The sequence below is a fragment of the Bacillus sp. HMA207 genome (assembly GCF_003402455.1).
GTDB lineage: Bacteria > Bacillota > Bacilli > Bacillales > Bacillaceae_G > Bacillus_A > Bacillus_A cereus.
Map to the genome: position 1 here is coordinate 449,099 of NZ_BEZT01000001.1, position 57,671 is coordinate 506,769.

The following is a 57,671-nucleotide window of genomic DNA, read 5'->3' on the forward strand; positions in this document are numbered from 1 at the left end:
AAAGGAACAGATGAATTAAGTGAGCTATTTAAAGTAGGATTCCCAGCGCGAATTTATACGCTATTTTATCAAGAGAATAACCACTTATTTAGTACAGTTCCGACGAGAGAACACTTTAAATGGTACTATTCTTTCTTAAGCCAAAAAACACCATTTTCTTTAAGACAATATGGAGAACAACTATGTCGTCATAAAGGTTGGTCAAAAGATACAGTAAATTTCATGACACAGGTGTTTTTTGAGTTAGAATTTGTTACAATAAAAGATGGCGTCATTTTTATGGCAGACAAAAAACAAAAGCGTGATTTAATTGAATCGAACACATATCGTGAGAAAATGAACCACTTACAATTAGAAAAAGAATTGGTTTATAGCACATATCAGCAACTATATACATGGTTTGAAACGATTCGTAATCATAAAGAAGTAGAACAGTTAGGGTAAAGGATTTGTATTTACAAACCTTTTAGATCTGAGGAGGATTCAGAAATATGGATTTCAAGCAACATATCGCAATTGTACCGGATTATCCGAAAGAAGGTATTGTGTTTAAAGACATTACACCTTTAATGAATGACGGTAAAGCATACAAAGCAGCAACAGATGCAATCGTTGAATACGCAAAAGAAAGAGATATCGATGTTGTAGTAGGACCAGAAGCTCGTGGTTTCATTATCGGTTGCCCAGTTTCTTATGCGTTAGAAGTAGGATTTGCACCAGTTCGTAAATTAGGAAAATTACCACGTGAAGTAATTACTGTTGACTACGGTAAAGAATATGGTAAAGATGTTTTAACAATCCATAAAGATGCAATTAAGCCAGGTCAACGCGTATTAATTACAGATGATCTATTAGCTACAGGTGGAACAATCGAAGCGACAATTAAGTTAGTTGAAGAGCTAGGCGGAGTTGTAGCAGGGATTGCATTCTTAGTAGAGCTTACTTACTTAGATGGTCGTAAAATGTTAGATGGTTACGATGTATTAGTATTAGAAAAATACTAATCACTATATAGGTAAAACTACGGTGATAAAAAGTACCCGTGAATCTCTTGGAGAGGAGCGGGTACTTTTGTATAATTGAACAAAAAATCATGGTGAAATGTCAGTAAAATCTTTTCCTTTTCACAATTCACAATCATTGGGTTATAATGATAGAATATAATTTATTCTATTAAATAAAGATAAAGTCAATTTTCAATAAAAGGTGATTCGATGGCAAATGAGCAGGTACTAACAGCTGAACAGGTACTCGAGAAAGCAAGTCAATATTTAGCGGATGAAGATATTGAGCTAGTGGCACGTGCCTATGAATATGCACGTGATGCGCATAGCGAACAATATAGAAAATCGGGTGAACCGTATATTATTCATCCGATTCAAGTTGCAGGTATTTTAGTTGATTTACACATGGATCCAGCTACGGTATCAGCAGGTTTCTTACATGATGTAGTGGAAGATACAGAGATTACGTTAGAAGATATTGAACGGGAATTTAACAAAGAAATTGCTATGCTTGTTGATGGTGTTACAAAGCTTGGGAAGATTAAATATAAATCTCACGAACAACAACAAGCAGAAAACCATCGCAAAATGTTTATTGCAATGGCTCAAGACATTCGAGTTATTTTAATTAAACTAGCTGATCGTCTTCATAACATGCGTACATTGAAACATTTGCCTCAAGAGAAGCAGCGTCGCATAGCGAATGAAACGTTAGAAATCTTTGCACCTTTAGCACATAGACTCGGAATTAGTACTATTAAATGGGAGCTAGAGGATACGTCACTTCGCTATTTAAATCCCCAACAATATTATCGTATTGTAAATTTAATGAAGCGTAAACGTGCAGAACGTGAAGAATACTTAGACGAAGTAATGACTGGTATTCGTGAGAAATTAAAAGAAGTTGCAATTCAACCTGAGATTTCTGGAAGACCGAAACATATTTACAGTATTTATCGTAAAATGGCACTGCAAAATAAGCAGTTCAATGAAATTTACGATTTATTAGCTGTACGTGTCGTTGTAAATAGTATTAAAGATTGTTATGCGGTGCTTGGAATTATTCATACGTGCTGGAAGCCGATGCCAGGTCGTTTTAAAGATTATATTGCAATGCCAAAAGCAAATCTATATCAATCTCTTCATACGACTGTAATTGGACCGAAAGGTGATCCACTTGAAGTGCAAATTCGTACGAAAGAAATGCACGAAATTGCAGAATTCGGGATCGCGGCACACTGGGCGTACAAAGAAGGAAAAACAGCAGAAACAACAGGTACATTAGAGAAGAAACTCACATGGTTCCGTCAAATACTAGAATGGCAAAATGAAGCTTCTAATGCAGAAGAATTTATGGAGTCATTAAAAATTGATTTATTTTCTGACATGGTATTCGTCTTTACACCGAAAGGCGATGTAATGGAATTACCACTTGGATCGGTTCCGATTGATTTCGCGTATCGTGTCCATTCGGAAATTGGGAATAAAACAATTGGTGCAAAAGTAAACGGTAAAATGGTGACGTTGGATTATAAATTAAAAACAGGCGACATCATTGAAATTTTAACGTCGAAACATTCTTATGGCCCAAGTCAAGATTGGGTAAAACTTGCTCAAACATCTCATGCAAAAAATAAAATTCGTCAATTCTTTAAGAAACAACGTAGAGACGAAAATATTGAAAAAGGCCGTGAACTTGTTGAAAAGGAAGTACGTGGTCTAGAGTATGAGATGAAAGAAGTATTAGCGCCTGATAACTTAAAACGCGTCGCTGAGAAATTTAACTTTGCAAATGAAGAAGATATGTTTGCAGCAGTTGGATATAGCGGAATTACAGCTTCGCAAATTGTTACGCGACTAACGGACAAGTTCCGCAAACAACGCGAAGAAGAAGAAATTGTTGAAGTTAAAGAAGTTCGTAAACCGATGAAAATTCGAAAATGGGATTCTGGTGTAAAGGTAAGCGGTGCTGATAATTTATTAATCCGTTTATCGAAATGCTGTAACCCAGTTCCAGGCGACGATATCGTTGGATATATTACGAAAGGCCGAGGTGTATCGATTCACCGCCGTGATTGTGTAAACGTTCATACAGAAGAAGCTGTAGAACGTTTATTAGAAGTAGAGTGGGAAGGTAGCCCTGAAAAAGAAATTGAGTATAACGTTGATATTGAAATTTCGGGTTACGATCGCCGTGGTTTATTAAATGAAGTACTGCAAGCTGTTACAGAGACGAAAACGTACATTTCAGCTGTTTCTGGTAGAAGTGACCGTAATAAAATGGCAACAATTAATATGTCAATCTCGATTCGTAACTTACAACACTTGAAAAAAGTAGTAGAACGCATTAAACGCGTTCCAGAAATTTATGCAGTACGACGCATGATGCATTAATAGGGAGTGTAGAAAGATGAGAGTTGTTTTACAACGATCAAAGAAAGCGTCTGTCGCAGTAGACGGTGAGATCGTAGGACAAATTCCGTTCGGTTTAACATTACTAGTTGGCATTACGCACGAAGATACAGAAAAAGATGCAACTTACATTGCGGAAAAAATTGCAAACTTACGTATTTTTGAAGATGAGAGCGGAAAGATGAATCATTCTGTACTTGATGTAGAAGGACAAGTTCTATCTATTTCGCAATTCACATTATACGGAGATTGCCGCAAGGGCAGACGTCCAAACTTTATGGATGCTGCGAAACCTGACTATGCAGAGCGTTTATACGATTTCTTTAATGAAGAAGTTCGTAAACAAGGATTACATGTGGAAACAGGAAAGTTTGGAGCAATGATGGACGTTTCTTTGATCAATGATGGTCCGGTGACCTTAATTGTAGAAAGTAAATAGTGTTGATAAAAAAGAGAGGGTTATATAATCCTCTCTTTTTTATACATTGTTGTATGTTTTGTTCATTTATTTGGAATCAATAGCAGTTTCGGTTATGTATAACTCTCTCATCAATATGGAACAATAAAAAGTAAAACATCCATATTGAATGTGAGGGATATACGTATGCGTATGAATGAAAAAGGGCATTCTGTTACAAATGGTGCAAATCAACTGTTTAACGTGAATTTTCATGATTTTATTTCAAAAGAGCAAAACAATACTTCAATGGAGCTTGCTTCGGAGTTTGGGATTTCTCTTCAAGATGTAAAGCGTTTAAAGAAGCAGATTGAACGTTCTTAGAGCACTTGACAATCCTACTTAACAAACGTATAGTAATTTTATATTTACATATGAATATAACCGTTGATAGAGAAGAGTAAATGAGACACACATGGAAAGAGAAGGAATGTCTTAGGCTGAAAACATTTCTGCATGATGACTGATTGAATGACACTCTAGAGGTTTCAACTTGAACGGCATATATGCTTAGTAGGGATGAACGCATATTTAAGCGTTATTAAAAAAGTGGAAGCATACGTGCTTCAATTAGGGTGGCACCACGGGTATAATACTCTCGTCCCTACTGTTTAAACAGTAGAGGCGGGAGTTTTTTTATTTTTATTAAGATTAAAACAATTTGAGGAGGAACTGAATATGTCTATTCAAATCCCACGCGGAACGCAAGATATTCTTCCAGGCACTGTTGAGTTATGGCAGTATATCGAAGGGCAAGCACGCGAAATTTGCCGTCGTTACAATTATAAAGAAATTCGTACACCAATCTTTGAACACACTGAGCTATTTTTACGCGGTGTTGGTGATACGACAGATATCGTACAAAAAGAAATGTACTCATTCCAAGATCGTGGAGAGCGTAGCTTAACATTACGTCCAGAAGGTACTGCACCTGTTGTACGTTCTTACGTTGAAAATAAAATGTTTGGTGATGCGACACAACCAACGAAATTATACTATATCGGTCAAATGTTCCGTTATGAAAGACCACAAGCAGGTCGCTATCGTCAATTCGTACAATTCGGTATCGAAGCAATCGGCAGTAATGACCCTGCAATTGATGCAGAAGTAATTGCACTTGCTGTTGAATTTTACCGCGGCATGGGCTTAAAAAATATTAAAGTTGTATTAAACAGTTTAGGTGACGCAGCGAGCCGTCAAGCACACCGTGATGCATTAATCGCACACTTTGAGCCACGTATCGGCGAATTCTGTTCTGACTGTCAATCTCGCTTAGAAAAGAATCCACTTCGAATTTTAGACTGTAAGAAGGACCGTAACCATGAATTAATGGGAACAGCACCATCTATTACAGAATACTTAAACGAAGATTCAGCAATATACTACGACAAAGTTCAAGAACTATTAACGATGATGGATGTTCCGTTTGAAAAAGATCCGAACTTAGTGCGTGGTTTAGACTACTACCAACACACTGTTTTTGAAATTATGAGTGAGGCAGAAGGTTTCGGTGCGATCACTACATTAAGCGGTGGTGGCCGTTATAACGGACTTGTACAAGAAATCGGTGGACCAGAAATGCCAGGTATCGGTTTTGCAATGAGTATTGAACGTTTAATTATGGCGCTAAAAGCTGAAAACATTGAATTACCACTTGAACATAGCATTGATTGTTACGTTGTGGCGCTTGGCGAAAAAGCGAAAGACCATGCTGCAAAAGTTGCGTTCGATCTTCGTAAAGCTGGATTGTCAGTTGAAAAAGATTATTTAGATCGCAAAATGAAAGCACAATTTAAATCAGCAGATCGTCTAAAGGCGAAATTTGTAGCTGTATTAGGAGAAGATGAGCTAGATAAAGGCATCATTAACTTAAAAGATATGGCAACAGGTGAACAAGAAGAAGTAGCGTTAGATGTATTTGCTTCATACGTAGCAGAGAAATTAATATAGGGGGAACTTACAGTGGCTGAAAGAACACATGCATGTGGAAAAGTAACAGTAGAAGCTGTTGGACAAACAGTTCAATTAAAAGGTTGGGTACAAAAACGCCGTGACTTAGGTGGATTAATCTTTATCGACTTACGTGACCGTACAGGTATCGTGCAAGTTGTATTTAACCCAGAAACATCAAAAGAAGCGTTAGAAGTAGCAGAAACAATTCGTAGCGAATACGTATTACACGTAGAAGGTACAGTTGTTGAACGTGGTGAAGGCGCAATTAATGACAATATGGCAACTGGTCGTATTGAAGTACAAGCAACAAAAGTAAATGTACTAAATGCAGCGAAAACAACGCCAATCATCATTGCTGATGATACAGATGCATCAGAAGATGTGCGTTTAAAATATCGTTATTTAGACTTACGTCGTCCAGTAATGTTTAACACATTCAAAATGCGTCATGACGTAACGAAAACAATTCGTAACTTCTTAGACACAGAAGAGTTCTTAGAAGTAGAAACACCAATTTTAACGAAAAGCACGCCAGAAGGAGCTCGTGACTATTTAGTGCCAAGTCGTGTGCATGATGGTGAATTCTATGCACTACCGCAGTCACCACAGTTATTTAAACAGCTTCTTATGGTCGGCGGATTTGAGCGTTACTATCAAGTAGCACGTTGTTTCCGTGATGAAGATTTACGTGCGGATCGTCAACCGGAATTCACGCAAATCGATATCGAAGCTTCATTCTTAACACAAGATGAAATTTTAGATATGATGGAGCGTATGATGACGAAAGTTATGAAGGATGCAAAAGGTGTAGAAGTTAGTGCACCATTCCCTCGTATGAAATATGCTGATGCAATGGCTCGCTACGGTTCTGATAAGCCAGATACACGCTTTGAAATGGAACTAACAGACTTATCTGAGTTTGCAGCAGGTTGTGGCTTTAAAGTGTTTACAAGTGCTGTAGAAAGCGGCGGACAAGTAAAAGCAATTAATGCAAAAGGTGCTGCAAGTAAATATTCTCGTAAAGACATCGATGCATTAACTGAATTCGTGAAAGTATACGGTGCAAAAGGTCTAGCTTGGCTTAAAGTTGAAGAAGATGGCTTAAAAGGACCGATTGCGAAATTCTTCAGTGAAGAAGATGCAAATGTGTTAATGAGCACATTAGAGGCTACTGCTGGCGACTTATTACTATTCGTAGCAGATAAGAAGAGCGTTGTTGCAGATAGCTTAGGTGCACTTCGCTTACGTCTAGGTAAAGAGCTTGAGTTAATTGACGAAAGTAAATATAATTTCCTATGGGTAACGGATTGGCCACTTCTTGAGTACGATGAAGATGCAGATCGTTACTTCGCAGCTCACCACCCATTCACAATGCCATTCCGTGAAGACGTTGAGTTACTAGAAACAGCACCAGAAAAAGCACGTGCACAAGCATATGACCTTGTATTAAACGGTTATGAGCTTGGTGGTGGATCACTTCGTATTTACGAGCGTGACGTACAAGAAAAAATGTTCAAAGCACTTGGATTCTCACAAGAAGAAGCGCAAGAGCAATTCGGGTTCTTATTAGAAGCATTCGAATACGGTACACCACCACACGGCGGAATCGCATTAGGTTTAGATCGTCTTGTTATGTTACTTGCAGGCCGTACGAACCTTCGTGATACAATTGCATTCCCAAAAACAGCAAGCGCAAGCTGCTTATTAACAGAAGCTCCAAGCCCAGTTGCAGAAGCACAGCTTGAAGAGTTAAACTTAAAATTAAGCTTAAAAGAAGAGAAGTAAGAATAGGGTCTAGATGGTTATACTATAACCGTCTAGACTTTTTTTGAGAGGTTGTTTAAAAAGTCCGGTTTAGATAACTGTCGCATCTCATCGTTGCTTCGCCAGTCCGGTGCTCGAGTAGTATTTTTCTACACTGCGCTCCTCCTGGCTTCAGCGCCTCGATCTGCTCGGTTCTCTAAATCCTCCTTTTTAAACGTGTATTGAAAGGAAGTTTAAAAAGTCCGGTTTAGATAACTGTCGCATCCCATCGTTGCTTCGCCAGTCCGGTGCTCGAGTAGTATTTCTACACTGCGCTCCTCCTGGCTTCAGCGCCTCAATCTGCTCGGTTCTCTAAATCCTCCTTTTTAAACGTGTATTTAGGAAGAAATAAAATTCTGGTCTATGTTTTCATTTTCGAAATATGTATTTTTAGGAATTCTATAACTTTTTCTATACAAATAGTCGGAAAAACGCTAGAATACATGGTAGACCATTTTTGTAATAGGAGTGTAGAGCTGAATGTTACATCAATTTTCACGTAATGAATTAGCCTTCGGTAAAGAAGGACTTGAAATATTAAAAAATAGTACAGTCGGTATTTTAGGAATTGGCGGCGTAGGCTCTTTTGCAGCTGAAGCGTTAGCACGTTCTGGCGTTGGACGTCTTGTATTAGTTGATAAAGACGTTGTAGATATTACAAACGTAAACCGTCAAATTCACGCTTTAGTATCTACTGTAGGACGTTCAAAAGTAGAATTAATGAAAGAGCGTATCGCAGACATTAACCCAGAGTGTGAAGTAATTGGACTTGAAATGTTTTATACAGATGAAACATATGAAGAGTTCTTTAAGCACGGTTTGGATTTCGTAGTGGATGCATCTGATACGATTACGTTCAAAATTCATTTAATTAAACAATGTTTACGTCGTAAAATTAAAATTATCTCCAGTATGGGTGCAGCAAATAAAATGGACCCAACTCGTTTCCGTATTGCGGACATTTCTAAAACACACACAGATCCGATTGCGAAAGTAATTCGTACGAAGCTTCGTAAAGAGGGTATTAAAAAAGGTGTAAAAGTTGTCTTCTCTGACGAAAACCCAATCGTAATTCGTGAAGAAGTACGTAAAGAAATCGTACCAGACGAAAATGCAAAAATTCGTAAAGCGAAATTACCGCCTTCATCAAATGCATTCGTACCATCTGTGGCAGGCTTAATTATGGCAAGTCACGTTGTACGTGAACGTATTAAAAATGTAGAAGTGAAACGTGTAGGGCAAGAATAAAAGAAAAGCATATATCCATTTTGGATATATGCTTTTTTATATGTATTAAAGAAATATGGATATTTGCATTACTACTAGTTCAAATGTAAGTAACGCTAGTAAGTAATGATCATATTTATCTGATGTATAGGCGGACGTCTTTTTTAAACTGTTAATGGTGAAAAGAGCCAAAGTTAGGATGAGAACACCGAGTGTTATTTTGAAGACTATTAAAGAAATAGTAACCAGCTCCCTTTAAAATTATATGTTTATAATAACATTTTAGTAAAAAATATCTAATCCGTTTTAGGAGTTTCCTTGTATGAAAAGGAGGAATGTTATTGTCAATCTTTGTCGTTAAATCGATATCCTTTATTAAATCGTTGATATAATTTCATTTACCGACATGTATATATATGATTTACCGAAAACAAACAGGGATGTCACTCAGTCAAAAAAGTGACATCCCTGTTTTTAATTCTCAGCAGAATAAATAATATCTAAATTCCCGTTTTGATCGGTTTTGAAAATCGGGGCAATTTGCTCTTCTTGCTCTTCGACCGAAACAAGTTTTCGAGCACGATCCATAATTCGAACAAGCATCGCGTAATCTTCTTCGATTGCTTGTTGTTTTTTTGTGAGTACCGCTAATTTGGTTTCAAGTTCATGATTCGTTTTTTGCAGAGAAGTGAGCTGAGCTTGTAATACATCATTTTCAGTTTGCAACTTTGCGAGTGAAGGGTTATTATGCTCCAAGTTTTGCAAAAATGAGATGACATTTTGCATCGTAAGTTCTTGTTTACTTGGCGTAATATCTTCAGAAAACTCAGCATCGATTACGAGTTGTTTCGTTTTCGTGAACTGATTTTTTTCTATTTTAGCTTCAGAGCGCTTTAATTCTTTACGTTGTTTCTTCGCAAGCTGCACAGCATCTTCGTAATTCGGCCTTACTTCAGCATTCCATCTAAAGCCGCAAGCTGCTGAAGTCCGGTTCAACGTATCGCCGACTTCATCAAATGCTTTTATTTGTGTACTTCCGCTGCGAATATGTCGTAAAACAGTTTCTGCTAAAAGGAGATCATCTTCTTTTGTCCATGCATCTTGACGTGTTTTCATAAGCGAAGCCTCCATAATGGTGACGTTTTCGTTTATGTTACCCTTTATTTTTCGTTTTATTCGAAGTTTGTAATCTTTCATAAACAGTAGAAAGTGCTTGCTCAAATTTCCCTGTCGTTTTCGGTTTATAATATTGCTTGTTTTTTATTTTATCAGGTAAGTATTGTTGCCTTACCCAGCCGTTTGGATGGTCGTGTGGATATAAATATCCAATGCCTCTTCCAATTGATTCTGCGCCTTTGTAATGACTATCTTTTAAATGGCTTGGAATGTCACCTGTTTGACCGTTGCGTAAATCGTGTAATGCAGCATCAAGTGCTTTATAAGCTGAATTTGATTTTGGTGATAAGCATAGCTCGATAACGGCATTTGCAAGTGGGATGCGTGCTTCTGGGAATCCAACTCGTTCAGCTGATTCAATTGCAGCTAGTGTACGTGGTCCAGCTTGTGGGCTAGCAAGTCCAATATCTTCATAAGCCATAATAAGAAGGCGTCTGCCAATACTTTGTAAATCACCTGCTTCAATAAGGCGTGCTAAATAATGGAGCGCTGCATTTACATCACTTCCGCGCACTGATTTTTGAAATGCTGATAATACGTCATAATGAGCATCGCCGCCTTTGTCGTGAACGAAGCTCTTTTTTTGTAAGCATTCTTCTGCAATCTCGAGTGTGATTTCAGCCGCTTGATCGTCTGTAGTAAAGCTAGATAATACAGCAAGCTCAAGTGCGTTATAAGCAGAACGCATATCACCACCAGAGGCGTTTGCAAAGTGATGTAGTGCTTCATCTGTTACCGTTACAGCATATTCTCCAAGGCCTTTTTCTTTATCTTCTAAAGCTCTTTTTAACCCAATTAAAATATCATCTTCTGTTAGTGCGTGTAATTCGAAAATTTGACACCTGCTTCGAATAGCGGAGTTTATTGCATGGAATGGATTACTTGTCGTTGCGCCAATTAAAGTAAGAAGTCCGCTTTCTAAGTGAGGTAATAGAAAGTCTTGCTTTGCTTTATCTAGACGGTGAACTTCATCTAAAATTAAAACGAGGTGTCGATGCATCTTCGCTTCTTGTACGACAACTTCCATATCTTTTTTATTGTGAGTAACAGCATTCAATAGACGAAACGGGGTACCGGTACTTCCAGCAATTGCACTGGCAATGGATGTTTTTCCTGTACCTGGAGGACCGTATAAAATCATAGATTGAAAATGATTGGCTTGGACCATTCGCCATAAAATCTTTCCTTCACCAACTAAATGTTGTTGCCCAATAATTTCTTGAATATTTATAGGGCGCATTCGATGTGCGAGTGGTTGTTTCATTTGGACCGTCTCCCTTAATATATAATCTCGTTCTATCGTATCATTTTTTTCTACGAAATTTGAAATAGGATGCTGTTTTATGGGAAAAATAAAGGATAATATTTTCATTTTTCTTTCAATTGTAATAATTCCCGAGTTTTTCAATGTGATTTTATGTTATCATTTTGATACACAAGTTGAAATTTCTTATAATACTATATTATGCTATAATTTCATAGGATTTTAAATTGTGTTCTTTTTATAAATAAGATATAACCAATAGAAGTGAAAATTTGAAAAGAGGTGCAAAATAGATGAAAATTTCAACGAAAGGCCGCTATGGCTTAACAATTATGATTGATCTTGCAAAAAAGTTTGGTGAAGGTCCGATTTCATTAAAATCAATTGCGCAGGCGCATGACTTATCCGAGCATTACTTAGAGCAATTAATTTCACCACTTCGTAACGCTCGTCTTGTAAAGAGTACGCGCGGGGCATATGGCGGATATGTATTATCTGATCAACCGGCTAACATTACAGCTGGGGATGTAATCCGTGTATTAGAGGGACCGATTAGTGTTGTAGAAATGATAGAAGAAGAAGAGCCAGCGCAGCGCCAGTTATGGATGCGTGTTCGTGATGCGGTGCAAGAAGTGTTAGATAGTACAACGTTAGAAGATTTAGTACGTTATGAGGAAGAAAATCACGGGGGCTATATGTTTTACATTTAATTCCTTGTGAAACGATTTGGAAAGAAGGAGATTTAATGGAACGCATTTACTTAGATCATGCTGCGACATCTCCGACTCACCCAGAAGTGGTCGAAAAGATGATTCCATATATGACAGAAATATTCGGGAACCCGTCTAGTATTCACTTTTATGGACGTCAAACTCGTCACACAGTAGATGAGGCGAGAAGAGTGTGTGCACGCAGCATTCATGCGAATCCGAATGAAATTATATTTACGAGCGGTGGTACAGAAGCTGATAATTTAGCGCTTATCGGTGTAGCACGTGCGAACCGTCATAAAGGTAACCACATTATAACGACGCAAATTGAACATCATGCGATTTTGCATACGTGCGAATTGTTAGAGCGTGAAGGGTTTGAAGTGACATATTTACCTGTCGATGAAACAGGGCGCATTCAAGTTTCTGACATACAAAAGGCATTAACAGAAGAGACGATTCTTGTATCTGTTATGTTTGGGAATAATGAAGTAGGGACGATGCAACCGATTGTGGAAATAGGAAAGCTGTTAAAAGAGCATCAAGCGTATTTCCATACAGATGCGGTACAAGCTTACGGTTTAGTAGAAATTAATGTGAAAGAGTTTGGTATTGATTTATTATCAATTTCAGCTCATAAAATTAACGGGCCAAAAGGTGTAGGTTTCTTATACGCTGGTGCAAATGTGAAATTTGAACCGTTATTAATAGGCGGAGAGCAAGAAAGAAAACGCCGTGCTGGTACGGAAAATGTGCCTAGTATTGCTGGGCTTCAGTATGCAATTCTTATAGCTGAAAAAACTCGTGAGCAAAAAAATGCCCAATATGAAGAGTTTAAAGATATAATGGTATCTGTCTTCAAAAATGAAGGCATTACTTTCGAGGTAAACGGAAACTTAGAACATCGCTTACCGCATGTACTTAATGTAAGTTTTACAGGAATGAACATTGAACCTTTCCTTGTGAACTTAGACTTAGCTGGCATTGCAGTATCAAGTGGTTCTGCTTGTACAGCTGGTTCGATTGATCCATCACATGTATTAGTAGCGATGTTTGGAAAAGACTCCGATCAAATACGTTCATCCGTACGCTTTAGTTTTGGACTTGGAAATACGAAAGAGCAAATTGAAAAAGCGGCGTACGAAACAGTGAAAATCGTGAAGCGATTAACACAAAATTAGCATGGGAGGTGACATGATGAACAAACTACCTCACGAAACACGCGTTGTCATCGGAATGTCCGGTGGCGTCGATTCATCTGTAGCAGCACTTTTATTAAAAGAGCAAGGTTATGATGTAATCGGAATTTTTATGAAAAACTGGGATGATACAGATGAGAATGGTGTCTGCACAGCAACAGAAGATTACAATGATGTAATTGAAGTGTGTAACCAAATTGGTATTCCGTATTATGCAGTAAACTTTGAAAAACAATACTGGGATAAAGTATTTACGTACTTCTTAGATGAGTACCGAGCTGGTCGTACACCAAACCCAGATGTAATGTGTAATAAAGAAATTAAATTTAAAGCATTTTTAGAGCATGCAATTGCGCTTGGTGCGGATTATGTGGCAACAGGCCATTATGCACGCGTTGCTTATATGGACGGCGAATATAAAATGCTTCGCGGTGTTGATGACAATAAAGATCAAACATATTTCTTAAATCAATTAAGCCAAGAGCAATTATCAAAAACAATGTTCCCATTAGGTGAATTAAAGAAACCGCAAATTCGTGAAATGGCGAAAGAAGCTGGCTTAGCGACAGCGGCGAAAAAAGATAGTACAGGTATTTGCTTCATTGGTGAGCGTAACTTTAAAGATTTCTTAAGTAACTACTTACCGGCACAACCAGGTGTAATGCAAACATTATCTGGTGAAGTGAAAGGGAAGCATGACGGTTTAATGTATTATACAATTGGACAACGTCATGGCCTTGGAATTGGTGGTAATGGTGATCCATGGTTTGCTGTTGGGAAAAATCTAAAAGAAAACATTTTATATGTTGATCAAGGATTCCATAACGAACTTCTATATGGTGATGAAGTTATTGCTACGAATGTAGGATGGGTAAGTAACAAAGAAAAAGAAACAGAATTTAAGTGCACGGCGAAATTCCGTTATCGTCAAGAAGACAATAAAGTAACGGTTCAAATCGTTGATGAAAATACAGTTCGTATTCTTTGTGATGAGCCAATTCGTGCAATTACACCAGGACAAGCAGTCGTTTTCTATGATGGAGATGAGTGCTTAGGCGGTGCTACAATTGATGAAGTGTACCGTAGTGGTAAGAAATTGGATTATTTAGGATAAATGAGAAGCCTCTGCCGATTAGCGGTTAGAGGTTTCTTTTACATAAAGCGAATTTTCGTTCGCTTGGAAAATACATTCTTTGTTATAATTTGTTGTAGAGGTGAAGGACATGTCAAACAAACTTGAAACAGGTATTCAATATATGCAAGAAGGAAACTGGGAAGAAGCAGCTAAAAATTTTACAGAAGCAATCGAAGAAAATCCGAAAGATGCGCTTGGGTACATTAATTTTGCAAATTTATTAGACGTATTAGGTGATAGCGAGCGAGCGATTTTATTTTATAAACGTGCACTAGAGTTAGATGATAAATCTGCAGCAGCCTATTATGGTTTAGGAAATGTATATTATGGCCAAGAGCAATTTACTGAAGCGAAAGCTGTATTTGAACAAGCAATGCAAGCTGGATTACAATCAGCTGATGTAACATTTATGTTAGGTATCACACATGTACAGCTTGGAAATGATCGTCTTGCACTACCATTCTTACAAAGAGCAACAGAATTAGATGAAAACGATGTAGAAGCTGTATTCCAGTGCGGACTTTGCTTCGCGCGATTAGAACACGTTCAAGAGGCGAAACCTTATTTTGAAAAGGTATTAGAAATGGATGAGGAGCATGCAGATGCGTATTACAATTTAGGTGTTGCGTACGTATTTGAGGAAAATAATGAGAAGGCTCTCGCTTTATTTAAGAAAGCAATTGAAATTCAGCCAGATCACTTTTTAGCGGGTAATGGCGTTCGTTTATTAGAGCAAGAAGCTGAATAAGATAAAAATATAGTTTAATGGGTAGTTATCCCTCATCTAAAAAGGTGGGGGATGTACTGCTCATTAAAGTGAAAATACCGGAAAGGAGAGGAAAAATGGGAAATCAACATGCAATGGATTTGTTTGAGGAAGAGAAAAAGTTTATAAAAGCGCAAGTTCTTCATACCATTTTCCACAACGAAGAAAACCTCTATTCCGTTGTCAGTATGAAAGTCATTGAAACGAATGAAACGTATGACGAAAAGAAAGTAATGATAAACGGTCATTTTCCCCGCATGCATGAAGATGAAGTGTTTACATTGACAGGTCATTTTAAGGACCATCCAAAGTATGGAAAACAATATATGGTTGAAACATTTAAAAAAGAATTGCCGCAAACAAAAGCAGGTATGGTGCAATATTTAGCGAGTGATTTATTTAAAGGGATAGGAAAGCGTACAGCTGAAAAAATTGTGGACCATCTCGGAGAACATGCTATTTCTAAAATTATGGATGACCCTGAGGCATTAAATGGTGTTGTTAATAAACAAAAGGCTCAGGAAATATATGAGACAATTGTTGAACATCAAGGGCTAGAGAAAGTAATGAGCTTTTTAAATGGCTACGGTTTTGGAACGAAACTTTCTATTAAGATTTACCAGCAATATAAAGAGATGACATTAGAAGTGATTCGTAATAATCCGTATCAACTTATCGAAGAAGTGGACGGGATTGGTTTTGGAAGAGCGGATGATATAGGGCGTGCGTTAGGGATATCGGGTAATCATGACGACCGTGTACGCGCAGGATGTTTTTACACATTAGAGAATGTCTCATTACAACTTGGTCACGTTTATATGAGGAAAGATCAACTTGTAAGAGAAACGATGTCACTTTTAAACAATCAAGAAGGAAGAGTGACTGAGGAAGATATTATAGGTTGTATTGAAACGATGCAAAGTGAAGGGAAAGTCATCATAGAAGAAGAACGAGTGTATTTAGCAACGTTATTCTACTCTGAGAAAGGTGTTGTAAAGTCTATTCGCAGGCTTATGAATCAAGAAGAAACACCTTCATTTCCAGAAGCAGAAGTGTTAAAAACGTTAGGTGAAATTGAAGAACAACTGAACGTACAATATGCACCGTTTCAGCAAGAAGCAATTCAAACGGCACTTCATAAACCGATGATGTTATTGACAGGTGGACCAGGAACAGGGAAAACAACAGTTATTAAAGGGATTGTTGAAATGTATGCATCACTACACGGGTTATCGTTAAATCCGAATGAATACAGTGATGATAATCCATTTCCAATACTATTAACAGCTCCAACAGGAAGAGCAGCGAAGCGGATGAGTGAATCGACAGGACTTCCAGCTTGCACAATTCACCGTTTACTTGGTTGGACGCCAGAAGGATCTTTCCAGCGTAATGAAACGGATCCTGTCCAAGGTAAGCTCCTTATTATCGATGAATTTTCAATGGTTGATATTTGGCTTGCAAATCAGCTATTTAAGTCGTTGCCGACGAACATTCAAGTTATCGTTGTAGGTGATGAAGATCAGTTGCCATCTGTAGGACCTGGACAAGTATTAAAAGATTTATTAAATGCAGGCGCAGTTCCGACAGTGAAGCTTACTGAAATTTATCGTCAAGCGGAAGGCTCATCAGTGATTCAACTTGCCCATGCGATAAAAAATGGAACTCTACCACCAGATTTAGCACAAAATCAAAAAGATCGTTCATTTATCGGCTGTACAGGAGCTCAAATTGTTGAGGTTGTGAAAAAAGTTTGTGAAAATGCTAAAACAAAAGGCTTTAGCGCAAGAGATGTACAAGTATTAGCACCGATGTACCGCGGGCCTGCTGGTATTAATGTATTAAACGAAGCGCTGCAACAAGTATTTAATCCGAAGAGGGAAAAGAGTAAAGAAATTGCTTACGGTGATGTTGTGTACCGAAGAGGCGATAAAGTACTGCAACTCGTGAATCAGCCGGAGAGCCAAGTGTTTAATGGTGATATTGGGGAAATTGTTTCGGTGTTTTATGCGAAAGAAAACGTTGAGCAACAAGATATGATTATCGTTTCATTTGATGGAATTGAGGTAACGTATACGAAGCCCGATTTAAATCAAATTACGCATGCATATTGTTGTTCCATTCATAAATCACAAGGTAGTGAATTTCCGATTGTTATTATGCCAATCGTGAAAAGTTACAACCGTATGTTACGTCGTAATTTAATTTACACGGGCATTACAAGAAGTAAGAAGTTCCTTATTATTTGCGGAGAGGAAGCAGCTTTCCAATCTGGTGTAAATCGCCTTGATGATGCAATGCGTCAAACAACCTTAGCTAGTCGCTTGCAAGAATCACAAGGAGAAGTACAGATGGTCACAGTTAATGGCGAGGAAATGGACGTGGAAAACATTTCACCGTATGATTTCATGTAACAAGGTGAAATTATATAGTGAAACTTTCAAACGCATAGCGTTGAAAGGCTCCAGTAAAATGTATAAATGAATGCAGTTTGGACATAATGGCGAATAGAATCTGGGAGACTGTAAGGAGATGAAAGCCATATGTTTATTTGTCCAAATTGCAAAGGGAAAGACATTGGAAAAATAGGTGTCAACCAATTTTATTGCTGGAATTGTTATATCGAATTATCGGTTTCAAAGGGGAAAATCCATACGCATCAAGTTGAGGAAGATGGTTCACTAAGCTCTCTTGATGATTTATTTGATGAGAATGAAAGAACGATCGGATAACGAAAAGGGGGATTTACTTTGAATCTACGCAATTCATTAATCGCATTAGGTGTTGGAGCTGCAGCATATCAATATGCTCGTAAGCAAGATGTATTTTCAAAACGCAATATGAAAAAAGCACGTAAGATGATTAAGTCTTACTTATAATCATTTCGATAAAGTGAAAAACTCCCTTGTAGACAAGGGAGTTTTTTTATGCACCCATATGCAAATAAAAAAGTCCGATCTCTGAGAAAAGATAAGATAGACCGTAGCAGCCAACGCCAAGTATTCCATACTGCCATAATTGCTTCGCTTTTTCTTTACGTGAGGAATGAATAAAGAACCCCTTCCAAATACCGAACCCGATACAAATCCATTCAAGAATCATAAAAAGTGCTGATAATCCAAGCATAAACAAAACCATAATTAGCCCTCCTGATTATATTAATTCATGCTGTATTCTCAGGGGTGGTTGTCCTTGTTATGTTATTTATATGTACGTCTTTAAAAAACAGTATGGTCCGTATGAAAAGATTTTAAAAGTTTCGCACATAACCTACCCCATTTATTTTCAAAATAAAGGTGGAGGAGGTTTTTCATGTGAAGAATCTTAAAATCATTTGGATATATCGTTTAGGATTATTGTTACTTGTTTTTCTTTGTCTGCTCGTCTTTTTAAAAATTAAGCCGCTATGGGCACCGATTATTTTTGTATTTAAAGTAGCAATCACGCCGTTTCTTATCGCGTGTTTTATTGCGTATTTATTGCACCCTTTAATTGAAAAAATTCATAAGGAAGGGATGCCCCGTACACTTGCCATTTTGCTCATTTATATCCTTTTCTTTGGCGGAATTGGTTATGGGATTTATAAAGGAACACCAGTCGTTATTAAACAGTTACAAGAGATTAATGAACAATTTCCGCAGTTTACAAAAATGTACGATTCGTGGATGGATGGCGTTACAGAACAAACGGCGAATTTCCCTTCGTTCATTCATGAAAAGGTGAAACAACTTTTTGTGGGTGTGGAAACGAAGATTCAAGCGCTTTTAAATAAAGTGATGAGTACAGCTCGTGGTGTACTCGATTCATTGCTCATTATTTTCTTAATACCGTTCATTGTATTTTACATATTAAAAGATTATGGTGAGTTTTATCATATCTTTTGGAAACTAGTCCCAAGTAAATGGCGAGGTACGGGGCAAATGCTTGCGAAAGAAATTGATAAATCACTTGGAAGTTATATTCGAGGACAGTTATTTGTTTGTTTAGTATTAGGGGGAGTATCAGCTCTTTCCTTTTGGTTTATCGGTATGAAATATCCATTATTGCTTGGCATTATTATTGGGGTAACGGATATAATCCCGTACTTCGGTCCTATTTTAGGAGCAATCCCGACGTTAATGATTGCAGCAACAGTATCAACGAGTTTACTTATTAAGGCGGGGATTACAATTGCGATTTTGCAATTTGTGGAGAGTAACATTTTATCGCCTTACATCGTTGGTAAGTCACTTCGTATGCATCCCGTTATTATTATGCTTGCCTTACTAGTTGGGGGAGAGGTAGCTGGGATTGTAGGATTGCTAATATCGGTTCCGATTTTAGCAGTTATTCGCACTGTCATTGTTCATGTGAGACCGCTCTTGAAAAAAGAAGATGTGTAAGTATAGAAGCCCTCTATGTAAGAAATAGAGGGCTAATCATATATTTATTTAGAAAGCTGCTCGTGTATCTTTTGAACGAGGGAGCTCACATCATTTGTTTGAATATGTTTTATTTTTTTCCATTCGTTATCATACATAAATACAATTTGATTGTTGAAAAGCCGCTTTTGTTCTTTTAGATTAGAAATTTTTGCGAAAGAGTACTCTTCAAATATTGGATTCTTACTTACATCTGGCCCATAAAAGAATAGCCTTTTGTTCGTTAAAATTAGCATTCCTGGCCTTGCGACGGAACGATAAATAAATATGTCTAATGAACATGCTGCGTAAAATAATATCGTTTCGTCAGTCGCTAATATGTTTTTAGCTTTGCTAAGTAAGGTTGTCATTGTGATCGCTCCTTTATTTTATTAACAATAATTTAATTATAACAAAAAAAGTAATATTTAGAAATTTTTATAAATTATTCTTATAAGGAGATTCCGATTTATTAATAAATGCATACTATATGAAAAGGCTGTTAAGAATGAATAGTAGAATACTTATGATTAATAAGTAATTAATCCAATATAAATGATTATCTACATTGACAAACTTAAGAGAATTCTATTATATTTAGTCATATAATACATTAAATCAATGACGGAACAAGTACGTTACAGTCCATTTATAGAGAGAAGCTTCCATATGGCTGAAAGAAGCTTTAAATGAAGGGTAACAGAAAGCTAATCCTGAGAGCAGCTAATCACTGCCGTCTTGCCACGTTACGGCACCATGAGGTGATGAATTGATTGTTATTGTAATCAATTCATAATTAGGGTGGTATCGCGAGTTAACTCTCGTCCCTTTTATAGGGACGGGAGTTTTTTATATTTAAGGAGGAAAATACAATGAAACAACTAACAGGCGCACAAATTCGTCAAATGTTTTTAGACTTTTTCCAAGAAAAAGGACATGCAGTAGAACCTAGTGCATCACTAGTTCCGCATGAAGATCCATCTCTTCTATGGATTAATAGTGGTGTAGCTACATTAAAAAAATATTTTGATGGACGTGTAATCCCACAAAATCCACGTATTACAAATGCTCAAAAATCAATTCGTACAAACGATATTGAAAACGTAGGGAAAACAGCTCGTCACCATACATTCTTTGAAATGTTAGGAAATTTCTCAATTGGTGATTACTTCAAAGAAGAAGCAATTACATGGGCTTGGGAATTCTTAACGAGCGACAAATGGATCGGATTCGATAAAGAATTACTATCAGTTACAATCCATCCAGAAGATGAAGAAGCATTCACAATTTGGAATGAGAAAATGGGCGTTCCAAAAGAGCGTATTATTCGCTTAGAAGAAAACTTCTGGGATATTGGTGAAGGACCAAGTGGACCGAATACAGAGATTTTCTATGACCGCGGAGAAGCCTACGGTAATGACTTTAGTGACCCAGAATTATATCCAGGCGGAGAAAACGAGCGTTACTTAGAAGTATGGAACCTTGTATTCTCTCAATTTAACCATAATCCAGACGGTTCATATACACCACTTCCTAAGAAAAACATTGATACAGGGATGGGTCTAGAGCGTATGACATCTATCGTTCAAGATGTGCCTACAAACTTCGATACAGACCTATTCATGCCGATGATTGGTGCAACAGAAACAATTTCTGGTGAAAAATATCGTAATGGCGATTTAGAAAAAGATATGGCATTCAAAGTAATTGCTGACCATATCCGTACAGTAACATTCGCTGTTGGTGACGGTGCTCTTCCATCTAACGAAGGCCGTGGTTATGTATTACGTCGTTTATTACGCCGCGCTGTTCGTTATTCGAAGAAATTAAACATCAATCGTCCATTTATGTTTGAATTAGTACCGGTTGTTGGAGAAGTAATGAAAGACTTCTATCCAGAAGTACTTGAAAAGAAAGATTTCATTGCGAAAGTTGTGAAGAACGAAGAAGAGCGTTTCCACGAAACACTTCATGATGGTGAAGCAATTTTAGCTGAAGTAATTGCAAAAGCAAAAGAAGAAAAAACAACTGTTATTTCTGGAGTAGATGCGTTCCGTCTATATGACACATACGGTTTCCCAATTGAATTAACAGAAGAATATGCAGAAGAAGCTGGCATGACAGTTGATCATGAAGGCTTTGAAAATGAAATGGAAAAACAACGTGAGCGTGCACGTGCTGCTCGTCAAGACGTTGATTCTATGCAAGTTCAAGGTGGTGTCCTTGGAGAAATTAAAGTAGCGAGCGAATTCGTTGGTTACGGTACAGTTGCAACAGAAAGTAACGTTGTTGCACTTGTGAAAAATGGCGAATACACAGACAGCTTACAAGCTGGTGAAGAAGGACAGTTAATTCTTGATGTAACACCATTCTATGCTGAGAGCGGTGGACAAATTGCAGACCGTGGTTACCTTCTTGCTGATGGCGTGAAAGTTCTTGTAAAAGACGTACAAAAAGCACCAAACGGCCAAAACTTGCATAAAGTTGTTGTTGAAGAAGGAACATTAACGAAAGATGCGGCTGTAAAAGCTATTATCGATACGAAAAATCGTAGTAGCGTTGTAAAAAATCATACAGCAACTCATTTACTACACCAAGCATTAAAAGACGTACTTGGAACACACGTTAACCAAGCAGGTTCTCTTGTAACTTCTGAACGTCTACGCTTTGACTTCTCTCACTTCGGTCAAGTACAAGCTGACGAATTAGAAAAAATTGAGCGTATGGTAAACGAGAAAATTTGGGAAAGTATTGATGTTGAGATTTCTCAAAAAGCAATCGAAGAAGCGAAAGAAATGGGCGCAATGGCATTATTCGGTGAAAAGTACGGAGATGTTGTACGCGTTGTACAAGTTGGCGATTACAGCTTAGAGCTTTGTGGTGGTTGTCACGTTGAAAATACAGCTTCTATCGGTATTTTCAAAATCGTTGCTGAGTCTGGTATCGGTGCAGGAACTCGTCGTATTGAAGCAGTAACTGGTAAGTCTGCATACGAATTAATGAACGATCAAGTAGGTTTATTAAAAGAAGCAGCAGGAAAAATGAAAACAAATCCGAAAGATATTTTAACAAGAGTTGATGGTCTATTTGCTGAAGTGAAACAACTGCAAAAAGAAAATGAATCTCTTGCTGCGAAATTAAGCAATATCGAAGCTGGAAACTTAACTGATTCTGTAATGACAGTTGATGGTGTGAATGTATTAGCAGCGAAAGTAAATGTTGCAGATATGAACAACTTACGTACGATGATGGATGACTTGAAAAATAAATTAGAGTCAGCAGTTGTTGTATTAGCGTCTGTTAATGACGATAAAGTAAACATCCTAGCAGGTGTAACGAAAGACTTAATTAGCCAAGGTTACCATGCTGGTAAACTTGTGAAAGAAGTAGCTTCTCGTTGCGGCGGTGGCGGTGGCGGCCGTCCTGATATGGCACAAGCAGGCGGTAAAAACCCAGCTCAAGTCGAAGAAGCTTTAGCATTTGTACAAGAGTACGTTAAATCTGTTTCAAAATAAAGAGATAGTAGTGTACAATGGTAGGGAGAGGAGAAGTTCTTCTCCCTATACTTACTATATAAGTGAGGTGCTTGAAATGGACGGTTTTGATAAAACAATGAAGTTTAGCATTCAAGATGAAAAACAGAGTGTCCATGTAAATGATGTACTTTTAACTGTGTATGATGCACTTCAAGAAAAAGGCTATAATCCGATTAACCAAATCGTCGGTTACTTATTAAGTGGAGACCCAGCATACATACCTCGCCATAAAGATGCACGTAGCATCATTCGCAAGCTTGAACGTGATGAGTTAATTGAAGAGCTTGTGAAGTCTTACTTGAAACATCATCGTGAGGAGTAGTTTATGCGGATATTAGGTTTAGATGTAGGTACAAAAACAGTCGGAGTTGCAATTAGCGACGAAATGGGCTGGACAGCACAAGGATTAGAAACAATTAAGATTAACGAAGAACGAGGTCACTTTGGTTTTGATCGTATTTCTGAGTTAGTAAAGCAGTACAATGTGGACAAGATAGTAGTAGGTTTACCTAAAAATATGAATGGTACAATTGGCCCGCGTGGTGAAGCGTGCCAACAATTTGCAGAAAACCTACGAGAGCTGTTACAATTAGACGTTGTAATGTGGGACGAGCGTTTGTCAACAATGGCAGCGGAACGTCTGCTCATTTCAGCCGATGTAAGCCGTAAGAAGCGAAAGCAAGTAATTGATAAGATGGCTGCAGTCGTAATCTTACAAGGATTTTTAGATAGTAAATAAGAGGTGACCAAAATGGAAGAAAATCAAATTACAATTGTAGACGAAAAAGGTAACGAACATTTATGTGAAATTATTTTCACTTTTGACGCTGAAAAATTTGGAAAAAAATCATACGTAGTCTTCTCTCCAATCGGTGAAGTAGACGAAGATGGAGACCAAATTTATGATGCAATGGCTTATGAGCAAAATGAAGAAGAGGGCGGAACTTTACTTCCAATCGAATCTGAAGAAGAGTGGGAAATGGTACAAGAAATGTTCAACACTCTAGCTGATGAGCAAGAAGCTGAATAATAAGTACTGAAAAGATGGACGACATACAGTCCATCTTTTTTTGTATTTATATGTAAAATGAAAGATTTTTTGTCGAAACTGTGTAAGTCTTTGTAGTATAATGAGACGGATTGTAGAAAAATAAAGTGTCAATTAAAAAAGATAAGTGAATTTTTAGCGTTTTTACATCGTGCTGTATAGAAAGGTGTACATACGGTCTACAATTAAGTAAGGAGGAAATGTTTTGATAGAGAATCAAGTGAAAAAGAAGCGTAGACGCATCTTTTTATTTTCGATTATTGCACTGCTTTTAGTTTGTGGTTCAGTCTATGCGTATATTTCATCCGCATTAGGACCAGTTGATAGCGGGAATAAAAAAGAGATTGAAGTAGAAATTCCGAAAGGATCATCTACAAGTAAAATTGGAGAAATTTTAGAAGAAAAAGGCGCTGTAAAAAACGGTACAGTTTTTAGTTTTTATACAAAGGCTAAATCGAAAAGTTTACAAGCAGGTACATATTTATTAAATCCTTCAATGAATGCTGAAGATGTGATCGAACAAATGTCATCTGGCAATGTGCATCGTCCGGCTCTTTATAAAGTGACGATTAAAGAAGGGGCGCAAGTAACTGAAATTGCAGAAACGATTGCGACAGAACTAAAGTGGAATAAAGATGATGTTACGCGTCAATTAAACGATAAAGCATTTATTCAAAAAATGCAGCAAAAGTATCCGAAGTTATTAACGGATAAAATCTTTGATAGCAATATTAAATACCCATTAGAAGGTTATTTATATCCTGCAACGTATTCGTTTTATAAGAAAGATACGACGTTAGAAGAAATTGTAATTCCAATGCTTGAGAAAACAAATGCAATCATTGTTCAAAATGAGGCGAAAATGAAAGCGAAGAATTGGGATGTTCATCAGCTTTTAACATTATCTTCACTTATTGAAGAAGAGGCAACTGGTTTTACAGATCGTCAAAAGATCTCTAGTGTCTTTTATAATCGTTTAGCAAAAGGTATGCCGCTTCAAACGGATCCAACGGTATTATATGCACTTGGAAAGCATAAACAACGTGTATTATACGAAGATTTAAAGGTCAACTCACCGTACAATACGTATGTTGTAAAAGGATTACCGATAGGGCCGATCGCAAACTCTGGTAAACATTCAGTAGAAGCTGCGTTAGAACCTGCGCAAACAGATTATTATTATTTCTTAGCTGCACCAAGTGGTGAAGTGTACTATGCGAAAACATTAGAAGAGCATAATGCATTAAAGCAAAAATACATTACGAAAAAATAGTGAAATGGGGAGGGATAGCGAAAAAAGTCGCACATCCCTCTTTTTTGTGGTAAAATATATCGGGTTAAAAACTGGCAGAAGAATCGTTTTTAATATCAAAACGGGACGTACAAGCTAAGGATAAAGCTGGCTTGTATTTTTATTGCATTCTATGTGTGAAAAGACGTCATAGAGGCACTTCTCCATGTAAATAAGGAGGACCATTTATGGAGGATGCAGTTAACGAGTACCTATTATCATTTATTGATCCGAAAGATAAATTAATTCTTGAAATGGAAGAATATGCAACAGAAAATCATGTGCCGATTATGGATCGACTTGGAATGGAATTTATGCTGCAATTTTTACGTTTAATTGGACCGAAAAGCATTTTAGAACTTGGAACAGCAATCGGTTATTCTAGTATTCGTATGATGCAAGCTATTCCAAATTCACGTATTGTGACAGTTGAGCGCAATCGTGAGCGATATGAAAAAGCACTTGAATATATAGAACGTTCCCCAGTAACAGATCGTATTTCAGTTATTTACGGTGATGCGTTAGAGACAGGTGAACAAGTAAAAGAACACGGGACATTTGACGTTATTTTTATTGATGCAGCAAAAGGACAGTATCGTCGCTTTTTTGACTTATATGAACCGTTATTAAATCCTGGTGGCGTAATTATTTCAGATAATGTTATGTACCACGGTCTTGTAACGACAAAAGAGAAAATTGAAAACAGACGTACACGTGGTTTAATCCGTCGTATTAAGACGTACAATGAGTGGCTTATGAACCATGAAGGATATGATACAACGATTTTCCCAATTGGTGATGGAGTAGCTGTTAGTAAAAAGAGAGGGTGACCAAGGTATGAAGAAACCTGAATTGTTAGTAACGCCAAGAGCGGTGGCGGATATCGAACAACTTGCGAAAGCAGGAGCAGATGCGGTAATGATCGGTGAGCAAAAGTTTGGTTTACGTTTAGCAGGGGAGTTTTCACGTGAAGATGTAAAACAAACTGTAAAGATTGCACATGAAAATGGTGTGAAAGTATACGTAGCCATGAACGCTATGTTCCACAACGATAAAGTAGAAGAATTAACAGATTACGTTTCATTTTTAAACGAAGTAAATGTAGATGCAATTGTTTTCGGAGATCCAGCGGTATTAATGGCTGTTCGTGAAGTAGCACCAAATATGCAGTTGCACTGGAATACAGAAACGACAGCAACAAACTGGTTCACTTGTAATTACTGGGGACAAAGAGGATCAAAGCGTGCTGTATTAGCTCGTGAGCTTAGCTTAGATGAAATTGTTGATTTAAAAGAAAATGCTGAAGTGGAACTGGAAGTACAAATTCACGGTATGACTTGTATGTTCCAATCGAAGCGTTCATTAGTAGGAAACTACTTTGAGTATCAAGGACGTAATCTTGACATTGAAAAGAAAAAATATGAAGAGAATATGTTCTTATATGACCCAGAGCGTAACAATAAATATCCAATTTATGAAGATGAAAATGGTACTCACATTATGAGTCCGAACGACATTTGTTTCATCGATGAATTAGAGGAACTAATCGATGCTGAAGTTGATAGCTTAAAAATCGACGGTGTACTAAAAAGCTCTGAATACATTATTGAAGTAACGAAGAAATATCGTCAAGCGATTGATTTATGCGTAGAAGATCGTGATGCATATTATGACGTGAAAGATGATCTATATAAAGAAATAGAAGAAATGCAACCAGTAAATCGTCCGTTAGATACAGGATTCTTCTTTAAAGAAACGGTTTACTAAACGAGGAGGGTGTAGGAAATGACTGTACAAGAAATTTCACGAGTGATCGATGGCAAACGTGTTATTGTGAAGAAACCTGAACTGTTAATCCCTGCGGGTAACTTAGAAAAATTAAAAGTAGCTATCCATTACGGGGCAGATGCTGTATATTTAGGTGGACAAGAATTTGGTCTTCGTTCGAATGCAGGTAACTTTACGCTAGAAGAAATGGCAGAAGGCGTTGAGTTTGCAAAGAAGTATGGAGCAAAAATATACGTAACAACAAATATCTTTGCACATAATGAAAATATGGACGGGCTAGAGGAATATTTAAAAGGGATTGAAAAAGCTGGCGTAACGGGAATTATCGTTGCTGATCCGCTTATCATTGAGACTTGTAAACGCGTAGCGCCTTCTGTTGAGGTGCATTTAAGCACACAGCAATCACTATCCAACTGGAAAGCAGCACAGTATTGGAAAGAAGAAGGTTTACATCGTCTTGTATTAGCTCGTGAAGCAAGCTATGAAGAAATGAAAGAAATTAAAGAAAAAGTGGATATTGAAATTGAAGCGTTCGTCCATGGTGCAATGTGTATCGCATATTCAGGAAGATGTACATTAAGTAACCATATGACAGCGCGTGATTCTAATCGTGGTGGTTGTTGCCAATCTTGCCGCTGGGATTATGATTTAGTTCAAACAGTATCACAACATAAAGATGCAAAAGAGCTTCCTCTATTCCAAGAAGGAGATGCTCACTTTGCGATGAGTCCAAAAGATTTAAATTTAATTTTATCAATTCCAAAAATGATTGAAATCGGAATCGATAGCTTAAAGGTAGAAGGACGTATGAAATCAATCCATTACGTAGCGACTGTAGCAACTGTATATCGTAAAGTAATTGATGCGTATTGTGCGGATCCAGATAACTTTGAGTTTAAACAAGAATGGTTAGATGAGCTTGATAAATGTGCAAATCGTGATACAGCTCCTGCATTCTTTGAAGGGGTTCCAGGACATCAAGAGCAAATGTTTGGAAATCATAGTAAGAAAACAACGTATGATTTTGCTGGTTTAGTGTTAGATTATAATGAAGAAACGGGCATCGTAACGATTGAGCAACGTAATCATTTCAAACCAGGACATGAAGTGGAGTTCTTTGGACCAGAAATAGAAAACTTTACGCAAACGGTGGAGAAAATTTGGGATGAGGATGGAAACGAATTAGATGCAGCGAGACATCCGTTGCAAATCGTGAAATTCAAAGTGGATCAACGAGTGTATGTGAATAATATGATGCGCAAAAGCATACTTCAATAAGAAAGAGTGATAGTCGAATGGGGACGAATAAGCCTGTTGTAATTGGAATTGCTGGTGGTTCGGGATCAGGTAAAACGAGTGTAACGAAAGCGATTTTTGACCATTTTAAAGGTCATTCTATTTTAATCTTAGAGCAAGATTATTATTACAAAGATCAAAGCCATTTACCAATGGAAGAGCGTTTAAAAACAAATTATGATCATCCGCTTGCGTTTGATAATGATCTGTTAATTGAACATTTGCAGCAGTTGCTTGCATATGAGCAAATTGATAAGCCTGTATATGACTATACATTGCATACGCGTTCAGAAGAAATTATTCCGGTTGAGCCGAAAGATGTAATTATTTTAGAAGGAATTCTTATTTTAGAAGACCCACGTCTTTGCGAGTTAATGGACATTAAATTATTCGTTGATACGGATGCTGACCTTCGTATTCTGCGCCGCATGCAACGTGATATTAAAGAGCGCGGTCGTACGATGGATTCAGTTATTGATCAGTACGTAAATGTTGTACGTCCAATGCACAATCAATTTATTGAGCCTTCTAAGAAATTTGCGGATATTATTATCCCTGAAGGTGGACAAAACCACGTTGCAATTGATATTATGGTGACAAAAATTGCAACAATTCTTGAACAAAAAGTAAATTTGTAATAGCATAGTAAAAGATATACGGTAGGAAGGGATTTTTTCCCTTCTTATCGAATACAATGAAACATGCAACCTCATCTATATATAGGTGAGGGCATATTTATATCAACTTTCCATACATATCTTCTTTATATAAAGAAGAATTGGAAATACGGGGTTGTATGTGACAACTCCGCTAGTGCAAGGGTACTAGAAACCTCCGCTAACAATGGAAGCGGAGGAGTTTTCATATGGAACTCCTCTTTTTTTCAGGGGATTGGTATATAAAAGGAGTGGAAAATATGTCAACAGAAAAAACATACCCTATGACGCAAGAGGGTAAGCAAAAACTAGAGAACGAACTTGAGCAATTAAAAACAGTAAGACGTAAAGAAGTAGTAGAACGTATTAAAATCGCACGTAGCTTCGGGGATCTTTCTGAGAACTCTGAGTACGATGCAGCGAAAGATGAGCAAGCGTTCGTAGAAGGACGTATTACACAATTAGAAAATATGATTCGTAACGCAGTTATCATTAAAGATACTGGCGAAGTATCTACTGTTGTTACATTAGGTAAAACAGTAACATTTAAAGAATTACCAAACGGAGATGAAGAAGCGTATACAATCGTAGGTAGCGCGGAAGCTGATCCATTCGAAGGAAGAATTTCTAACGATTCTCCAATCGCAAAAAGCTTATTAGGTAAGCAAATTGGTGAGAAAGTAACAATCCAAACACCAGGCGGAGAAATGCAAGTAGAGATTGTCTCTGTAAAATAAAAAAAAGATTCTCCTATCGGGAGAATCTTTTTTTTCTATAGAATGAAAAAAATTGTGTAAACCTTAGAGTGATTCGACAAAAAATGTCAAAAAAACACTTTAAGCTTTGATATCATAATTAGAGACCATAGGTTTTAAAAGGGAAAAGGGGCTAATTATGAAACATAAAATCTTTACAGGATTGGTTTGTAGTATCTCCATATTAGGACTTGCTGCATGCGGAACGAATGAAGAAACTACATCATCAAAGGGAGAAAAAGTGAAGCAAGAAGAAAAAAAGGATATTAAAGCAACTGAGAGTTCAAAAGCCTTAGAAAATCCACAAGATAAAAAGGAATTTAATGATTTTGATGTAGCGTATCAATTAGCAATTGTCATGAAAATATTTCAAGATGTAACGATTAAGTATGATTACGCAATTGGGAATCCAGATTATTTATTGCGAGATTCGATGGATCAAAAAACAATAGATGATATGAAGAATATGTTACAAGAACAGGCGAAGAATAATGATAAAATTTTAAAAGATGAAGTGAATCAAGCATATACATATTTAAAACAATCGAAAGTAAGTAATAAAGATGATATTCAAAAAATAATAGATGCACAAAATAATTATTTACATATTGTAGATAAGATGATTACTTGTATTGATTCTGTAACAGTTGAGAATGCAAAAGAAAAAAGAAATGAAATGGATAATCTTAGTAAGGATTATTTAAAAATAGCGGCTAATGTAACAACCACTGTAATTGAAGTTGCTAAAAACACTGGAGTGAATGAAACTGAATTTAGATCGCTTCTTATGAAATTTTTAGAGAAGCCAAAGAAACAATAATAGCCTTATATAATATCTGTTTTTGTTTTGGAGATTGTATAAATAAAATAGTACCTCGTCTAAACTACAATAGACGAGGTGTTTTTTATGAAAATAAAACGGAGAATTACAATTGTTTTAATTTGTTTTATGAGCGTTATGTTTGTATTGCTTTGTCGTTTAATCCAAATTCAAATTATAGATACAGAATCATTTACTGATCGCAAAATAAATTTAATTGAAAAAAGTGTTACGCAACGCACACAATCCATTACAGTAGACGATGGACGTGGGCAGTTTATAGATCGTAATGGTAAAAAAATAGGTGAGGAAAAATATCCTGTTTTAATTATTTTTCCATTTTTACAAATAAAAAATGACATGTTAGAGAAAATCGCGCATATCATTGGTGTGTCGAGACAAGAGATTAGAAGACAAATGAAAAATAATAAAAATGCATTTACACTACAAGGAGAAACTGCTCCATTTCGAGTGACACGAGAGCAGATGGAGAAGGTAAATGAATTACATGTATTAGGTATTGTAGCAGCTGAAGTGCGATTAAAACAAACTGGAGAGATAAATCATTTAATTGGTGATGTAGGGGAGAACGAAAGGGAGTTTCAAAAGCGATATGGAGAATTGAAAAGAATCTCAAAACAAACGCCGATAGGTATTTCAGGATTACAGCAATCATTTGATGAATTTCTATTGACTGATGGAGAGGCAAAAGTATTATATCAAGTAGATCGGCAAGGAGAACCAATTTTCGGAAAGCAAGCGAAATACACTTCACCAGGAAATCCATTTTATCCAGTTAGGATTCAAACTACTTTACATAAAGAGTTGCAGCAAAAAGCAGAAGAAGTGATTGAAGCGAATGAAATAAAGAAGGGGGGACTAGTATTACTTGATGTAAAGACAAATGAAATATTAGCGATGGCTAGTAAGCCGTCTTTACAAGTAAGGGATGAGAATTTATATAAAACTACACTTGAAAATCAAATGTTAACGCCACATTTTCCAGGCTCTGTTTTTAAAACAGTAGTTGCAGCTGCAGTCATTGATCAAAAAGTAAATTTGTTTAATCGGACATTTAACTGTAACAAAGATTTATATGGTGAAAACGACCCGCAAGTTAGGATGGGTACACTTAACTTTAAAGAGAGCTTTGCTAGGAGCTGTAACAGGACATTTTCCGAGTTAGGTAACGAGCTATTACAAAAGGATAAGACGGTGCTAGAAACATACGTAGCAGCTTTAGGAGCAAATGAAAAGGTTGGATGGAAAGGTTCTGTATTTCATACACCTCATTTTGAGCAAATGCCAGAAGAAAAGGGTACTACTATTTGGGGGAATGAAGAAAATAAAAATAGTAAAAAAGCGGTAGAACAAACAGCAATTGGACAGAAAGATGTACGTATATCACCTCTAGCAATTGCAAATATGATGGCGACGATTGCAAGGAATGGAGAAAAGATGGAAGTGAAAGCAGTTGAAAAAATAGTATATAAAAATGGAGCGGATTTTTTTACATTTGAGAGCCATACGTTAAATGGAAAACAGCTTTCGTATGAAACAGTGAAAACATTACAAGAGTTATTAAGAGGCGTTGTAACAAGGGAGAAAGGAACAGGAACGGCATTCCGTTCGTTGCCACTAAGTGTCGCTGGAAAATCCGGGACAGCGCAAACAGGGAAAGGGACGAGGGTGAATCGCTGGTTTGCAGGTTATTTTCCGTATGAGAATCCAAGATATGCTTTAGTTGTTGTTGATCTAGAGACTGATAGCAAAGTGAATAAAGTTACACCTATTTTTAAAGATATGGTAGGAGCAATCTATCAATTGGAGAATGAAAAGTAATCTTGCAATTTATAGTGAAATGTCTTCATTTCATGAAAATATCATTGTAAATGTTCAACCTTTCTAGATTTAATGTTACAATAGCAATTAGGAAAAACTGCATGGAGGTTTGGAGAATGGCAGGAGGATCAAGATTCCAACAGAAACAACAAAAACGTCGTCAAAACGGTGTTTTAAATATTGCAATCGCTATTGTATTACTATTAGTAGCTATTGTAGCATATCAATTGTTCGTTCCTAGTACGAAAGAGCAAGCATCTTCTACTGATAAGAAAGTCTCTCAACAAACAACAAAGAATGAGAAAGCTGGAAAATCAGAAGATAAAGAATCTGCTAAGAAAAAAGAAAAAGAACAAGAGCAAGCAGAAGCTAAGAAAAAAGCTGAAGAAGAGAAGCTAAAGGCTGAAGAAGAACAGAAAAAAGCTGAAGAAGAAGCGAAAGCTAACGAGAAAGTATCAGCTGAGAAAACTGTATCTAAGGCAAAAGAGGCGTATACAAAACCTTCTTGGAAAGCTGTGGGAACAGAACAAGGTTCATCACCAGCGATGACGTTTAAACAGGGTTCATCAGATTGGAATGAGATGCAAAGTGCAATTGCTGCAGGTGTTGAAGTACCGAAAGAGCAATTAGTATTCCATTTTGTTGGAAGAGACAAAACTGGAAAGAGCAAAGCTTATGGTGATGTTCAAGATAAGCAAAGTGGGAAAAGATATTATGTAAATATTGATTGGGTAGACAATGAGGGCTGGAAACCAGTACTTGTTCAAACTCTAAACTAAAAAAGAGAGGCTCCTTAGGAGCTTCTCTTTTTTGTTAACGCAATTTCTTTAATTTAAAATGAACAACCGCGCTATAATACGGTCTTTTGCTTTCAGGATCCATAACCATTTGATGTGAGATGTGATGAACTTCAAGCATAAGTGCTTTATTATTATCAATTTGTTCACTAATTTTTCGTTCTAAAGAAGCTAAGTCTCCCGCTTCAAAAAACTCTACTTTATCTTCTAACATTTCAAAGGTAAATGACATGAAGACGGCCCCTCTCCTATGTAATCAACTATAGTGTAACAAAGAAAAGAAGGAAATACCATGTACATTTCAATTGACATTTTTAGAAAGAGGGAATATCATACTGATAAAACCGATAAGAAAAAGGGGAATTTTTATGGGTACAGAATTTAATGGTTTATTTGATGAGTGGGCTCATACGTACGACTCATTTGTACAAGGCGAAGATATACAATATAAAGAAGTTTTCGCCCATTATGAGGACATTCTAGAGGATGTAGTTAACAAGTCATTTGGTAATGTATTAGAATTTGGTGTCGGTACAGGTAATTTAACAAATAAATTATTACTTGCTGGCCGCACAGTTTACGGTATAGAACCGTCGCGTGAAATGCGCATGATTGCAAAAGAGAAATTGCCAAAAGAATTTTCAATTACAGACGGTGATTTTCTTTCGTTTGAAGTTCCAAATTCAATTGATACCATTGTAAGCACCTATGCATTTCATCATTTAACAGATGATGAAAAAAATGTAGCGATTGCGAAGTATAGTCAATTGCTAAACAAAGGTGGTAAAATAGTGTTTGCTGATACGATATTTGCAGATCAAGATGCATATGATAAAACTGTTGAAACAGCAAAACAAAGAGGTTTCCACCAGTTAGCAAACGATTTGCAAACGGAATACTATACACGTATTCCAGTTATGCAGACTATTTTTGAAAACAATGGCTTCCATGTAACGTTCACGAGATTAAATCATTTCGTTTGGGTAATGGAGGCAACTAAGCAATAGAAAGAGGGATTAGATTGAGAATTGCTGTAATTGGAGCAATGGAAGAAGAAGTACGTATTTTACGTGATAAATTAGAACAAGCAGAGACAGAAACGGTTGCAGGTTGTGAATTTACGAAAGGGCTATTAGCAGGGCATGAAGTAATCTTGTTAAAGTCTGGTATTGGTAAAGTAAACGCAGCGATGTCAACGACAATTTTATTAGAAAAATATAAGCCTGAAAAAGTAATTAATACTGGTTCAGCTGGTGGATTCCATCATTCTCTAAACGTTGGTGATGTAGTTATTTCCACTGAAGTTCGTCACCATGACGTAGATGTAACAGCATTTAACTATGAATATGGTCAAGTACCAGGAATGCCGCCTGGATTTAAAGCTGATGAGGCGTTAGTTGCATTAGCTGAGAAATGTATGCAGGCTGAAGAAAATATTCAAGTTGTAAAAGGTATGATTGCAACAGGTGATTCATTTATGAGTGATCCGAACCGCGTTGCAGCCATTCGTGATAAATTTGAAAATCTTTATGCGGTAGAAATGGAAGCAGCAGCTGTTGCACAAGTATGCCACCAATATGAAATTCCGTTTGTTATCATTCGCGCACTTTCTGATATTGCTGGTAAAGAATCAAATGTTTCATTTGATCAGTTTTTAGATCAAGCAGCTCTTCATTCTACAAACTTTATCGTAAAAGTGTTAGAAGAGTTAAAGTAATGTAACAAAAAGGCAACTGTCTCATATAAAGAAAATACATACAGTTGCCTTTTCTTTATTGGCAAACAAGGGGGAGAACACGATGAATGTATATCGTGGAGTTCATGAGTTAATTGGTCATACACCAATTGTAGAAATTACTCGTTTTTCACTTCCGAAAGGAGTCCGTTTATTTGCAAAGCTTGAATTTTATAACCCAGGCGGAAGCGTTAAGGATCGTTTAGGAAGAGAATTAATCGAAGATGCGCTAGAAAAAGGGCTTGTTACCCGGGGTGGAACAATTATTGAACCGACTGCTGGGAATACTGGTATTGGACTGGCACTTGCAGCATTAGAACATGATTTACGTGTTATTGTTTGTGTACCAGAGAAATTTAGTATTGAAAAACAAGAATTAATGAAAGCACTAGGTGCAACGGTCGTGCATACACCGACTGAGCAAGGAATGACCGGTGCAATTGCTAAAGCAAAAGAGTTAGTAAATGAACTACCGAATTCATACTCTCCAAGTCAGTTCGCAAATGAGGCAAATCCTCGTGCATATTTTAAAACACTAGGACCTGAACTGTGGGACGCATTGAATGGAGAGATTAACATATTTGTTGCTGGAGCAGGAACTGGCGGTACGTTTATGGGGACTGCATCTTATTTGAAAGAAAAAAATATAGATATTAAAACAGTTATCGTAGAGCCAGAAGGATCTATTTTAAATGGTGGTAAGGCTGGTTCACATGAGACCGAAGGAATTGGACTGGAATTTATCCCGCCATTTTTGAAGACATCTTATTTTGATGAAATTCATACGATTTCTGATCGAAATGCATTTTTACGAGTGAAAGAATTAGCGCAAAAAGAAGGACTTCTCGTTGGGAGCTCTTCAGGAGCAGCATTTCATGCGAGCTTACTGGAGGCAGAGAAGGCAGCACCAGGTACAAATATTGTAACGATTTTTCCTGATAGCAGTGAGCGCTATTTAAGTAAAGACATATACAAAGGATGGGAATGAAAAATGAGAGCAAAGACAAAGTTAATTCATGGTATTCGCATAGGAGAACCTTCAACTGGATCTGTAAACGTACCGATTTATCAAACAAGTACGTACAAACAAGAAGCAGTTGGTAAGCATCAAGGATATGAATATTCACGTACAGGTAACCCAACACGTGCAGCTTTAGAAGAAATGATTGCTGTATTAGAAAATGGGCATGCTGGATTTGCATTTGGTTCAGGAATGGCTGCTATTACAGCGACAATTATGTTGTTCTCAAAAGGTGACCACGTTATTTTAACAGATGATGTTTATGGCGGAACATACCGCGTTATTACGAAAGTATTAAACCGTTTCGGTATTGAGCATACATTTGTAGATACAACAAACTTAGAGGAAGTTGAAGAAGCGATTCGTCCAAATACGAAAGCAATTTATGTGGAAACACCAACGAACCCACTACTAAAAATTACTGATATTAAGAAAATATCTACTCTTGCTAAAGAGAAAGACCTATTAACAATTATTGATAACACATTCATGACGCCATATTGGCAGTCGCCGATTTCTTTAGGAGCAGATATTGTGCTTCATAGTGCAACGAAATATTTAGGAGGTCATAGTGATGTAGTTGCAGGTTTAGTAGTTGTAAATAGCCCACAACTAGCAGAAGATCTTCACTTTGTACAAAACTCAACAGGAGGTATTCTTGGGCCACAAGATAGCTTCTTACTACTTCGCGGTTTAAAAACATTAGGAATTCGTATGGAAGAACATGAAACGAATTCACGTGCTATTGCTGAGTTCTTAAATAATCATCCAAAAGTAAATAAAGTATATTACCCAGGTCTTGAATCACATCAAAATCACGAATTAGCAACAGAACAAGCAAACGGGTTTGGTGCTATTATCTCATTTGATGTAGATAGTGAAGAAACATTAAATAAAGTACTTGAGAAACTACAATACTTTACACTTGCTGAAAGCTTAGGAGCGGTAGAAAGTTTAATTTCTATTCCATCTCAAATGACACATGCATCAATCCCAGCTGATCGCCGCAAAGAATTAGGAATTACAGATACATTAATTCGTATTTCTGTCGGTATTGAAGATGGTGAAGATTTAATTGAAGATTTAGCACAAGCGCTAGCATAATAAAAAAACGCACTGCTAATATAGAGCAGTGCGTTTTTTTATTACATTATTTTGTGAAACATTTCACAAAATAGACATACACAAACGAAATGATTTCATGTATATTGAATTCAGGAAATGTTACTCACGAACAAACTTGTGAAACATTTCACAAACAATGAAATTCATGTAGGAAAGCATCTCTATTTTTTTATGTTAATTGGGACTTATTTTGACCTATAGGGACATATAAGGACCGTGATAGTAGAATAGGAGGAAATTTACATGGTAGTCAAAGAGAAAGTTGTAAATGAAATGCAGGAAGTAAAAAAGATGATTGATACGCTAGTAAATAATGGTCAACAAGCTTTACAAGCATTAGAAAGTTTTACACAAGAGGAAATTGACAACATTGTTCATGAAATGGCATTAGCAGGTGTTGATCAACATATGCCGCTAGCAAAATTGGCAGTTGAAGAAACTGGCCGTGGTGTATATGAAGACAAATGCATTAAAAATATTTTTGCCACTGAATATATTTGGCATAGTATAAAGCAAGATAAAACGGTAGGGATTATTCACGAAGATCCTCATGAAGAAATAATAGAAATCGCGGAACCTGTCGGTGTAGTAGCTGGAGTAACACCAGTAACGAATCCAACGTCGACAACAATGTTTAAAGCGTTAATTGCGATAAAAACAAGAAATCCAATTATTTTCGCATTTCATCCTTCCGCACAAAAATGTTCTGTGGCAGCAGCGAAAACCGTATATGATGCAGCGATGAAAGCTGGTGCACCAAAACACTGTATTCAATGGATTGAAAGACCGTCTGTTGAAGCGACGAAACAATTGATGAACCATGATGGTGTAGCACTCGTTCTAGCAACTGGAGGCGCTGGTATGGTGAAATCAGCTTACTCTACTGGAAAACCAGCGTTAGGCGTTGGTCCTGGTAATGTACCGTGTTATATAGAAAAATCAGCACATGTAAAACGAGCTGTTAATGATTTAATTTTATCAAAAACATTTGATAACGGTATGATTTGTGCATCGGAACAAGCAATCATTGTCGATAAAGAAATTTATGATGATGTTAAAACAGAAATGATTGAAAACAGTTGTTACTTTGTAACAGAAGAAGAAAGAAAAAAATTAGAAAAGCTCGTTATAAATGAAAATACATGTGCAGTAAATAGTGATATTGTAGGGAAATCAGCACAGTATATTGCCGATTTAGTTGGGATCACTGTTCCTGGACATACAAAAATGCTTGTAGCTGAAATTCAAGGTATCGGAGCAGCATATCCGTTATCCCGTGAGAAACTGAGTCCAGTATTAGCTTGTGTGAAGGCAAATTCATTAGAAGAAGGATTTACATATTGCGAAGAAATGTTGAACCTCGGTGGTTTAGGACATTCAGCAGTTATCCATTCTACAAATAAAGATGTGCAAAAGCAATTTGGGTTACGTATGAAAGCTTGCCGTCTCATTGTAAATGCACCTTCATCACAAGGTGGAATAGGGGATATATATAATGGATTTATTCCATCACTTACACTTGGTTGTGGTTCATACGGAAAGAATTCAGTTTCCCAAAATGTAACAGCGACTCATTTATTAAATATAAAAAGGCTGGCAAATAGAAAAAAGAATATGCAGTGGTTCAAACTGCCACCAAAAATTTATTTTGAAAAACATGCTACAGCTTATTTAGCAAATATGCCTAACATTTCACGTGCATTTATTGTAACGGACCCCGGAATGGTTGAACATGGCTATGTCGATACAGTCGCGCACTATTTAAACAAGAATGCAAATGATGTGAAAGTTGAAGTTTTCTTTGAGGTCGAACCAGATCCATCAGATGAAACTGTTTTCAAAGGTGCGGAAATGATGAAAAGCTTTAAGCCAGATGTAATTATCGCACTTGGTGGTGGTTCAGCTATGGATGCAGCAAAAGGAATGTGGTTATTCTATGAGCATCCAGAAACGACATTCTATGGTATTAAACAGAAATTTTTAGATATAAGAAAACGTACATGTAAATATCCGGAATTAGGAAATAAGGCGCAGTTTGTTGCGATTCCAACGACATCAGGAACGGGATCAGAAGTGACACCATTTGCGGTTATTACAGATAAGAAAAATAATATAAAGTATCCGCTCGCAGATTATGAATTAACACCAGATGTAGCAATTGTTGATCCACAATTTGTAATGACAGTACCACCACATGTAACAGCAGATACTGGTATGGATGTTTTAACACATGCAATTGAGGCGTATGTGTCTGTTATGGCAAATGACTATACAGATGGATTAGCATTAAAAGCTATTGATCTCGTATTCAAATATTTACCGAGAGCATATAAAGATGGAAATGATGAAGAAGCAAGAGAAAAAATGCATAACGCTTCTGCAATTGCAGGGATGGCATTTGCAAATGCTTTCCTCGGTATTAATCACAGCTTAGCACATAAGATTGGACCAGAATTCCATATTCCGCACGGACGTGCAAATGCCATTCTAATGCCGCACGTAGTCCGCTATAATGCTATTAAGCCAAGAAAACACGCATTGTTCCCAAAATATGAGCACTTTGTGGCAGATGAAAGATATGCACATATAGCGAGAATGCTCGGGCTTCCAGCAAGTTCGGCAGCAGAAGGAGTGGAATCACTCGTCCAAGCAATTATTGAGCTTGGAAAAAGCTTAAATATTAATATGAGTATTGCGGGACAAGGAGTCGATAAAGAGCAATTTGAAGAGGTTGTTGGAGTATTAGCAGAAAGAGCTTTTGAAGATCAATGTACAACTGCTAATCCAAAGTTACCGCTTATTTCAGAGCTGAAAGAAATTTATATGGAAGCATATAAAGGTGAATAATGATAAAAAAAGAGCCGCAGTAAAAGCGGCTCTTTTTTTATTGGAAAACATCTCCCAGAATGGCTGTATTTACTGGTCTTTCAGTTTCATAGAATATGATACAGTGAAATGGAGGAGTGAGAATATAATGAAAGAATTAAAAGGAAAAATAGAAGATTATACTCGGTTTGGACAAATGCTTCTCGCTGTAAGTACATTGTTAATGGTTGGCTTATTGATTCCGAGTGGAGCAAAAGAGACAATCCAATTTTTTGTTATGATGGGGAGCATCGTTATATTTTTAAGCTTATCGTTCTTTTTCTTTCAGCGTGTGAAAGTGATGCGTGACCAGCTAGAGGAAAATGAATGTGAATAATATTGTTAACTAGAGCGCAGCGAAAAGAAAAAATCTTTTTGTCGCGCTTTTTGTTTTTTTGTAGGAAAATATATGCGTTTCGTGTTGACAATGATAATCCTTATCAATTAAAGTAGAATAGTGGTTAATGATTATCATTATCAATTAGAGGTGAAGGAATGAAAAAATCTATTACGCTATTTACAGCGATTTTATCTATTTTTTTCTTGTTAATAGGTTGCAGTGCCAAAGGGGACGAAAAAGCGTCTGCAACCAAAACAGAAAAAGGAAAAGAGAAAATCGAAATTACCGACCTATCAGGAAGAAAGGTAACATTCGATAAAGTGCCAGAAAGTTTTGCAACATTAAGTATGGGGGATATGGATATTATTCATGCTTTAGGTGGAAAAATAGTAGGTCGCCCGGATACGAAATTAACTCTTCCAGATGAGCTAAAGAAAGCACAAGTAATTGGGAATGCACATCAACCGAATTTTGAGCAAATTGCTAGTTTAAAGCCCGATGTACTTGTTGCTAACAATGGATTCCAAAAGAATGTGCCAACGGTTGAAGGACAAGGAACGCAAGTTATCATTTCTTCTGCGAATTCTGTACAAGATATTCAAAAAAATATTGAATTATATGGAACGGTAATGAAGAAAGAAGATAAAGCAAAAGAAATTAATCAAAAAATGAATGATCAAATGAAGAAATATGAGAAAAAGAGCGATGCGAAAGCATTGCTAGTGTATGGCGCACCAGGAACTTATTTAGCGGCATTACCAACATCTTTATCAGGTGATATTTTAGAAAAAACAGGCGGAAAAAATATTGCTTCTGATTTTCCAGAAACGAAAGAATATCCGCAATATGCACAGCTAAGTGTAGAACGTATTATTGAGGCGAATCCAGATGTGATTTATTTAATTACACACGGAGATCCAAAAAGTGTGAAAAAAGCATTCGAAGGCGAAATGATGAAAAATGAAGCGTGGAAAAATTTAGAGGCAGTAAAACAAAACCGCGTAGTTATTTTGCCACCTGATTTATTTGGATCTAATCCTGGTACAAAAGTTACAGAAGCGATGGACTTTATGTATAAAAGTATACAAGATGTAAGGAAATGATACTATGGAAAGTAGTGAAGTAGTAAGAGAAAAGGAACATCCTTTTGCGAAAAAAAGATGGATAATAGCAGTTACTTTAGTTGTATTAACAATCCTAGGTCTCTTTTACGGTCTTTTCGCAGGAAGTTTATCCTTTTCTGTACGAGATATTCTAACGGGTATACAAGATGAAGGTTCGACAGTTCATCGAATTGTATGGGATCTTCGCATACCGAGAGTGCTCATTGGGTTTATAGTAGGAACATGTTTAGCTGCATCTGGTACACTGCTACAAGGAGTTATGAGAAACCCTCTTGCAGATCCTGGTATTATCGGAGTTTCATCTGGGGCAGGCCTTGTAGCAATTGTCATCATGATTTTATTCCCACAGCATCTAGCTTTTTTACCACTAGGGGCGTTTTTAGGAGCTTTCATAACAGCGATGGTTATTTATGCTTTATCATGGCAAAAAGGGGCACCACCTTCAAGAATCGTCTTAGTAGGGGTGTCGATCAATGCATTAATTGGTGCAGCAACGTCAGCATTAATGTTATTACATAGTGACAAAGTACAATCGGTGTTACCGTGGCTAGCGGGTGGTATTGGTGGTGTAAGTTGGGCACATTTAAATATGATTATTTATTATGCAATATTCGCCATTATATTAGCTTTCTTTGGTATTAAGCATATTCGAGTGTTAATGCTTGGAGATGAAATGGCAAAGTTATTAGGACATAACGTGGAAAAAAGTCGGTTTTATTTAATCGTAGTAAGTACATTATTAGCTGGAATTGCAGTAAGTGTGTCTGGTCTTATTGGATTTGTCGGTCTTGTCGTACCACATATGCTACGTTTATTAGTTGGAAATGATTATAGATATTTGCTACCTTTATCATGCCTTGGCGGCGGGGTATTACTTGTTTTTGCGGATGCAATAGCTCGAAGTTGGTTTGACCCAATCGAATTGCCTGTTGGTATTTTACTGTCCTTCTTAGGTGGTCCGTTCTTCTTATATTTAATTCATAGAGGAGGAAAACAAAGTGATTTCCGTTAACAAAGTGTTTTACGCACACTCTGAAAGATTTCAAATGCAAAATATGAATGTACATATTAAGGCTGGAGAAATCGTTAGTTTAATTGGTCCGAATGGATCGGGAAAATCTACTTTGCTTCGTTTAATAGCAAGGCTACTGAAACAAAGCGAAGGGGACATCATTTTAGATGGGAAAAATATTCATATGATGAAGAGTGCTGATGTAGCGAAGCAATTAGCAATGTTACCACAAATGCATGATCATCAATTAGATTTAACAGTGAAAGAACTAATTGAGTTCGGAAGAGGTCCACATAAATCATGGAGTAGCCACTTAAATAAAGAAGATGAAGAAATTGTTGATTGGGCATTATCTGTTACAAATCTTGAAGGGTATGAATATCGTCTTTTACATTCTTTATCAGGAGGGGAACGGCAACGTGCTTGGATTGCGATGACGCTAGCGCAACGTACAAATGTCTTATTATTGGATGAACCAACAACCTTTTTAGATATCGTTCACCAGTTGGAAGTAATGGAACTTGTGAAACGATTAAATGAGGAGTTTGGAATGACAATTATAATGGTTTTACATGACATTAACCAAGCTGCTCAATATAGCGATCGTTTACTTGTATTAAAGCGAGGAAAAATTCAGTATGATGGTATACCAGAAGAAGTACTATGCCATGAAATGTTTCAACATGTATTTGGCATAGATGTAGATATTTTTCAGGGAAGTGACAAGCCTTTTTTTACACCGAAACGAATTTCTAAAAGGGGAGAAGAGCGATGCAAACAGAAGAGCGTATTACCATTGAATTAGTAAGAGAATTTGTTATGGCAGCTCACGGGGATTTAGAGAAAGTACAAGAGCTATTGGTTGAATCACCAAGCTTACTTCACGCCTCTTATAATTGGGGTGGATCAGATTGGGAAAGTGCGTTAGGCGCATCGGCACATGTAGGTCGTAAAGACATTGCTCTTTATTTACTAGAAAAGGGTGCTCGGATGGATATTTTTGCAGCAGCTATGCTTGGTGAATTAGAAGTTGTACAAGCTATTTTAGTAGCTCAACCAGAAGCATTGCGCGCATCTGGTCCTCATGGTATTTCTCTTCTTCAACATGCACGAATGGGTGGAGAGAAATCTAAGCGTGTATATGATTATTTAGCAATACTATCTTAATGAACGAAGGAAGTTCTTATGTGCGGTAAACTTTTCACTTGAAACAATTGGAAAGTTTACCGCCCGTTAGAACGGGATAAGTATCTAGTATATTTGAAAATCCTACACCCCCCTCAATTGTAGTTTTCTTTATGCTAGTTATGATATGGATGCAGTGGACAATATTTGTCTACTGCTTTTTTTGTTTCTATAAGATTGAATATTCTGTGTTATGTGGTTGATTCATTTATAATAAATGGTAACACTTATTGTGCATACAAAATATGATTGTGAAATTAAGAAGAAATTAGTAGAAAGGAGTGAAGGAATGTTTCATACAGACCGTTTACAAATTCGTAAATATACAATGGATGATTTACAGTTCTACGCTTCACTATGGGGAAACGAAAAAGTAATGCGCTATATTGGAAATGGGAATTTAAAAACATATATGCAATGTAAAAAAAGTTTGGAAGAGTGGGTAATTCCTAGCTATAAAAACGGCCTCGGTTTATTTGTATTAATTGAAAAGGAAACGGGGATACGGATTGGTCATGCAGGATTAGTAAAGCAGCAGATAGATGGAAAAGAGGAAATTGAGATTGGTTATTGGTTATTACCTCAGTATTGGGGAAAAGGCTATGCGAGAGAAGCAGCGGCAGCATTTCGAGACTATGGCTTCCAAGCGTTACGAATGAATAAATTGATTTCTCTTATTAATCCGGACCACCCCGCCTCAATCTTTGTTGCTAGAAAAACGGGGCTTAGTTATGAGAAAACAACTTCATTTCATGGGATGGATGTTCTCGTTTATTCCATTAGGCGCGTTGGATGAAAAAAGGTTAATTGCATTTTTTGAAGAATGGTATATAAAAATAAAGGGGGGATTACATGTACATTTATCATAATGGACTTATTATTCGTGAGGGGACGAATGGTGTACCTGCATATGCAATTAAGACTTTATTCGAAGATGCCGGTTGGAGCAATGATAATATCCCTTCTTGGCAAATTGAAAAATTCACGATAGCATTTGAAAATTCAACATGGGCATTCACAATTTGGGATGAAGAAGAGATGATTGCCATGGTTAGAGTCATTTCTGATGGAATCATGGTCGCGAACATAGTAAATTTAGTTGTGAAATGTGAATATAGAGGGAAGGGATTAGGTAAGAAACTTGTCGCTCTTTGTTTGCAAAAGCTACCACATGGTGACTGGTTTGCACATACTTCTGCGAACAATTTTGATTTTTATAGAAGCTGTGGATTTGAAGTTAGAGAGCTATCGAGAAATGGAACATGTGCGTATTATGGATATCAAGTCGCGAAAAGAGATGGTCACCGATAAATGAATGAAAAGTAAAAGTTTAGCGAGGTAATTTTGAGGATTTGATAATAGAGAATGGATTGAGGCACATTTTATGATAAAATAAAAGAAAATTCTGTTTATTATTAGGGGGATAAAAATGAGTATAAAAGTTGGGGATGTATTTAAATATGAAAGAAGATTTACTGAGGAAGAGGTGTTTGAATTTGCAAATATTACCGGAGATAAAGGTAGACACCATGTGGAATATGATGAAAATGGAAGATTAATGGTCCATGGTTTATTGACTGCTAGCATTGGAACGAAAGTAGGCGAAGAATTACATTACATAGCAAGAGAATTAGTAAGTGAGTTTATTAGACCAGTTTTCACAGGAGATACAATCACTTGTGAATTAACTTTAACAAATGTTGAGCAAATGGAAGGCTATAAAAAAGTTTCAATCGAGTCAGTTTATCGCAATCAACACGAAAAGACTGTACTAGTGGGGACAAGTTATGGAATTATAAGGGGATAAAAAAGAAGCCTGTTTAGCAGGCTTCTTTTTTATTATTTAGTAAACACGTTTTCGATTTTCCGCATAACTAGAGATGAGTAGTAATGCAGTTTCTTCTCCTATATTACGAACAATATGAGGAACGCATGCATTCCATGAGAAAGAATCACCTTCTTCTACAATTGCAATATCTTCACCGTGCTGAACTTCTAGTTTTCCGCGTAATACAAGGTGACATTCTTCCCCTTCATGGGCATTTGGTGAGTTTTCTTTCGGGAATCCAGTAGGGATTTCTACTAAAGATAGGCGAAGGCCCCCTTGCTCCGCAACATGTTCAATTCTTTGCTCATCTTTGCCGTATACACTGTATTTCCGTTCTTCTTTTTTGACAATTTTTAATCGATCTTTTTGCTCTAACAATAAATAGGGAAGGGGAACGTTTAAAAAATTGGAGATCGTTTCTAAAGTTGAGATAGATGGTGATGTTTTATTATTTTCAACCTGACTCATAAATCCTTTAGAAAGACCTGTTCCCTCACAAATTTGTGCGATTGTTATGCCTCTACGTTGACGAATTTCACGTATTGCAGAACCAATATTCATAAAATCAAGCTCCTTTTTGTAAACAACTATTTGTATCATAGCAAAAAAAATATATTTTTTCCCAGTGAAAATGAATTGACGAATAAAAAAAATTAGTGTATGTTTTGTAATGTGAATAAAAGTTTTGTATAAGAAAACTATAAAGGAGAGAAAGAAATGAATCAACATATTGGTAACTTAATTATTCGTATCGTGTTAGGGGTAACATTCTTCATGCACGGTTTAACAAAATTCCAATCAGGAATTGACAATATTGCAGGGTGGTTTACAAGCATTGGTTTACCAGGAGGACTTGCATACGGTGTAGCAACATTTGAATTAGTTGGAGGCCTATTATTAATTCTAGGTTTAGGTGTAAGATATATTGGATTATTATTTGCACTTGTTATGGTTGGAGCAATCGTAAAAGTGAAATGGTCAGCTGGTTTATTGGGAGATGGAAAAAATCCTGGTTTCGAATTAGAACTTGCATTATTAGCAATGGGTGCATACTTATTTGTTGCAAAAGCTGATGGTTTTGTAGATAATTTCTTAAAAGAAAAAATGTCAAAGAAGAACTAATTTAAATGGGGGGCTAACAAGATGAGTTTTCAACTTCATCCCGATACAACACTGGATGTTGTTCATTTATACGTATCTAATGTAAAGAAATCACTAGAGTTTTATACGGAAGTACTAAGTATGAAGGTGCTAAAAGAAGAAAAAGCAGTCGTTACATTTGGGAATGAAAATGATGAACCACTTCTTATCATTGAAGAAAAGAAAGAAGCTTTTCCGAAGCAAAGAGGAAGAACAGGGTTATATCATTACGCAATTTTATTACCAAGTAGGCAGGATTTAGCGAATGTTCTTCGTCATCTTGTAGAAATGGTATATCCACTACATGGCGGGGCCGATCATTACTTTAGTGAAGCTCTTTATTTAGCTGATCCAGATGGAAACGGGATTGAAATTTATCATGATCGACAAAAAGAAGTTTGGCGTGATGAGAATGGAGAGCTCCCATTTGTTAGTAACCCGTTAGCTGGTGAAGAATTATTGCAGCAAGGAAGTACATGGAGTGGATTTCCAGCTGGTACTGTGATGGGGCATATTCATTTCCATGTAGCTGATTTAGAGGAAGCGAAACGTTTCTATGTTGATGGTCTTGGTTTTGAAGTAACAATCCCAGCTCGTAATGGAGCGTTGTTCGTATCAGCAGGTGGCTATCATCACCATATCGGTTTAAATACATGGCAAGGTGAAGGGGTACCACCGCAAATGCCAGGTTCTGTTGGTTTGAAATATTTCACAATTGTATTAGCGGATGAAAAACAAAAAGAGCAAGTATGTGAAAGCTTAAAAAATATTGGTAAGATTGCTACGTACAAAGATGGAATATTACAAGTCGAGGATCCATTTGGACATTGTATCCATTTCCAAATAAAAGGAGAAGCCTAAAAAGGCTTCTCTTTTTTATTTTCTTATAATTGCATTTTCGTTTTGTAAAAATAGTTCATCAAATTGTTTTGCAAGCTCAAAATCTAGTTTCGTTAAACCTTTTGCATTCCAAGATGACAAAGTAATAATAACTGCTTTATACTGGATAAGGATAAATGGATGGTGATTATGTTCTTCTGATAGTTTGGCGGCTTCAGAGACAAATTCGACTCCTTTTAAGTAGTCGGAAAACATATATTTTCGTTCAATCCATTTCTCATCTTTTACCATCCATTTATCTACCTTCAATAATTCCTCGTGAACTTCTTCTTCAGTTAATCTTAGCATCATTTTTCACATCCTTTATTGGAAGTAACGCAAGACCATTGTTAATAAGGCGTGTTACAGCTTCGTCAGTTGTGAAAGTAGAAAGTTGATGTAGTAATGCTGCAGATGTTTCATGCCCTTTGTTATGCTCTAAAAGTAACTCTAATACTTCAAGGCGCAGCAACCATTCTTTCGCATAAAATTTATTTAATACTTCTTGGATTGCTACTAATTGATCGATATGCGCGTCGTGTAAAATCCCCTCACTTCGAATATCTCGAACTGTTTGATACATACGCTCGAGTTCATTCAGTACAAGCGGAGCAGGAATTTCTTGAACTTCTTCATCCATTGGGAAAAATGCTGCTGCATCTGCGGCACCTGGGAATACTGAAGTGATTTGTGAGCCAACAGCCATATCAAATGCGCCCCATGAAGCATCAAATAAAACGCGGGCGTTATAAGTAACTGTGCAATCGATAAAGGAAATAAGAGCAATTTTCTTATCATTTTTCACAATATCTGTTACTGTTCCTTTTACATGAATACCACTTGCAAAAGTAAAATCAGCGATAGTTCCAATTTTAATTCCTAATGATTGTAGTTGTTCGTCTGTACAATTTTCTAATGCAATATTTTCAGTAAGTAATCCAATCGGTGTTCCAAATCCGTCACTGTGTACAGAAGTAGAATGATTCGCTAACTGTTTATTATGAAGCGCTAATGCCGTTGGCGAATTTGTTCGCATGTAAATTAATTCACCTGCATCGTTTTCAATTGTCTCGCTAAATGTACCTGTAATTTGTAATCCACTATTTAGCTCAGCTGTTGCATAGTTCTCAGAGCGAATTGCTTTTTCTAAACCTTCTTTTCCACCTGTTTTAAAGGCCATTGTTTTAGAAAATGTTTCAAGCGCATCTGTTAATTCTTCAAAGGATTCACAAACAAATAGTTGTGGTTGCATTTTTGTTACGTCATAAGTTGTCCCTGTACATGCTTCGATAGAAAATGGAACCTTTTCTACAGCGTCTGTTAAGCAATGTTTGCTTTCGCCAACAGAAGAAAGGAGACCAGCACCATATATCTTTGGATCATCTATATTTCCGATCAATCCATATTCTACTGTCCACCAGAAAAGACGTGAAATTTGTTCAGCTTCCGATAAACCAGAAACTAACTTTTGTTTTTCAATTACAGCATTTTCAGCAGCCTTAACTTCATCAGGAGTAGAAGTAGGGCTTTCTTTTACTATCGTTAATGTACGAACAGCTTCAAATGCATCATGTTCTTCTTTTGTAGAGAAAGCTTTTGCACCAATTTGCCCAAAACGTTTCACATATTTTGCATATGTAGGATCAAGTAAAATCGGTGCGTGTCCTGCGGCTTCATGTACGATATCTGGAGCTGGTGTGTACTCGATATTTTCTACTTTCCGGATATCTGTTGCAATCGGTAGTAATCCGTGTCCTTGAAAATCGAAGAATGCTACGCCAGGAATAAGTCCGTCAATTGTTACAGCGCCCCAGCCGCTTGGTGCCAAACACTTATTCATTTCTTCTACTTTTGGAATTGCATCTATATTAATACCAGATGATTGTAGTCCGTTCACATAGGCTGGATGAGCAACGTCTTTTAAGAAGCTATGATTTTGTCTCATAATGTAACGCCACACAGCGTGATTCACCGGTGTGTATTGATCATAATGTTGTGTGGATACAAATGGTTTTAAATGCGATGGAATTTCTGTTTTCTTTGTCATTTAGACATCCTCCTTTTTTTCAATAAAATTGAATATCGATTTCGTATAGCTTGTATCACCCCCTTTCATTTTTTGTAAGCGCTTATAAAATTTTATCATAAGATTCGGAATTATTTAACATATGTTTCTGTGATAAATAGAAAAAGCCCCTATCGGAAAATCCGATAGGGGCGAAAGAATCGCGGTACCACCCTATTTGTAAGTGAAAATATACTTACATCTCAATTAATGATAACGGAAAAATTCCGTCTTTTCCTTCATGCATAAAAGCACTACGAAAAAGAAGCTCCAGAATTGTAATTCATACTTATATATGTGCTAATTTCCACCGACCATTAGCTCTCTGTAACAGGGATATAAGATACTACTGCGATTCTTTCAACGCGTATATATGAAATTGTGTAAGAGGATGGATGCAAAAAAGTCCCTATCGGAAAATCCGATAGGGACGATAAAAATCGCGGTACCACCCTATTTGTAAACAACTAATTGTTTACCACTCACTTTACGATAACGGAAAGATCCGTCTTTCTCTTCATGCATAAAAAGCATTACGGGAAAGAAGCTCCAGAATTGTAATTCACGCTTGTATATGTACTGATTCGCACCAACCATCAGTTCTCTGGGACAGTGATATAAGTCGCTACTAGCATTCCTTCAAAGCCGATATATAATTCGTTAAACTAAACTATGTTTTGTATTATAAAACTATATTAAAAAAATTGTCAACAAAAATTTTTTATCCCGTGTTAATGAGCAGTAAAATTCCTACCTCAAAATTCGGTGGGAGAATAACTGCCCGTAACCCCCGATTGGTGAAGGCTAATAATCAGTGGGGATGAACAAAATCTCTACTGATTAAGGCTTCACTTTATTTCACTTCTAAATTAACAGTTAAATTAGAGGTATTGCCAGCTGCATCAGTTGCTACAATGTGAATAGTATTTTTTTCTTCGTGTAATTGAGTGCGATCGAAATAAATGTCATAGCTTTTCTCCCAAGGGTTCAGGAATGCCTGTTCCCATACACCATTTCCGTTAATTTCATATTGCATTCTCACTGGAATACCGGGTGCTATCCAACCAGATTCTGACATCCAATCTAGTAGAATATCATCAACTTTTCCTCTAATTACGAGATTTTCTTGGTCAACTTCGTGTGTTAACTTAGGTGCAGTTCGATCAAGAAATACAGCAGCTGTTTGTTTTGTTTCTCCACCAGAATTAGAAGCAACTGCTTCGATTTGATATAGCCCGTCAGCTAAAGGAGTGCCATCTGCTTTTGTACCATTCCATTTGAAAGGTTTGTATCCAGGAGTTGCATTTTTAGCTTGATGGATAATCCCTTGATGCGTTACACGTTCTTTCGTAACTAAATTTGCATGTAATGTTACATCATCCACAGGCGCAACTAAATAGTAGTTGATGAGATTATCATCTAGTACGTGGTCGCCATTTGGGCTAAAAGTAGAATTAATAATTTCGAGTCCATCGATACGTTTATAATCTTTAGGATCGATACTAAATGTGAATGGAATTCGAATTTCTTCTTTTGCCCCTTGTTCTTTTACATATACATTTCCAGTATACACACCTTGTGGTAGTGAGCTATCTACCGTGATAGTAAATGGTTTTTCGGTACTACTATTCGGTTGTATGCTAATCGATGAAGGGACAGAAGCTTTTACTTTTGTTTTTGTGTTGGCATCTAGTAATTCCACACGAGTTGAAAAACTTTTCTTTTTACTAGAAAGGTTTTGTAATGTAACATTTTGCGTCAGTTTTACTTTTCCGCTATTTGGCTTAATAAGACCAAAGCTGACATTGTTAGGTTTTACTAATACATTTGTTTGAGCTGCTTTCGGAATGTTAATTAAACCAGATCCTTGTGCCATAACAGGGTATGTATTTTCATTGACATCATGTAATGTTTTTGCATTGTTAGCAAGAGCCGCTTTCAATTGTTCTGTCGTCCAATCCGGATGCATTTGACGCAAGAGGGCAACCGCTCCAGCTACTTGCGGAGCAGCCATACTTGTTCCGTTATGCGATTCATAGCCGCCTCGCGGTACTGTACTAGTAATTTGTACTCCAGGTGCAACAACATCAGGCTTTATTAGCCAACTTCCTTGTGATGGCCCTCTTGAACTAAAGTTACCGATAAGTTCTGTTTGCTTTGGTTGTCCAATTTTTATATTTTTCTTTCGTTTTGTGATTAAAGTTTTTAATTCTTCCCCATTTGTATTTGATAATTGCATTACTGGGATAGCTAGATGTTCACGTGAAAAATATTCCGGCATCATATTAATTTCTTTTTCGCTAGAGATTAATAACACACCAAGTGCACCAGCTTGCTTCGCTTGTTCTGCTTTTACTAATGTACTAGAAGTACCTTGTAAAATAAGTGCGAATTTCCCTTTCACATCTTGTTTTGCATAATCACTTGGATTGCCATAACCAACATATACAAGAGGGGAATCATTTCCTATTGGAAAATCGGATTTTGATAACGGTAACCCTTGATATGTTTTGCTGGAACCAGCTACTTGGAATGTTGGAAACGGGATAGAAACCGTAGATGCTCCAACAGAAATGACACTACTTGCGTTACCGGGAGCATCAACAGACCAAGGTTTTGGTCCGTCATTTCCATTTGAAACGACAGTAGTAACACCAAGTTTCGCTGCTCGTTCTAACGTTAATGTTACAGGCTGATCAGGTACATTTAAATCTTGCCCAAGGGAGAGGTTTAACACATCCGCACCATCTTGAATCGCTCGCTCAATCCCTTGGATAATATCATCTGTTGTACCAGTTCCACCGTCATTCATTACACGATAGGCTAGAATAGAAGCGTTTGGAGCAACGCCTTTAATTTTTCCATTACCCGCAATAATTCCAGCTACATGAGTACCATGTACGTTACCATCCATTGGATCGCTATCTTCATCAACCGTGTCATATCCACCGATATAATTTGCCTTTAAGTCAGGGTGTGTATAGTCTACGCCAGAGTCGATAATGGCTACTTTCATGCCTTTTCCATCAAGCGGTTTGCCAGATGGATCTTTTAAATTCCACGCTTCAGGTGCACCAATTGTCGGTCCACCGATATTTGGTGCTTCTTCGTTAGTAGTACTTTTTGATGTTTCATGCAATTTATATGTTAAGTTCGGATAGACTGCTTTTACTTCAGGTAAAGAGGCAAGAGAGGTAATTTGATCTCCAGGAACTGAAATAGAGAATCCGGAAAATAACGTATTATACACTTCTTTAATTTTTGCACCAGGTGCTTTTTCTTTTATTTTCTTAGTCGTATCTTCTTGTGCTTTTTTTAGCTCAGCATGATAAGACTGAGCATTACTATTTTGTAAATCTGGAGCATGCTGAATATTACTTTGAGCAGCGAGAGGTGCATGTTGCAATTCTACAATTACTGATATTTCTTTTGTTGTTTTCGTTTCAACATTTTGAGCAATTTTATGTTCTCCCCACTGTTCAATCGTTGTTTTTAATTGTGGACTAAATTGCTTCTCCTTTTGTAGTGATTCAGCATGAGCGCTTAAAGCTCCAAAACTAGAAAAGACAAGCGCCATGCTTAATAGTGTAGATGTAGTTTTTTTCATTGATACTCCCCCTAATAAAAAGTGCCAATATTCAGAAATTAAATCTTACATTTTAGTTATAACTTATAAATATAAATGTTGGCTAAACTATACTTTCGACATAATTCATACCAATCCTCTATGAATTGAAAATTTCTTGGGAAATTTTTTCTGATTATGTCGAATCGATATTTTTCACATATTGTAGGAAGAAAGTGAGGAATGCTATGAGGGAAATGGAGTGATGGTATGAAAAGGCTAATAGTAAGTGGTAGTGTAGTGTTGTTTATGTTTTTGTGTTCTATCACTATTACTAGCGCAGAAAATAATAGTGTGAAAGTTGCTTTTATTCGTCATCATAACCTTTGGATTAAAGTTGAGGGGAAAGAAAAACAACTTACAAAAGGAGAGAACATAACAGGGCCAAAGTGGTCACATGATGGAGAATGGCTGGCATATGTAAAAGGGAAGAAACAAAATATTCTTGAGTTATATCGGCTGAAAGATGGAAAGAAAGTTACGCCGTTTCACTCAGAAGCATCGAATTATCAATGGTCACCAACAGAAAATATAATTGCATTTATATTTACAGGTACATTAAATACATTTGATGTAGAAAAAAAGAATGCAGATTTTGAAAATGTATCGGCTGGTGTAGGGGATTATGCATGGTACCCCGATGGAAAGAACTTTCTTGTATCCTCTGAAGCGCACTTACTTCCAACAGGATGGACAGGGGCTCAGCTATATGAAGTGCAAAAAGATGCACATATGAATCCTCACAAAATGAAGCATTTGTATGCATTGCCAAATGAACATGATGATTTCCTAGCGCTAGTAGCAAGTGGCTTTAAGTGGTCACCAGATCAAAAGTGGATTTCATTTTTAGCAGTACCGACAGCTTCATGGTCAGCTGATAGTAATACGCTTTGCTTAGTTCGTGCAGATGGCAGTCGGTTTGAAAAAGTAGATCAAATGTTACTAAACGCACAATGGTTTCAATGGGCACCATCAAAAAATATATTAGCTTATATTGAAGGGAGCGGAAGAGTTGCATTAGAAAATAAGCATTTAAAAGTAAAGGAATTGCCAGCACTTCAGCAGAACATATTTACGCCGAAAGGATATGTTGATTGGGATTTTGTATGGAAGAACGATAGAGTAATTATCGTTTCACGAGCAAAGGAGGCAGGGATAGAAACTCCACCAGAAAAAAGGCCACTACCATCTTTGTATGAGGTCGATAGTACAAGTAATGCACAGCATCAAATCACAAAGAAAAAGAACAAGCAAGGGGATTACCACCCGATCTTCATGAAGAAGAGTAATCAATTAATTTGGATACGTTCAGACCGTAAGAAAGCGGATGTATGGCTTGCTCATAAAGATGGGAAACAGGAAAAGAAGTGGATTGAAAATATAGATGTACCAGCGTGGTATTATGAGAAATGGAATTGGGAAAATGTCATCTCGGTGAAATAACAATAAAAAACTGCCTAAAAGATCATTTTAGGCAGTTTTTTATTGTTATTTATGCGTTTTATTTGGCTTTTTTTTCGCTGGGTTTCCGTTCCCTTGGCGCTTTCTATTTTGTTCATCTTTTGCTTGTTTTTCATGTAGTGTATCTAAAAATTCATTCGAGTTACTCATTTTTCTATCGCTCCTTTCATTTCGTCCTAATTACTATAACCATTTAGGAGGATAATCATGAGTTAGAAGTTAGGCACTTAATTTTCTTCGATAATGTAAGTAAAATATTCCATACATAACAAATAGCATGAGTAAAACTTGTAACTCTACATTTTCCTTTAAAATAGCTGCGATAGGGTCTGGTAAGTACGGTGATTTATCGTTTGTGCTTAAACCTAACCATTTATTTAAGAGGCTAATGGTACAAAACATAAAAACACCGGACCAGCTTGCCGTAATTGCTTTTTGTTTAATTTTTGTTTCACGTTCATCATCTGTAATCCAGGGATTAGCAGTTTGATCACTACTAAAGAAGCCGTTTATATATCCCCATACAATCATTCCAATAAAGACAATTATCCATTTCATATATGTAATTCTCCTTTCGGTGTAAAAAGTATTTTACATGTAATATTGTAATATTTTACAAAGATTAGTGTCAAATGTTTTTTACATATCGGTTTTTATACAGCAGGAATAAAGAATGCAATAGGGAAGAAATATGTGTGAGGATTTTATAGTAAGAGGAGGCTGAATATGAAAATCGTTTTTGTTCGGCATGGTGAAGGTGAACATACAACGGATTTACCAGAAAGTTTACAAGTGTTTGACCCACCATTGACGAGAGTAGGAAAGGCTCAAGCTAAATTACTTCAACGTGATATATCATTACAAGAAGCGGATATATTAATTGTTAGTCCTACACTTAGAACTTTGCAAACGGCGACAATATGGAGTGCGAAAGTTGCTTGTCAAAAACTAGTCCATCCATATGTATCCCCACGTATTTTTCCTTATCGAGAAGGAGCGAAAACATTACCGTGCGATTATATAGTAGATCAGGGAATGATAACAAAGTTATTTCCGCATTTTTCGATAGAGAAAAGCTCAAATAATCAGTTATGGAAGGAAGGTATAAACACTATTTCAGAGAATAGTTTTCAGCAAATAGTAGATGAATTTCTTCTTTGGTGTTATGAACTGGGTGCTGAAAGAATTTGCATTGTATCTCACGATGGAACAATTACAGCATATAGGCAATATTTACAGAAAGTCGTTTTAACTAGATCAGATTTTTTGAAAGAAACGGGCATATATGAAATGGATTTATCCCATAAAATTCTGATTGATAAGGGCTGATTATAGGATGGGGGTTGTATGTTGAATATTGCATTAGTAGTTGGTTTTAATTCGGATTTAGAAGCGCAATCAATTCGAGCATCTCTTGAATATTTTGGTGCAAGGGTTGTGACATATTGGATTGGTAGACCGAAAGATTTTGTGGAAGTTCTTTCTGGAAAGAACTTATTTAACAATATTAATTATATTATTTTTTGCTTTCATGGTGAAGAAGGGAAGTTTGTCATAGAAGAGTTAGGCGAAGAAGTATATGAACAAGATGAACCGAGAGGGTATTTTGGTACAGAAGAAATTTATAAATATGCAAAATTGCATAATACACATATTGTAAATAGCGGGTGTACGTTAGGGGAGCAAAATCTAGCAAAATCTTTTTTACATAGTGGTGCGAAATCATATATTGGATCGATTGATTATGTAGATGGAAATGCAGCACTTATGTTTACTATACGCTTATTTTATGGGGTTATTAACCATGGGAAAACGTTAGAAGAAGCGTTTCAAGAAGCGAGTTTAATTGATGAGGAGACACATACATTTCGATTCTATAATTAGTGTGAAACACGTTTATTCTATATTCGAATAAACGTGTTTCACATTTAACTCACATTTTTTTTACATTTTTTTCAATGAAAATGGTTATCACTTGTGGTATGATATGTTCAAGTTTTTACAGGTAATAAAAGTTACTATATAAACGTTAGTTTTTAATGTTTCATACGCATGTCACGGATTATTCATAATTAACGTTTGAAAAATAAGTAACTAATGTTATTATATTATCTGTAACTAACTTAATTACAACTTTAGGAGGAAGATATGGTTATTCAATTTTTAAGAGAAAACAAAGCAGTTTCTTTTGCATTAGCAGTAATTCGAGTATATCTTGGTTACACATGGTTAATGGCTGGAATCGGTAAACTACAAGGAAAAGGATTCGATGCAACAGGTTATTTGCAAGGGGCAATTGAAAAATCTAAAGGTGCACAACCGGCTGTTCAATCTTGGTGGGCATCATTCTTACAAGAATTTGCAATTCCAAATGTAGATTTGTTTAATACACTTGTAACATGGGGAGAAATTTTAGTCGGAATTGGTTTAATTGTAGGCTGTTTAACAAAAACAGCGGTCTTTTTTGGTCTTGTAATGAACTTTTCCTATATGTTTAGTGGGTCAATTGGTGTGAACCCTGAGATGGTTATCTTATCTATGTTTGTTCTTGTTTCCGGTATGAACGCTGGGAAATTTGGAATGGATGGCTTCGTTATCCCGAAAGTATTAGGATCAAAAACTCCAAAACGCCAAAAGCAAGCTGCTTAATATATGAAAACGGGTATCTCATTTTGAGATACCCGTTTATGTTATTTTTCAACTTTAATCGGATTGTTCTTAAAGAAATCTTTTACATACCCGACAAATTCTTGTGGTTCTTGGCGAAATGGTGCATGATAACCTTTTTCAATAATATGTAAAGTGCTATTTTTTAAGAATTGATGATACGTTTCTCCTTCTTTCCAGGAAACGCTACTATCATTTCTGCCCCATATAATTAAAGTTGGCTGTTTTATTTCATTTGCATTAATTTTAAGACGTCTAGGCCAT

The 57,671-nt window shown here is 36.7% G+C and carries 60 protein-coding genes and 4 other annotated features (2 of these 64 running past the window's edge); of the genes, 48 read left to right on the forward strand and 12 right to left on the reverse strand.

Annotated features, from left to right (window positions below):
* From recJ to HMAS_RS02475, 8 genes are all read left to right on the forward strand, one after another.
* On the forward strand, positions 1–444 hold the 3' portion of the coding sequence (gene recJ / locus HMAS_RS02440; RefSeq protein WP_025710399.1) for a single-stranded-DNA-specific exonuclease RecJ. Its footprint begins 1,896 nt before the window's first position; 444 of the gene's 2,340 nt are visible here — the last part of the coding sequence; the start codon falls outside the window, past its left edge; the stop codon is at positions 442–444.
* A gap of 47 nt (positions 445–491) precedes the next feature.
* On the forward strand, positions 492–1,004 hold the full coding sequence (locus HMAS_RS02445; protein WP_000346215.1) for an adenine phosphoribosyltransferase: 513 nt from the start codon (positions 492–494) through the stop codon (positions 1,002–1,004).
* A gap of 210 nt (positions 1,005–1,214) precedes the next feature.
* A complete protein-coding gene (relA, locus tag HMAS_RS02450; protein WP_001262795.1) occupies positions 1,215–3,398 on the forward strand; it encodes a GTP diphosphokinase in 2,184 nt (727 codons plus the stop codon).
* Positions 3,399–3,414: 16 nt separating this feature from the next.
* Positions 3,415–3,855, forward strand: coding sequence for a D-tyrosyl-tRNA(Tyr) deacylase (locus HMAS_RS02455; RefSeq protein WP_001266961.1), 441 nt, complete (start codon positions 3,415–3,417; stop codon positions 3,853–3,855).
* 165 nt (positions 3,856–4,020) lie between these two features.
* Entirely contained in the window at positions 4,021–4,197 is a 177-nt protein-coding gene (locus HMAS_RS27595) for a hypothetical protein (protein WP_001242605.1), read from the forward strand.
* Positions 4,198–4,251: 54 nt separating this feature from the next.
* Positions 4,252–4,482, forward strand: a binding site (T-box leader).
* A gap of 69 nt (positions 4,483–4,551) precedes the next feature.
* Positions 4,552–5,823 (forward strand): histidine--tRNA ligase, encoded by a 1,272-nt coding sequence (gene hisS, locus HMAS_RS02460; RefSeq protein WP_000027081.1) that lies wholly within the window; start codon positions 4,552–4,554, stop codon positions 5,821–5,823.
* Between the two features lie 12 nt (positions 5,824–5,835).
* Positions 5,836–7,611 (forward strand): aspartate--tRNA ligase, encoded by a 1,776-nt coding sequence (gene aspS, locus HMAS_RS02465; RefSeq protein WP_000840905.1) that lies wholly within the window; start codon positions 5,836–5,838, stop codon positions 7,609–7,611.
* Positions 7,612–8,109: 498 nt separating this feature from the next.
* Entirely contained in the window at positions 8,110–8,877 is a 768-nt protein-coding gene (locus HMAS_RS02475) for a tRNA threonylcarbamoyladenosine dehydratase (RefSeq protein ID WP_000903177.1), read from the forward strand.
* A gap of 453 nt (positions 8,878–9,330) precedes the next feature.
* Here HMAS_RS02475 and HMAS_RS02485 read toward each other — a convergent pair whose 3' ends face one another.
* Together HMAS_RS02485 and HMAS_RS02490 are read right to left on the reverse strand one after the other, a co-directional pair.
* On the reverse strand, positions 9,331–9,972 hold the full coding sequence (locus HMAS_RS02485; RefSeq protein WP_000857722.1) for an RsfA family transcriptional regulator: 642 nt from the start codon (positions 9,970–9,972) through the stop codon (positions 9,331–9,333).
* 37 nt (positions 9,973–10,009) lie between these two features.
* Positions 10,010–11,296 carry a replication-associated recombination protein A gene (locus HMAS_RS02490; RefSeq protein WP_025709761.1) on the reverse strand — a complete coding sequence of 429 codons (1,287 nt, stop codon included), beginning with the start codon at positions 11,294–11,296 and terminating at the stop codon, positions 10,010–10,012.
* Between the two features lie 293 nt (positions 11,297–11,589).
* On the opposite strand from HMAS_RS02490, the gene cymR reads away from it, so the two are divergent.
* The 7 genes from cymR (at position 11,590) to HMAS_RS02525 (ending at position 17,985) form a co-directional block, all read left to right on the forward strand.
* The gene (gene cymR, locus HMAS_RS02495) at positions 11,590–12,006 is read left to right on the forward strand and encodes a cysteine metabolism transcriptional regulator CymR (protein WP_000704116.1); all 417 of its coding nucleotides are present in this window, start codon (positions 11,590–11,592) and stop codon (positions 12,004–12,006) included.
* Positions 12,007–12,041: 35 nt separating this feature from the next.
* Entirely contained in the window at positions 12,042–13,187 is a 1,146-nt protein-coding gene (locus tag HMAS_RS02500) for a cysteine desulfurase family protein (RefSeq protein WP_000439893.1), read from the forward strand.
* 16 nt (positions 13,188–13,203) lie between these two features.
* Positions 13,204–14,319 (forward strand): tRNA 2-thiouridine(34) synthase MnmA, encoded by a 1,116-nt coding sequence (mnmA, locus tag HMAS_RS02505; RefSeq protein ID WP_001038010.1) that lies wholly within the window; start codon positions 13,204–13,206, stop codon positions 14,317–14,319.
* 109 nt (positions 14,320–14,428) lie between these two features.
* Positions 14,429–15,088 (forward strand): tetratricopeptide repeat protein, encoded by a 660-nt coding sequence (locus tag HMAS_RS02510; protein ID WP_000066407.1) that lies wholly within the window; start codon positions 14,429–14,431, stop codon positions 15,086–15,088.
* Between the two features lie 95 nt (positions 15,089–15,183).
* Positions 15,184–17,520: an ATP-dependent RecD-like DNA helicase gene (locus tag HMAS_RS02515; RefSeq protein ID WP_000528086.1), complete on the forward strand. Its 2,337-nt coding sequence runs from the start codon at positions 15,184–15,186 to the stop codon at positions 17,518–17,520.
* 129 nt (positions 17,521–17,649) lie between these two features.
* Positions 17,650–17,838, forward strand: a complete 189-nt coding sequence (locus HMAS_RS02520) for a hypothetical protein (RefSeq protein ID WP_000469281.1) — start codon at positions 17,650–17,652, stop codon at positions 17,836–17,838.
* 18 nt (positions 17,839–17,856) lie between these two features.
* The gene (locus tag HMAS_RS02525; protein ID WP_001053553.1) at positions 17,857–17,985 is read left to right on the forward strand and encodes a YrzQ family protein; all 129 of its coding nucleotides are present in this window, start codon (positions 17,857–17,859) and stop codon (positions 17,983–17,985) included.
* 46 nt (positions 17,986–18,031) lie between these two features.
* Here the strand turns inward: HMAS_RS02525 and HMAS_RS02530 are convergent, their stop codons facing one another.
* The gene (locus HMAS_RS02530; RefSeq protein WP_000242535.1) at positions 18,032–18,244 is read right to left on the reverse strand and encodes a hypothetical protein; all 213 of its coding nucleotides are present in this window, start codon (positions 18,242–18,244) and stop codon (positions 18,032–18,034) included.
* A gap of 176 nt (positions 18,245–18,420) precedes the next feature.
* Here HMAS_RS02530 and HMAS_RS02535 point away from each other — a divergent pair, with 176 nt between their 5' ends.
* Positions 18,421–19,488 carry an AI-2E family transporter gene (locus HMAS_RS02535; RefSeq protein ID WP_000793128.1) on the forward strand — a complete coding sequence of 356 codons (1,068 nt, stop codon included), beginning with the start codon at positions 18,421–18,423 and terminating at the stop codon, positions 19,486–19,488.
* Between the two features lie 44 nt (positions 19,489–19,532).
* Here HMAS_RS02535 and HMAS_RS02540 read toward each other — a convergent pair whose 3' ends face one another.
* Positions 19,533–19,877, reverse strand: a complete 345-nt coding sequence (locus tag HMAS_RS02540; RefSeq protein ID WP_000209584.1) for a PH domain-containing protein — start codon at positions 19,875–19,877, stop codon at positions 19,533–19,535.
* A gap of 241 nt (positions 19,878–20,118) precedes the next feature.
* Positions 20,119–20,338: a binding site (T-box leader), on the forward strand.
* Positions 20,339–20,378: 40 nt separating this feature from the next.
* On the opposite strand from HMAS_RS02540, the gene alaS reads away from it, so the two are divergent.
* The 13 genes from alaS (at position 20,379) to HMAS_RS02605 (ending at position 33,317) form a co-directional block, all read left to right on the forward strand.
* On the forward strand, positions 20,379–23,021 hold the full coding sequence (alaS, locus tag HMAS_RS02545) for an alanine--tRNA ligase (protein ID WP_025709763.1): 2,643 nt from the start codon (positions 20,379–20,381) through the stop codon (positions 23,019–23,021).
* Between the two features lie 76 nt (positions 23,022–23,097).
* On the forward strand, positions 23,098–23,364 hold the full coding sequence (locus tag HMAS_RS02550) for an IreB family regulatory phosphoprotein (RefSeq protein ID WP_000348590.1): 267 nt from the start codon (positions 23,098–23,100) through the stop codon (positions 23,362–23,364).
* Positions 23,365–23,367: 3 nt separating this feature from the next.
* The gene (ruvX, locus tag HMAS_RS02555; protein WP_001221193.1) at positions 23,368–23,781 is read left to right on the forward strand and encodes a Holliday junction resolvase RuvX; all 414 of its coding nucleotides are present in this window, start codon (positions 23,368–23,370) and stop codon (positions 23,779–23,781) included.
* A 12-nt stretch (positions 23,782–23,793) separates the two neighbouring features.
* Entirely contained in the window at positions 23,794–24,072 is a 279-nt protein-coding gene (locus HMAS_RS02560; RefSeq protein WP_000392247.1) for a DUF1292 domain-containing protein, read from the forward strand.
* Between the two features lie 223 nt (positions 24,073–24,295).
* On the forward strand, positions 24,296–25,363 hold the full coding sequence (mltG, locus tag HMAS_RS02565; protein WP_000572136.1) for an endolytic transglycosylase MltG: 1,068 nt from the start codon (positions 24,296–24,298) through the stop codon (positions 25,361–25,363).
* Between the two features lie 206 nt (positions 25,364–25,569).
* Positions 25,570–26,211, forward strand: a complete 642-nt coding sequence (locus HMAS_RS02570; protein ID WP_000389102.1) for an O-methyltransferase — start codon at positions 25,570–25,572, stop codon at positions 26,209–26,211.
* Positions 26,212–26,218: 7 nt separating this feature from the next.
* Positions 26,219–27,148, forward strand: coding sequence for a peptidase U32 family protein (locus HMAS_RS02575; RefSeq protein ID WP_000742811.1), 930 nt, complete (start codon positions 26,219–26,221; stop codon positions 27,146–27,148).
* 18 nt (positions 27,149–27,166) lie between these two features.
* Positions 27,167–28,447 (forward strand): peptidase U32 family protein, encoded by a 1,281-nt coding sequence (locus HMAS_RS02580; protein ID WP_000217974.1) that lies wholly within the window; start codon positions 27,167–27,169, stop codon positions 28,445–28,447.
* Positions 28,448–28,464: 17 nt separating this feature from the next.
* Entirely contained in the window at positions 28,465–29,103 is a 639-nt protein-coding gene (udk, locus tag HMAS_RS02585; protein WP_000537078.1) for a uridine kinase, read from the forward strand.
* A 278-nt stretch (positions 29,104–29,381) separates the two neighbouring features.
* Positions 29,382–29,858 (forward strand): transcription elongation factor GreA, encoded by a 477-nt coding sequence (greA, locus tag HMAS_RS02590; RefSeq protein WP_000102591.1) that lies wholly within the window; start codon positions 29,382–29,384, stop codon positions 29,856–29,858.
* Positions 29,859–30,015: 157 nt separating this feature from the next.
* Positions 30,016–30,696, forward strand: coding sequence for a hypothetical protein (locus HMAS_RS02595; RefSeq protein ID WP_000680878.1), 681 nt, complete (start codon positions 30,016–30,018; stop codon positions 30,694–30,696).
* An 87-nt stretch (positions 30,697–30,783) separates the two neighbouring features.
* Complete coding sequence (locus HMAS_RS02600; RefSeq protein ID WP_000695155.1) at positions 30,784–32,538, forward strand: peptidoglycan D,D-transpeptidase FtsI family protein; 1,755 nt, start codon at positions 30,784–30,786, stop codon at positions 32,536–32,538.
* Positions 32,539–32,654: 116 nt separating this feature from the next.
* Complete coding sequence (locus HMAS_RS02605; protein WP_000897099.1) at positions 32,655–33,317, forward strand: YrrS family protein; 663 nt, start codon at positions 32,655–32,657, stop codon at positions 33,315–33,317.
* 34 nt (positions 33,318–33,351) lie between these two features.
* Here the strand turns inward: HMAS_RS02605 and HMAS_RS02610 are convergent, their stop codons facing one another.
* Complete coding sequence (locus tag HMAS_RS02610; protein WP_000010984.1) at positions 33,352–33,567, reverse strand: YrzA family protein; 216 nt, start codon at positions 33,565–33,567, stop codon at positions 33,352–33,354.
* A 136-nt stretch (positions 33,568–33,703) separates the two neighbouring features.
* Here HMAS_RS02610 and HMAS_RS02615 point away from each other — a divergent pair, with 136 nt between their 5' ends.
* The 13 genes from HMAS_RS02615 (at position 33,704) to HMAS_RS02680 (ending at position 45,549) form a co-directional block, all read left to right on the forward strand.
* Positions 33,704–34,342, forward strand: a complete 639-nt coding sequence (locus HMAS_RS02615; RefSeq protein WP_000536315.1) for a class I SAM-dependent methyltransferase — start codon at positions 33,704–33,706, stop codon at positions 34,340–34,342.
* A 14-nt stretch (positions 34,343–34,356) separates the two neighbouring features.
* The gene (gene mtnN / locus HMAS_RS02620) at positions 34,357–35,052 is read left to right on the forward strand and encodes a 5'-methylthioadenosine/S-adenosylhomocysteine nucleosidase (RefSeq protein WP_001217024.1); all 696 of its coding nucleotides are present in this window, start codon (positions 34,357–34,359) and stop codon (positions 35,050–35,052) included.
* Between the two features lie 82 nt (positions 35,053–35,134).
* The gene (locus HMAS_RS02625; RefSeq protein WP_001103882.1) at positions 35,135–36,058 is read left to right on the forward strand and encodes an O-acetylserine dependent cystathionine beta-synthase; all 924 of its coding nucleotides are present in this window, start codon (positions 35,135–35,137) and stop codon (positions 36,056–36,058) included.
* Between the two features lie 3 nt (positions 36,059–36,061).
* Entirely contained in the window at positions 36,062–37,195 is a 1,134-nt protein-coding gene (locus HMAS_RS02630; RefSeq protein ID WP_001201908.1) for a bifunctional cystathionine gamma-lyase/homocysteine desulfhydrase, read from the forward strand.
* A 264-nt stretch (positions 37,196–37,459) separates the two neighbouring features.
* The gene (adhE, locus tag HMAS_RS02635) at positions 37,460–40,063 is read left to right on the forward strand and encodes a bifunctional acetaldehyde-CoA/alcohol dehydrogenase (protein ID WP_025709764.1); all 2,604 of its coding nucleotides are present in this window, start codon (positions 37,460–37,462) and stop codon (positions 40,061–40,063) included.
* 127 nt (positions 40,064–40,190) lie between these two features.
* Positions 40,191–40,418, forward strand: coding sequence for a YrhC family protein (locus HMAS_RS02640; protein ID WP_000661265.1), 228 nt, complete (start codon positions 40,191–40,193; stop codon positions 40,416–40,418).
* A 158-nt stretch (positions 40,419–40,576) separates the two neighbouring features.
* Complete coding sequence (locus HMAS_RS02650; RefSeq protein ID WP_000748453.1) at positions 40,577–41,524, forward strand: ABC transporter substrate-binding protein; 948 nt, start codon at positions 40,577–40,579, stop codon at positions 41,522–41,524.
* A gap of 4 nt (positions 41,525–41,528) precedes the next feature.
* The gene (locus HMAS_RS02655; protein ID WP_002000971.1) at positions 41,529–42,557 is read left to right on the forward strand and encodes a FecCD family ABC transporter permease; all 1,029 of its coding nucleotides are present in this window, start codon (positions 41,529–41,531) and stop codon (positions 42,555–42,557) included.
* A complete protein-coding gene (locus HMAS_RS02660) occupies positions 42,544–43,362 on the forward strand; it encodes an ABC transporter ATP-binding protein (RefSeq protein ID WP_000626525.1) in 819 nt (272 codons plus the stop codon). The genes HMAS_RS02655 and HMAS_RS02660 overlap by 14 nt, the downstream gene beginning before the upstream one ends.
* Positions 43,329–43,724, forward strand: a complete 396-nt coding sequence (locus tag HMAS_RS02665; protein WP_001192763.1) for an ankyrin repeat domain-containing protein — start codon at positions 43,329–43,331, stop codon at positions 43,722–43,724. Before HMAS_RS02660 ends, HMAS_RS02665 begins: the two co-directional genes overlap by 34 nt.
* A 235-nt stretch (positions 43,725–43,959) precedes the next feature.
* Entirely contained in the window at positions 43,960–44,538 is a 579-nt protein-coding gene (locus HMAS_RS02670; RefSeq protein ID WP_000258037.1) for a GNAT family N-acetyltransferase, read from the forward strand.
* Between the two features lie 56 nt (positions 44,539–44,594).
* On the forward strand, positions 44,595–45,053 hold the full coding sequence (locus HMAS_RS02675; RefSeq protein ID WP_000276114.1) for a GNAT family N-acetyltransferase: 459 nt from the start codon (positions 44,595–44,597) through the stop codon (positions 45,051–45,053).
* Between the two features lie 118 nt (positions 45,054–45,171).
* The gene (locus HMAS_RS02680; RefSeq protein ID WP_000025015.1) at positions 45,172–45,549 is read left to right on the forward strand and encodes a MaoC/PaaZ C-terminal domain-containing protein; all 378 of its coding nucleotides are present in this window, start codon (positions 45,172–45,174) and stop codon (positions 45,547–45,549) included.
* A gap of 36 nt (positions 45,550–45,585) precedes the next feature.
* Here HMAS_RS02680 and HMAS_RS02685 read toward each other — a convergent pair whose 3' ends face one another.
* On the reverse strand, positions 45,586–46,131 hold the full coding sequence (locus tag HMAS_RS02685) for a helix-turn-helix domain-containing protein (RefSeq protein WP_001020693.1): 546 nt from the start codon (positions 46,129–46,131) through the stop codon (positions 45,586–45,588).
* Between the two features lie 156 nt (positions 46,132–46,287).
* Between HMAS_RS02685 and HMAS_RS02690 the strand changes: the two genes are divergently transcribed.
* Together HMAS_RS02690 and HMAS_RS02695 are read left to right on the forward strand one after the other, a co-directional pair.
* Positions 46,288–46,692 (forward strand): DoxX family protein, encoded by a 405-nt coding sequence (locus HMAS_RS02690; RefSeq protein ID WP_001071553.1) that lies wholly within the window; start codon positions 46,288–46,290, stop codon positions 46,690–46,692.
* 21 nt (positions 46,693–46,713) lie between these two features.
* Entirely contained in the window at positions 46,714–47,571 is an 858-nt protein-coding gene (locus HMAS_RS02695; RefSeq protein WP_000009844.1) for a VOC family protein, read from the forward strand.
* Between the two features lie 15 nt (positions 47,572–47,586).
* Here HMAS_RS02695 and HMAS_RS02700 read toward each other — a convergent pair whose 3' ends face one another.
* The 3 genes from HMAS_RS02700 to HMAS_RS02710 form a co-directional block, all read right to left on the reverse strand.
* Entirely contained in the window at positions 47,587–47,901 is a 315-nt protein-coding gene (locus HMAS_RS02700) for a 4a-hydroxytetrahydrobiopterin dehydratase (protein ID WP_000979538.1), read from the reverse strand.
* Positions 47,882–49,636: an aromatic amino acid hydroxylase gene (locus tag HMAS_RS02705; RefSeq protein ID WP_025709765.1), complete on the reverse strand. Its 1,755-nt coding sequence runs from the start codon at positions 49,634–49,636 to the stop codon at positions 47,882–47,884. The genes HMAS_RS02700 and HMAS_RS02705 overlap by 20 nt, the downstream gene beginning before the upstream one ends.
* 163 nt (positions 49,637–49,799) lie before the next feature.
* Positions 49,800–50,027, reverse strand: a binding site (T-box leader).
* Positions 50,028–50,077: 50 nt separating this feature from the next.
* Positions 50,078–50,306 (reverse strand) — a binding site (T-box leader).
* 201 nt (positions 50,307–50,507) lie between these two features.
* A complete protein-coding gene (locus tag HMAS_RS02710; protein WP_025709766.1) occupies positions 50,508–53,261 on the reverse strand; it encodes a S8 family peptidase in 2,754 nt (917 codons plus the stop codon).
* Positions 53,262–53,489: 228 nt separating this feature from the next.
* Here HMAS_RS02710 and HMAS_RS02715 point away from each other — a divergent pair, with 228 nt between their 5' ends.
* The gene (locus tag HMAS_RS02715; protein ID WP_000825724.1) at positions 53,490–54,722 is read left to right on the forward strand and encodes a TolB family protein; all 1,233 of its coding nucleotides are present in this window, start codon (positions 53,490–53,492) and stop codon (positions 54,720–54,722) included.
* 45 nt (positions 54,723–54,767) lie between these two features.
* Here the strand turns inward: HMAS_RS02715 and HMAS_RS02720 are convergent, their stop codons facing one another.
* Both HMAS_RS02720 and HMAS_RS02725 read right to left on the reverse strand, forming a co-directional pair.
* Positions 54,768–54,890, reverse strand: a complete 123-nt coding sequence (locus HMAS_RS02720) for a DUF4023 domain-containing protein (protein ID WP_000071866.1) — start codon at positions 54,888–54,890, stop codon at positions 54,768–54,770.
* A gap of 69 nt (positions 54,891–54,959) precedes the next feature.
* Entirely contained in the window at positions 54,960–55,298 is a 339-nt protein-coding gene (locus HMAS_RS02725; protein ID WP_000871153.1) for a hypothetical protein, read from the reverse strand.
* Positions 55,299–55,466: 168 nt separating this feature from the next.
* Between HMAS_RS02725 and HMAS_RS02730 the strand changes: the two genes are divergently transcribed.
* From HMAS_RS02730 to HMAS_RS02740, 3 genes are all read left to right on the forward strand, one after another.
* Positions 55,467–56,069, forward strand: coding sequence for a histidine phosphatase family protein (locus tag HMAS_RS02730; protein WP_000706246.1), 603 nt, complete (start codon positions 55,467–55,469; stop codon positions 56,067–56,069).
* A gap of 18 nt (positions 56,070–56,087) precedes the next feature.
* Positions 56,088–56,624, forward strand: coding sequence for a hypothetical protein (locus HMAS_RS02735; RefSeq protein ID WP_000931927.1), 537 nt, complete (start codon positions 56,088–56,090; stop codon positions 56,622–56,624).
* A 264-nt stretch (positions 56,625–56,888) separates the two neighbouring features.
* The gene (locus tag HMAS_RS02740) at positions 56,889–57,389 is read left to right on the forward strand and encodes a DoxX family protein (RefSeq protein ID WP_000236592.1); all 501 of its coding nucleotides are present in this window, start codon (positions 56,889–56,891) and stop codon (positions 57,387–57,389) included.
* Between the two features lie 41 nt (positions 57,390–57,430).
* On the opposite strand, the gene HMAS_RS02745 is transcribed toward HMAS_RS02740, so the two are convergent.
* Positions 57,431–57,671, reverse strand: the final stretch of a protein-coding gene (locus HMAS_RS02745; protein ID WP_000819810.1) for an alpha/beta fold hydrolase. Its footprint extends 644 nt past the window's final position; only the last 241 of its 885 coding nucleotides appear in the window; its start codon lies off the right edge, out of view; its stop codon occupies positions 57,431–57,433.

Excerpts from the sequence above, each read along its gene's own strand:
- HMAS_RS02445 (WP_000346215.1), top strand. The coding sequence starts at position 492 with ATGGATTTCAAGCAACATATCGCAATTGTACCGGATTATCCGAAAGAA.
- relA (WP_001262795.1), top strand. The coding sequence starts at position 1,215 with ATGGCAAATGAGCAGGTACTAACAGCTGAACAGGTACTCGAGAAAGCA.
- HMAS_RS02455 (WP_001266961.1), top strand. The coding sequence starts at position 3,415 with ATGAGAGTTGTTTTACAACGATCAAAGAAAGCGTCTGTCGCAGTAGAC.
- HMAS_RS27595 (WP_001242605.1), top strand. The coding sequence starts at position 4,021 with ATGCGTATGAATGAAAAAGGGCATTCTGTTACAAATGGTGCAAATCAA.
- hisS (WP_000027081.1), top strand. The coding sequence starts at position 4,552 with ATGTCTATTCAAATCCCACGCGGAACGCAAGATATTCTTCCAGGCACT.
- HMAS_RS02475 (WP_000903177.1), top strand. The coding sequence starts at position 8,110 with ATGTTACATCAATTTTCACGTAATGAATTAGCCTTCGGTAAAGAAGGA.
- HMAS_RS02485 (WP_000857722.1), bottom strand. The coding sequence starts at position 9,972 with ATGAAAACACGTCAAGATGCATGGACAAAAGAAGATGATCTCCTTTTA.
- HMAS_RS02490 (WP_025709761.1), bottom strand. The coding sequence starts at position 11,296 with ATGAAACAACCACTCGCACATCGAATGCGCCCTATAAATATTCAAGAA.
- cymR (WP_000704116.1), top strand. The coding sequence starts at position 11,590 with ATGAAAATTTCAACGAAAGGCCGCTATGGCTTAACAATTATGATTGAT.
- HMAS_RS02500 (WP_000439893.1), top strand. The coding sequence starts at position 12,042 with ATGGAACGCATTTACTTAGATCATGCTGCGACATCTCCGACTCACCCA.
- mnmA (WP_001038010.1), top strand. The coding sequence starts at position 13,204 with ATGAACAAACTACCTCACGAAACACGCGTTGTCATCGGAATGTCCGGT.
- HMAS_RS02510 (WP_000066407.1), top strand. The coding sequence starts at position 14,429 with ATGTCAAACAAACTTGAAACAGGTATTCAATATATGCAAGAAGGAAAC.
- HMAS_RS02515 (WP_000528086.1), top strand. The coding sequence starts at position 15,184 with ATGGGAAATCAACATGCAATGGATTTGTTTGAGGAAGAGAAAAAGTTT.
- HMAS_RS02520 (WP_000469281.1), top strand. The coding sequence starts at position 17,650 with ATGTTTATTTGTCCAAATTGCAAAGGGAAAGACATTGGAAAAATAGGT.
- HMAS_RS02530 (WP_000242535.1), bottom strand. The coding sequence starts at position 18,244 with ATGGTTTTGTTTATGCTTGGATTATCAGCACTTTTTATGATTCTTGAA.
- HMAS_RS02540 (WP_000209584.1), bottom strand. The coding sequence starts at position 19,877 with ATGACAACCTTACTTAGCAAAGCTAAAAACATATTAGCGACTGACGAA.
- alaS (WP_025709763.1), top strand. The coding sequence starts at position 20,379 with ATGAAACAACTAACAGGCGCACAAATTCGTCAAATGTTTTTAGACTTT.
- HMAS_RS02550 (WP_000348590.1), top strand. The coding sequence starts at position 23,098 with ATGGACGGTTTTGATAAAACAATGAAGTTTAGCATTCAAGATGAAAAA.
- ruvX (WP_001221193.1), top strand. The coding sequence starts at position 23,368 with ATGCGGATATTAGGTTTAGATGTAGGTACAAAAACAGTCGGAGTTGCA.
- HMAS_RS02560 (WP_000392247.1), top strand. The coding sequence starts at position 23,794 with ATGGAAGAAAATCAAATTACAATTGTAGACGAAAAAGGTAACGAACAT.
- HMAS_RS02570 (WP_000389102.1), top strand. The coding sequence starts at position 25,570 with ATGGAGGATGCAGTTAACGAGTACCTATTATCATTTATTGATCCGAAA.
- HMAS_RS02575 (WP_000742811.1), top strand. The coding sequence starts at position 26,219 with ATGAAGAAACCTGAATTGTTAGTAACGCCAAGAGCGGTGGCGGATATC.
- HMAS_RS02580 (WP_000217974.1), top strand. The coding sequence starts at position 27,167 with ATGACTGTACAAGAAATTTCACGAGTGATCGATGGCAAACGTGTTATT.
- udk (WP_000537078.1), top strand. The coding sequence starts at position 28,465 with ATGGGGACGAATAAGCCTGTTGTAATTGGAATTGCTGGTGGTTCGGGA.
- greA (WP_000102591.1), top strand. The coding sequence starts at position 29,382 with ATGTCAACAGAAAAAACATACCCTATGACGCAAGAGGGTAAGCAAAAA.
- HMAS_RS02595 (WP_000680878.1), top strand. The coding sequence starts at position 30,016 with ATGAAACATAAAATCTTTACAGGATTGGTTTGTAGTATCTCCATATTA.
- HMAS_RS02600 (WP_000695155.1), top strand. The coding sequence starts at position 30,784 with ATGAAAATAAAACGGAGAATTACAATTGTTTTAATTTGTTTTATGAGC.
- HMAS_RS02605 (WP_000897099.1), top strand. The coding sequence starts at position 32,655 with ATGGCAGGAGGATCAAGATTCCAACAGAAACAACAAAAACGTCGTCAA.
- HMAS_RS02610 (WP_000010984.1), bottom strand. The coding sequence starts at position 33,567 with ATGTCATTTACCTTTGAAATGTTAGAAGATAAAGTAGAGTTTTTTGAA.
- HMAS_RS02615 (WP_000536315.1), top strand. The coding sequence starts at position 33,704 with ATGGGTACAGAATTTAATGGTTTATTTGATGAGTGGGCTCATACGTAC.
- HMAS_RS02625 (WP_001103882.1), top strand. The coding sequence starts at position 35,135 with ATGAATGTATATCGTGGAGTTCATGAGTTAATTGGTCATACACCAATT.
- HMAS_RS02630 (WP_001201908.1), top strand. The coding sequence starts at position 36,062 with ATGAGAGCAAAGACAAAGTTAATTCATGGTATTCGCATAGGAGAACCT.
- adhE (WP_025709764.1), top strand. The coding sequence starts at position 37,460 with ATGGTAGTCAAAGAGAAAGTTGTAAATGAAATGCAGGAAGTAAAAAAG.
- HMAS_RS02640 (WP_000661265.1), top strand. The coding sequence starts at position 40,191 with ATGAAAGAATTAAAAGGAAAAATAGAAGATTATACTCGGTTTGGACAA.
- HMAS_RS02650 (WP_000748453.1), top strand. The coding sequence starts at position 40,577 with ATGAAAAAATCTATTACGCTATTTACAGCGATTTTATCTATTTTTTTC.
- HMAS_RS02655 (WP_002000971.1), top strand. The coding sequence starts at position 41,529 with ATGGAAAGTAGTGAAGTAGTAAGAGAAAAGGAACATCCTTTTGCGAAA.
- HMAS_RS02665 (WP_001192763.1), top strand. The coding sequence starts at position 43,329 with ATGCAAACAGAAGAGCGTATTACCATTGAATTAGTAAGAGAATTTGTT.
- HMAS_RS02670 (WP_000258037.1), top strand. The coding sequence starts at position 43,960 with ATGGTAACACTTATTGTGCATACAAAATATGATTGTGAAATTAAGAAG.
- HMAS_RS02675 (WP_000276114.1), top strand. The coding sequence starts at position 44,595 with ATGTACATTTATCATAATGGACTTATTATTCGTGAGGGGACGAATGGT.
- HMAS_RS02680 (WP_000025015.1), top strand. The coding sequence starts at position 45,172 with ATGAGTATAAAAGTTGGGGATGTATTTAAATATGAAAGAAGATTTACT.
- HMAS_RS02685 (WP_001020693.1), bottom strand. The coding sequence starts at position 46,131 with ATGAATATTGGTTCTGCAATACGTGAAATTCGTCAACGTAGAGGCATA.
- HMAS_RS02690 (WP_001071553.1), top strand. The coding sequence starts at position 46,288 with ATGAATCAACATATTGGTAACTTAATTATTCGTATCGTGTTAGGGGTA.
- HMAS_RS02695 (WP_000009844.1), top strand. The coding sequence starts at position 46,714 with ATGAGTTTTCAACTTCATCCCGATACAACACTGGATGTTGTTCATTTA.
- HMAS_RS02700 (WP_000979538.1), bottom strand. The coding sequence starts at position 47,901 with ATGATGCTAAGATTAACTGAAGAAGAAGTTCACGAGGAATTATTGAAG.
- HMAS_RS02705 (WP_025709765.1), bottom strand. The coding sequence starts at position 49,636 with ATGACAAAGAAAACAGAAATTCCATCGCATTTAAAACCATTTGTATCC.
- HMAS_RS02710 (WP_025709766.1), bottom strand. The coding sequence starts at position 53,261 with ATGAAAAAAACTACATCTACACTATTAAGCATGGCGCTTGTCTTTTCT.
- HMAS_RS02715 (WP_000825724.1), top strand. The coding sequence starts at position 53,490 with ATGAAAAGGCTAATAGTAAGTGGTAGTGTAGTGTTGTTTATGTTTTTG.
- HMAS_RS02720 (WP_000071866.1), bottom strand. The coding sequence starts at position 54,890 with ATGAGTAACTCGAATGAATTTTTAGATACACTACATGAAAAACAAGCA.
- HMAS_RS02725 (WP_000871153.1), bottom strand. The coding sequence starts at position 55,298 with ATGAAATGGATAATTGTCTTTATTGGAATGATTGTATGGGGATATATA.
- HMAS_RS02730 (WP_000706246.1), top strand. The coding sequence starts at position 55,467 with ATGAAAATCGTTTTTGTTCGGCATGGTGAAGGTGAACATACAACGGAT.
- HMAS_RS02735 (WP_000931927.1), top strand. The coding sequence starts at position 56,088 with ATGTTGAATATTGCATTAGTAGTTGGTTTTAATTCGGATTTAGAAGCG.
- HMAS_RS02740 (WP_000236592.1), top strand. The coding sequence starts at position 56,889 with ATGGTTATTCAATTTTTAAGAGAAAACAAAGCAGTTTCTTTTGCATTA.